At 56.1% G+C, this 57671-nt stretch carries 45 protein-coding genes; 20 read left to right on the forward strand and 25 right to left on the reverse strand.

Going from position 1 to position 57671, the window contains the following annotated elements; all coding sequences use genetic code 11:
- Positions 1-75: 75 nt before the first annotated feature.
- Positions 76-1170, reverse strand: coding sequence for a YeiH family protein (locus tag Abin_RS13305; protein WP_048847743.1), 1095 nt, complete (start codon positions 1168-1170; stop codon positions 76-78).
- 110 nt (positions 1171-1280) lie between these two features.
- Between Abin_RS13305 and Abin_RS13310 the strand changes: the two genes are divergently transcribed.
- A complete protein-coding gene (locus tag Abin_RS13310; RefSeq protein WP_048847821.1) occupies positions 1281-2162 on the forward strand; it encodes a LysR family transcriptional regulator in 882 nt (293 codons plus the stop codon).
- A gap of 256 nt (positions 2163-2418) precedes the next feature.
- Here the strand turns inward: Abin_RS13310 and Abin_RS13315 are convergent, their stop codons facing one another.
- From Abin_RS13315 to Abin_RS13325, 3 genes are read right to left on the reverse strand one after another with little or no spacing between them, the layout of a single operon-like run.
- Positions 2419-2883: a hypothetical protein gene (locus Abin_RS13315; protein ID WP_048847745.1), complete on the reverse strand. Its 465-nt coding sequence runs from the start codon at positions 2881-2883 to the stop codon at positions 2419-2421.
- Between the two features lie 13 nt (positions 2884-2896).
- Positions 2897-4033 (reverse strand): DegT/DnrJ/EryC1/StrS family aminotransferase, encoded by a 1137-nt coding sequence (locus Abin_RS13320; RefSeq protein ID WP_048847746.1) that lies wholly within the window; start codon positions 4031-4033, stop codon positions 2897-2899.
- The gene (locus tag Abin_RS13325; RefSeq protein ID WP_048847748.1) at positions 4033-6042 is read right to left on the reverse strand and encodes a polysaccharide biosynthesis protein; all 2010 of its coding nucleotides are present in this window, start codon (positions 6040-6042) and stop codon (positions 4033-4035) included. The genes Abin_RS13320 and Abin_RS13325 overlap by 1 nt, the downstream gene beginning before the upstream one ends.
- On the opposite strand from Abin_RS13325, the gene Abin_RS13330 reads away from it, so the two are divergent.
- Complete coding sequence (locus Abin_RS13330) at positions 6036-7133, forward strand: glycosyltransferase family 4 protein (RefSeq protein ID WP_048847751.1); 1098 nt, start codon at positions 6036-6038, stop codon at positions 7131-7133. The genes Abin_RS13325 and Abin_RS13330 overlap by 7 nt on opposite strands.
- Positions 7134-7159: 26 nt before the next feature.
- Here Abin_RS13330 and Abin_RS13335 read toward each other — a convergent pair whose 3' ends face one another.
- The 3 genes from Abin_RS13335 to Abin_RS13345 form a co-directional block, all read right to left on the reverse strand.
- Positions 7160-7609: a hypothetical protein gene (locus Abin_RS13335; RefSeq protein WP_048847753.1), complete on the reverse strand. Its 450-nt coding sequence runs from the start codon at positions 7607-7609 to the stop codon at positions 7160-7162.
- Between the two features lie 175 nt (positions 7610-7784).
- Positions 7785-8204, reverse strand: a complete 420-nt coding sequence (locus tag Abin_RS13340) for a MarR family transcriptional regulator (RefSeq protein WP_048847756.1) — start codon at positions 8202-8204, stop codon at positions 7785-7787.
- A gap of 158 nt (positions 8205-8362) precedes the next feature.
- Positions 8363-9793, reverse strand: a complete 1431-nt coding sequence (locus Abin_RS13345; RefSeq protein ID WP_048847757.1) for a leucyl aminopeptidase family protein — start codon at positions 9791-9793, stop codon at positions 8363-8365.
- 107 nt (positions 9794-9900) lie between these two features.
- Here Abin_RS13345 and Abin_RS13350 point away from each other — a divergent pair, with 107 nt between their 5' ends.
- Both Abin_RS13350 and fdxA read left to right on the forward strand, forming a co-directional pair.
- Positions 9901-12522: a helicase-related protein gene (locus Abin_RS13350; protein ID WP_371862236.1), complete on the forward strand. Its 2622-nt coding sequence runs from the start codon at positions 9901-9903 to the stop codon at positions 12520-12522.
- Positions 12523-12691: 169 nt separating this feature from the next.
- A complete protein-coding gene (fdxA, locus tag Abin_RS13355; RefSeq protein WP_048847826.1) occupies positions 12692-13024 on the forward strand; it encodes a ferredoxin FdxA in 333 nt (110 codons plus the stop codon).
- 518 nt (positions 13025-13542) lie between these two features.
- Here the strand turns inward: fdxA and cyoD are convergent.
- The 5 genes from cyoD to Abin_RS13380 all read right to left on the reverse strand — a co-directional run bounded on the left by cyoD (position 13543) and on the right by Abin_RS13380 (position 18792).
- Entirely contained in the window at positions 13543-13875 is a 333-nt protein-coding gene (cyoD, locus tag Abin_RS13360) for a cytochrome o ubiquinol oxidase subunit IV (RefSeq protein ID WP_048847761.1), read from the reverse strand.
- Positions 13875-14480: a cytochrome o ubiquinol oxidase subunit III gene (gene cyoC / locus Abin_RS13365; RefSeq protein WP_048847763.1), complete on the reverse strand. Its 606-nt coding sequence runs from the start codon at positions 14478-14480 to the stop codon at positions 13875-13877. Before cyoC ends, cyoD begins: the two co-directional genes overlap by 1 nt.
- Positions 14480-16471 (reverse strand): cytochrome o ubiquinol oxidase subunit I, encoded by a 1992-nt coding sequence (cyoB, locus tag Abin_RS13370; RefSeq protein WP_048847765.1) that lies wholly within the window; start codon positions 16469-16471, stop codon positions 14480-14482. The genes cyoC and cyoB overlap by 1 nt, the downstream gene beginning before the upstream one ends.
- 5 nt (positions 16472-16476) lie before the next feature.
- Complete coding sequence (gene cyoA / locus Abin_RS13375; RefSeq protein ID WP_048847766.1) at positions 16477-17400, reverse strand: ubiquinol oxidase subunit II; 924 nt, start codon at positions 17398-17400, stop codon at positions 16477-16479.
- A gap of 615 nt (positions 17401-18015) precedes the next feature.
- Positions 18016-18792 carry a Bax inhibitor-1/YccA family protein gene (locus tag Abin_RS13380; protein WP_048847768.1) on the reverse strand — a complete coding sequence of 259 codons (777 nt, stop codon included), beginning with the start codon at positions 18790-18792 and terminating at the stop codon, positions 18016-18018.
- Positions 18793-18974: 182 nt separating this feature from the next.
- On the opposite strand from Abin_RS13380, the gene Abin_RS13385 reads away from it, so the two are divergent.
- The 5 genes from Abin_RS13385 (at position 18975) to Abin_RS13405 (ending at position 24952) form a co-directional block, all read left to right on the forward strand.
- Positions 18975-19514: a 2'-5' RNA ligase family protein gene (locus Abin_RS13385; protein WP_048847770.1), complete on the forward strand. Its 540-nt coding sequence runs from the start codon at positions 18975-18977 to the stop codon at positions 19512-19514.
- Positions 19515-19750: 236 nt separating this feature from the next.
- Positions 19751-21979: a PQQ-dependent dehydrogenase, methanol/ethanol family gene (locus Abin_RS13390; protein ID WP_048847772.1), complete on the forward strand. Its 2229-nt coding sequence runs from the start codon at positions 19751-19753 to the stop codon at positions 21977-21979.
- Between the two features lie 56 nt (positions 21980-22035).
- Positions 22036-23451 (forward strand): c-type cytochrome, encoded by a 1416-nt coding sequence (locus Abin_RS13395; protein WP_048847828.1) that lies wholly within the window; start codon positions 22036-22038, stop codon positions 23449-23451.
- Positions 23452-23588: 137 nt separating this feature from the next.
- Positions 23589-24329, forward strand: a complete 741-nt coding sequence (locus tag Abin_RS13400; RefSeq protein ID WP_048847831.1) for an NAD-dependent deacylase — start codon at positions 23589-23591, stop codon at positions 24327-24329.
- Entirely contained in the window at positions 24326-24952 is a 627-nt protein-coding gene (locus Abin_RS13405; protein WP_084593653.1) for a uracil-DNA glycosylase family protein, read from the forward strand. The genes Abin_RS13400 and Abin_RS13405 overlap by 4 nt, the downstream gene beginning before the upstream one ends.
- Before the next feature lie 143 nt (positions 24953-25095).
- On the opposite strand, the gene Abin_RS13410 is transcribed toward Abin_RS13405, so the two are convergent.
- The 8 genes from Abin_RS13410 to Abin_RS13445 all read right to left on the reverse strand — a co-directional run bounded on the left by Abin_RS13410 (position 25096) and on the right by Abin_RS13445 (position 36407).
- On the reverse strand, positions 25096-26337 hold the full coding sequence (locus tag Abin_RS13410; RefSeq protein ID WP_255319386.1) for a glycerate kinase type-2 family protein: 1242 nt from the start codon (positions 26335-26337) through the stop codon (positions 25096-25098).
- A gap of 340 nt (positions 26338-26677) precedes the next feature.
- The gene (gene nadC, locus Abin_RS13415) at positions 26678-27535 is read right to left on the reverse strand and encodes a carboxylating nicotinate-nucleotide diphosphorylase (protein WP_048847776.1); all 858 of its coding nucleotides are present in this window, start codon (positions 27533-27535) and stop codon (positions 26678-26680) included.
- A gap of 74 nt (positions 27536-27609) precedes the next feature.
- Positions 27610-28602 carry a quinolinate synthase NadA gene (nadA, locus tag Abin_RS13420; RefSeq protein ID WP_048847778.1) on the reverse strand — a complete coding sequence of 331 codons (993 nt, stop codon included), beginning with the start codon at positions 28600-28602 and terminating at the stop codon, positions 27610-27612.
- A gap of 204 nt (positions 28603-28806) precedes the next feature.
- Positions 28807-31062, reverse strand: a complete 2256-nt coding sequence (locus tag Abin_RS13425) for an FUSC family protein (RefSeq protein ID WP_048847780.1) — start codon at positions 31060-31062, stop codon at positions 28807-28809.
- 142 nt (positions 31063-31204) lie between these two features.
- Positions 31205-31738, reverse strand: a complete 534-nt coding sequence (locus tag Abin_RS13430) for an adenine phosphoribosyltransferase (RefSeq protein WP_048847782.1) — start codon at positions 31736-31738, stop codon at positions 31205-31207.
- Between the two features lie 167 nt (positions 31739-31905).
- Positions 31906-34146, reverse strand: coding sequence for an ATP-binding protein (locus Abin_RS13435; protein WP_048847784.1), 2241 nt, complete (start codon positions 34144-34146; stop codon positions 31906-31908).
- Between the two features lie 131 nt (positions 34147-34277).
- Positions 34278-35558, reverse strand: a complete 1281-nt coding sequence (locus Abin_RS13440; RefSeq protein WP_048847786.1) for a multidrug effflux MFS transporter — start codon at positions 35556-35558, stop codon at positions 34278-34280.
- Between the two features lie 132 nt (positions 35559-35690).
- A complete protein-coding gene (locus Abin_RS13445; RefSeq protein WP_048847788.1) occupies positions 35691-36407 on the reverse strand; it encodes a TVP38/TMEM64 family protein in 717 nt (238 codons plus the stop codon).
- 117 nt (positions 36408-36524) lie between these two features.
- On the opposite strand from Abin_RS13445, the gene Abin_RS13450 reads away from it, so the two are divergent.
- The 11 genes from Abin_RS13450 to Abin_RS13500 all read left to right on the forward strand — a co-directional run bounded on the left by Abin_RS13450 (position 36525) and on the right by Abin_RS13500 (position 53343).
- A complete protein-coding gene (locus Abin_RS13450; protein WP_086613123.1) occupies positions 36525-37571 on the forward strand; it encodes a COX15/CtaA family protein in 1047 nt (348 codons plus the stop codon).
- Positions 37572-37908: 337 nt separating this feature from the next.
- On the forward strand, positions 37909-39495 hold the full coding sequence (locus Abin_RS13455; RefSeq protein ID WP_048847792.1) for a 2-isopropylmalate synthase: 1587 nt from the start codon (positions 37909-37911) through the stop codon (positions 39493-39495).
- Between the two features lie 258 nt (positions 39496-39753).
- Positions 39754-40800: a rod shape-determining protein gene (locus Abin_RS13460; RefSeq protein WP_048847794.1), complete on the forward strand. Its 1047-nt coding sequence runs from the start codon at positions 39754-39756 to the stop codon at positions 40798-40800.
- A gap of 187 nt (positions 40801-40987) precedes the next feature.
- Positions 40988-41893 (forward strand): rod shape-determining protein MreC, encoded by a 906-nt coding sequence (mreC, locus tag Abin_RS13465; RefSeq protein ID WP_048847796.1) that lies wholly within the window; start codon positions 40988-40990, stop codon positions 41891-41893.
- A 16-nt stretch (positions 41894-41909) separates the two neighbouring features.
- Positions 41910-42476: a rod shape-determining protein MreD gene (locus Abin_RS13470; RefSeq protein WP_237595329.1), complete on the forward strand. Its 567-nt coding sequence runs from the start codon at positions 41910-41912 to the stop codon at positions 42474-42476.
- A gap of 19 nt (positions 42477-42495) precedes the next feature.
- Entirely contained in the window at positions 42496-44415 is a 1920-nt protein-coding gene (gene mrdA, locus Abin_RS13475) for a penicillin-binding protein 2 (RefSeq protein ID WP_048847798.1), read from the forward strand.
- Between the two features lie 3 nt (positions 44416-44418).
- On the forward strand, positions 44419-45576 hold the full coding sequence (rodA, locus tag Abin_RS13480) for a rod shape-determining protein RodA (RefSeq protein WP_048847799.1): 1158 nt from the start codon (positions 44419-44421) through the stop codon (positions 45574-45576).
- A gap of 216 nt (positions 45577-45792) precedes the next feature.
- On the forward strand, positions 45793-47196 hold the full coding sequence (locus Abin_RS13485; RefSeq protein WP_048847801.1) for a sugar porter family MFS transporter: 1404 nt from the start codon (positions 45793-45795) through the stop codon (positions 47194-47196).
- A 303-nt stretch (positions 47197-47499) separates the two neighbouring features.
- Positions 47500-48633, forward strand: a complete 1134-nt coding sequence (locus Abin_RS13490) for an efflux RND transporter periplasmic adaptor subunit (protein ID WP_048847837.1) — start codon at positions 47500-47502, stop codon at positions 48631-48633.
- A gap of 5 nt (positions 48634-48638) precedes the next feature.
- A complete protein-coding gene (locus Abin_RS13495) occupies positions 48639-51794 on the forward strand; it encodes an efflux RND transporter permease subunit (RefSeq protein ID WP_048847803.1) in 3156 nt (1051 codons plus the stop codon).
- Between the two features lie 4 nt (positions 51795-51798).
- A complete protein-coding gene (locus tag Abin_RS13500; RefSeq protein WP_048847805.1) occupies positions 51799-53343 on the forward strand; it encodes an efflux transporter outer membrane subunit in 1545 nt (514 codons plus the stop codon).
- A gap of 371 nt (positions 53344-53714) precedes the next feature.
- Here Abin_RS13500 and Abin_RS13505 read toward each other — a convergent pair whose 3' ends face one another.
- The 5 genes from Abin_RS13505 to Abin_RS13525 form a co-directional block, all read right to left on the reverse strand.
- Positions 53715-54281, reverse strand: coding sequence for a GNAT family N-acetyltransferase (locus Abin_RS13505; protein ID WP_048847807.1), 567 nt, complete (start codon positions 54279-54281; stop codon positions 53715-53717).
- Between the two features lie 77 nt (positions 54282-54358).
- Positions 54359-55591 (reverse strand): tetratricopeptide repeat protein, encoded by a 1233-nt coding sequence (locus Abin_RS13510; protein WP_048847809.1) that lies wholly within the window; start codon positions 55589-55591, stop codon positions 54359-54361.
- A 4-nt stretch (positions 55592-55595) separates the two neighbouring features.
- Positions 55596-56036 (reverse strand): ExbD/TolR family protein, encoded by a 441-nt coding sequence (locus Abin_RS13515; protein ID WP_048847811.1) that lies wholly within the window; start codon positions 56034-56036, stop codon positions 55596-55598.
- Positions 56037-56165: 129 nt separating this feature from the next.
- The gene (locus Abin_RS13520; RefSeq protein ID WP_048847813.1) at positions 56166-56591 is read right to left on the reverse strand and encodes an ExbD/TolR family protein; all 426 of its coding nucleotides are present in this window, start codon (positions 56589-56591) and stop codon (positions 56166-56168) included.
- A 2-nt stretch (positions 56592-56593) separates the two neighbouring features.
- Entirely contained in the window at positions 56594-57637 is a 1044-nt protein-coding gene (locus Abin_RS13525) for a MotA/TolQ/ExbB proton channel family protein (RefSeq protein WP_084593654.1), read from the reverse strand.
- Positions 57638-57671: the final 34 nt, after the last annotated feature.

Here is a 57671-nt window from a genome sequence, read left to right on the forward strand (position 1 = left end):
TCGGGCTTCGGGCTTCGGGCTTCGGGCTTCGGGCTTCGGGCTTCGGGCCGTAAAAAATCACACTAGCGGCGCTGTCTAGCCCCCTAGCCCGGTGCAGCTCTGCATTATTTTGAGCAAAGCGATACTGGCGCTTATCAACCCGCACAAAGACATAATAACCGTCAGAACCAGCGGACGACTGGCGCGGAAAACTGATTTTACATCCACACTCAGCCCCAAAGCCACCATGGCAAGCGTGGTCAGAAATGTTGCCATCTGGGCGGCGGGCGCAAGCAGTGGTTGTGGCAGCACGTTGACTGACCGCAGCAGCAGCATGGCGATAAAGCCAAGAATGTACCAGGGCAGCAAGCGGAAGATCGGGAGTTTCTGTTTCGCTCTTTTTTCGTGCCTGACACTTTGGTCGTTCCCCTTTCCCTGACAGAACAGAGCAAGCATCAGGCACACTGGGCCAAGCATCAGCACCCGCACCAGTTTTACCAATGTGCCCATATGAATGGCGGACAGACCAAACGGAGCAGACGCCCCCATAACCTGTGGCACGGCATATACCGTCAGCCCCGCCAAAGCGCCTTCTGCCACTGTATTTAAGTTTAGAAGCGGCATCAGCAGCGGCAAACCGAGCACCACCACAAGGCCGCCCGCAGCGGTAAAGGCTATGGTAGAGCCGACATCTTCCTCACGCGCCTGAATAACCGGGGCTGCGGCCATTATTGCGGAATTGCCGCAGATTGAGTTTCCGCAAGCCACCAGCAAGGTTTGGGAAAGAGGAAGCCCCATGCAGCGCCCCACGGCGCAGGTAAATGTCAGACTGAAGAGTACCATCCCCAGTACACCAGCCGTCAGCCATGGGCCGACAGAAAGCACTGTGGTCAGGCTAAAAGAGGCCCCAAGCAAAACAATGGCCGTATTCAGCACTGTTTTGGCACAATAATGGATACCGGGTGCCATGGCAGCGCAGGGCTTACGCAGGCTACGGCACAGAACCCCGCCCAGTAGTGCGAGGTTCAGAGCTTCAAGCCACGCTTTACCAAAAAGCGCGATTTCCGCACTTTCAAGACCATAAGCAACACTTGTCACCCCGACACACAGGGCAATACCTGACAGGCGTGTTTGCATAAAATGCAAAGTGAGCCGCACAAAATTCTGTTGGGAATGTCGCTGGGTGTTCACAAGGGTGTCCTTTCCACATCCCTTTTACGAACCCTCCGTTCAATCACTCCAACGCATAGTTTTTGTTATTTCAATCTGAATTTCTGATTGATTATGCTAAAGCCCTCTCCATGACCCTGGAACAGCTTCGGCTTTTTATCGCTGTGGCGGAACGTGAGCACGTAACCGCCGCCGCCCATGCCCTGAACGTCACGCAATCAGCCGTTTCAGCCGCTTTGGCAGCGCTTGAGAACCAACATGATGTGAAGCTGTTTCATCGGGTGGGGCGCGGTATTCGGTTAACCGATGCGGGCCGTCTGTTTCTGCCGGAAGCGCGCGCGGTGTTGGCACAGGCCACAGCCGCCACGCATGTTCTGGAAGAATTTAGCGGGCTGAAGCGAGGAGCCTTGCGGGTTGTCGCCAGTCAGACCATCGCTGCCTACTGGTTACCCCGATTTTTGGTCGCCTTTCGCACACGCTACCCCCAGATTGTTCTCGATGTGGCCATTAGCAACACCGAGGAAGCCGCCCGCTCTGTGCGTGACGGGGAAGCTGACCTCGGCATTGTCGAGGGGGTGGTAGATGACCCGGCGCTGGCCCAGTGGCCTTTGGGGAAAGACCAACTGACCATTGTGCAGGCAAACGCCCCAGTGCCAGAACAGGTTGATGCCGCATGGCTACGCGCGGCATCCTGGGTGATGCGTGAGCCCGGCTCTGGCACGCGGGCCACGTTAGAGCAGCATCTTCGCCTCTTAGGAATTACGCCTGCTGAACTGACCATCAGCCTTGTGCTGCCGTCTAACGAAAGCGTCCGCACGGCTATTGAAGCTGGTGCGGGTATTGGTGCCCTGTCGTCTCTGGTGGTTTCGCCCGCTTTGAAAGCAGGCACCTTACACGCTGTGCCGCAGGCGCTAGGCACCCGTCTGTTCTACGCCATTCGACACAAAGAACGCTATCGCAGCCCAGCGGCCGAAGCCCTGCTCCGCCTGATTAACGAACAGGATGCTTCCTAAACTATGAAGAACAATTGCCATTCTCTGGTTTGGCTTCTTTTTCTTGAAAATATTGCCTGAACAGCGCCTTGCGGACGTAGAAGGCAAGAGACGCACTGCCTAGTGACTGTCCCCCTTACATCGAAAGGCTGACACAAAGCCGCCCGAAAGGTGCGGCCGTGTTAGATCTTTTTCCGTCAGGAACCATATAAACAAAAAAAGCGACTATCAGGATTAACCCGATAGCCGCTTGCTCAACGCACTTTGAATAATCTGCTTATGGAAACGCAGAACGCTTGAATTTGAAGCGGTCAACCAACCCACGCAAAGGCGCGAACTCTTTTTCCGAGAATGTTTCCATATGTACTTCTGACCCATCCGGGGCCTCAGCAAACACGGTATCGTTCCAGTCTGCCGCGCTGATACCTGTCCATAACGTCAGGGCCAGAGCATCCTTGCCATTCGCGTCTTTCAACATCACACGCGAATCACCAGAAGATGGCGGTGTGCGGCTGAGTGGTCCCCAACCAGCCTTGTGATTATCAAGCCATGTGTTGACGGTCTGAACTTCATCCGCTGTCAGGGCACGCTTGTGGCGCATGGGGCCAACTTCAATCTGGCCGCTCGCCACATGCGGAAAAGAAACCGGCTTGAAATTGGGCAGGGCAAACATCCAGATCAATGATGCTGTACCAATTGTCAGCACCAGAAACCCGACAAGAAACGCGGTTTCTTTCCTCATTCCCCTTTTCTCCTTACCCGCGCACCGCGGCAATGACGCGCGCCACTTCATCATCCGTCAATTCAGGGTGAATCGGCAGCGCCAGAATCCGTGTTGCCAGATCTTCTGACACCGGCAGGCTTACACCGTCATGATGGTCACGGTACGCTGGCTGTTTATGCAGCGGCAGCGGATAGTAAATTGCGGATGGAACACCGCGTTCTTTCAATCTGGCCTGTAACGGTTCGCGCTCGGCCGGGTTTTTAAGCAGAATGGCGTAAATAGCCCATGCGCTGGCGCTGTCTGGCACACGCGCCGGAACCTGAACCACATCAGCCAGACCGGCATCATACGCCTGTGCAATTTCATCCCGCCGAGCCAGTTCCTGTTTGAAGCCATCCAGCTTGGCCAGCAGCACGGCGGCCTGAATGGTGTCCAGACGGCCGTTCATGCCGGTGCGCAGCACTTCATACCGCGTCTTGCCTTCACCGTGCGTGCGCAGGGATCGGTAAAGGTCAGCCCGCTCTGCATCATCTGTCAGAATGGCACCACCGTCTCCGTATCCACCCAGCGGTTTGGAGGGGAAAAAGGACAATGTGGTTGCAGTCGCTTCACGCCCCAGCGGTTTACCGTTCAGATCCGCACCAAAAGCCTGCGCGCAATCGGCCAGCAGAAACAGGCCTTCTTCCTGCGCAATAGCCCGAAGCTGCGCCCACGGCGCAGGCTGACCAAACAGATCAACACCCACAATAGCGCGCGGTGTCAGTTTGCCTGCTTCACGCACGGCGCGGATACGCGCGCGCAAATGGTCAGGATCAATCTGGAACGTGTTGGGGTCAACATCCACAAAAACAGGTGTGGCCCCCAGCACCAATGGTACCTCGGCTGTGGCGGTGTAGGTGAAGGCTGGCAGAAAAACTGCATCACCACGGCCAATATTTTCAGCCATCATGACAATCTGCAACGCGTCTGTGCCTGACGACACGCCGACACATTCCTTGGCCCCACACCATTCTGCCAGCCGCTGCTCCAACTCGGCCACTTCTGGCCCCATCACAAAGCGGCAATGCTCAAATACGGCATCCACCCGCGCCCGCAGGGCTGGGCCCAGACGCTTCTGCTGCGCGACCAGATCAAGAAACGCAATCGGGCTTTCAGTCTTATCGTTCATCATGCCACCTGTTCAGTACTACCGGGCTGCGGAGAGGCCAAAGGTGCACCAGCTACCGCGCCATCAGGCGTGGCAGACCGCACTTCTCCCTTGGGGTTATGATTGAATTCGGGCACCAGCAACGCCAGAATACGCAGAGCTGCCTTCACATCCCCCCTGCGAGCATCGTCTGTCATCTGGTCTACGGCCGCTGCGACCTCGGCCAGATCAACCACACGGGGGGTTGCCATCAGCAGGCCGGGATTATCAGTCGGCACCGGGGCTTCGCGCCCGTGAAACAGTTCTTCGTACAGTTTTTCGCCGGGGCGCAGGCCGGTAAACCGGATGCTGACATCTTCATCCGGCCTTAAGCCGGCAAGACGGATCATCTGTCGGGCGAGATCCACAATTTTGACGGGCTCCCCCATATCCAGCACGAAAATGCCACCATCACGCAGCAAGGCATCCGTGCCGGAGCCATCCTTCCCGCAGGTTCCCCGCACGCTGGCCTGCAAAACCAGCCCCACGGCTTCAGGCACTGTCATGAAGTAGCGTCGCATATCAGGATGCGTCACCGTCAGCGGCCCACCACGTTCAAGCTGGCGACGGAACAGCGGCACCACAGACCCTGTAGAGCCAAGAACATTCCCAAACCGCACAGTAATGCACCGCATGGCATCCAGGCTGGCAGACGTCCGGGCTTTGATATCCAGCGCCTGACAATACATTTCAGCCGCTCGCTTAGCCGCGCCCATCAGGCTGGACGGATTAACCGCCTTATCCGTTGAAATGACAATCATGGCACGGGCACCATGCCGGGATGCAGCATCTGCCACAACGCGTGTGCCGTGAATATTGGTCAGGATGCCTTCCGCCGGGTTGGCTTCTACAATCGGCACATGCTTCAGGGCCGCTGCATGAAAGACCAGATGCGGGCGATACTGGGCCATGACCTCTTCAATACGGGCTTCATCCCGCACGTCGGCCACGACAATCTGACGGGGGACGGCGGGGGCCAGTTCAGCCAGTTCCGTATCAATCTGCCAGAGTTCAAATTCGCCGTGGTCAAGCAGCACCAGCTTTTCCGGGTTTAACTGGGCTATCTGACGCACCAGTTCAGATCCGATGCTTCCCCCGGCCCCGGTAATCAGCACGGTTTGCTGCCCGATCAGCCGCTCCATGCCATCACGGTCAAGCGGAACCTGCGGGCGGTTCAGCAAATCTTCCAGCGGAATGGGGCGCAGTTCAACCCGCTCGGCAGGGGTCAGGGCGGTTAGGGCAGGTGTGCGCAAAACCGCAATGCCGTGATGAGCCGCCGCATCAAGAACCTGAGTTAACGCCTGCCCCCGAAAAGAGGCTTCTGTCACAACCAGAAATTCGGGCAGGGCGTGTGCTTTGGCCAGCCGGTCAAGGATGGCGGCAATATCATCCACATGGCCCAGAATGGGCACATTATGGATACGCCTGCCGGCCTGATGCGTGCCCAGCGCCACCAGCCCCACAACCCGAATCCCCGCAGCCGGGTTTCGTTCAATGGCGCGCAGGTAGAGGTCAGCCACCGTATCAACCCCGATCAGGACAATACGACGCTGGTCTGCCTTGCGCAGGGCTATCCTGTGGGCAAGCCGGTAGGCAATACGCAACCCACCCAGCATCATCAGCAGCACAAGCGCGTAGATGATGGGAAACGTCATGCTGGGCAGGGGATATCCCACCATGACCAGTCCGATGGAAAACAGCACGGCACTGGCAATTGACGCCCCGGCGATACCCAGCAGATCAGATACGCCTGAAAACCGCCAGTATTGCTGCGGCATTCTGAACGGCAGACCGCTTACCACCAGAGTAATGGCCCCGCCAGCCAGAAACCACAGAGGGTGCAACAGGCCATCCCGCGGCGCGGCCAGCCAGCGCGCAAAAGGCGCAGCTACAGCCGCCAGCATCCCGTCCAGCAGGATATTGACCAGTATTCTGTTAAGCGGCCGCAGCTTGGGACTGCGGTGCAAAGAGTCAGAGCGTTGCGATACCATCACCTTGCACCTATAGCGTAGCACCTGCCATCCTAGAAGCAGCACAACCCCGCGATATGATGCCCATGTTCCTTTCTGACCCTGTTTTGGCGGTTTTCTGCCTGCTTTGCGCCGCTTTTTTTGCCGCAGGCCTTGTGCGTGTGATGATCAATCTGGCCGTTTTGGACCATCCCGGTCACCGCAGCGCGCATGAAAACCCGACCCCGAAAGGGGGCGGCGTTGGGGTTATGGCCGCTTTTTTTCTTTTTTTTCCCTTAGTGCAGGACATAACAGGCCATAGCGTCTTGCGGGCGGATGTCATTCTGACGGCATTAGCCACAGCATTGCTGGCCTGTGTGTCCTGGCTGGATGACCTTTATCAGTGGCCCGCGTCCATCAAGTTTGTAGCGCAATGCGTTGCCGCCACAATGGTGGTCGCTGGAGGCACGGCGTTGCCGTGGCCAACACCGCTAATCGGGGCCATTCTCTCGGTTCTGTGGCTTGTCTTTTTGACCAACGCCGTCAACTTCATGGACGGGCTGAACGGGCTGATTTCCGGGTGCCTGATGATCGGCAACCTTCTGGTCGCGGCAATGGGGCTCTATTTCGGGGTGCCAGACCTGATCTGGCCCGCATTGCTTCTCGCGGGCTGCCTCTGCGGGTTTTTGCCCTTCAACTTTCCGAAGGCGCGGATTTTTCTGGGGGATGTGGGCAGCCAAGGGTGCGGGTTACTGGCAGGCACGGCCGCCCTTTATATGACGCAGCATTCCACCCAGCCCTCCGGCTGGTTGCTGGGGCCAGCCCTTCTCTTTCCCTTGATTTTTGATGTACTGTTTACCCTTTGCCGCCGAAAGCTGGCTGGGTATTCGCTTATTCAGGCACACCGGGGGCATTTGTATCAGGTGTTGCACCGCAGCGGTATGAACCCAGTTCTTATTACCCTGTGCGAGTGGAGTTTTGTATGTTGGGGAGGACTGGTCGCCTTTCTTGCTGCCCCCTTTCCTCCCCTTGAAGGCGCTATCCTCGCCTTTGTGCTGTTGATGCTACCGCAGCTTGGCTGGCTAGCTTTTGCGACCGTCAGAACGCGCCGCCACCCGGTGGGCCCATGGTAAGCAGCACGCCCTGAACGGTTAAGGCATCAGTTTTTCAGTTCAAACGTCAGGCCCTGTGCAGAACCGGCAAGACGGGCACCCTTAGAGATTGTTTCAATCTTGATGCGCACACCGTTCTTGTTTTCAAGCACGGCACCCCCCAGACCACTACCAAGTGTGGCTTCACCATGTGCCGCAGCATATGTGCCCGCAAAGTCCTGCACGCGATGCAGGTTATAGACCGTGCCAACGCCTTCAATCTTTGAGAAGCCAACAGCCGCGATGGTGCCGCCCGTAATAGCAAATTTGTAAGACTTGCCACCATAGCTCAGGGTGCCGTCACCCCAGGTGTAGCCAACACCTACATCAGCCGATTTGGCCGAGAGCGTAATCTTACCAGTCGGGGAGCCCATGGCATCCGCCGCATACGCTGCGGGTGCAAGAGAAGCTGTGGAGAAAGTCAGAGCTGCAACAGCAGCGAAAGAAGCCAACCGCATTGGAATCGTCCTTTATTCTTATTTTCTTCCAGCATCAGGTGGCATTGTGCGTGTGCCTGCCCGGCGTCTGAAAGCCTGTAGAATGAACGTGCCATGCGAAAGTAAGTTTCTGAAATGACTGCGGCGGCCACACAAAGTATGGCCGCCGCAGAAAACACCAAATGTCAGTGCCGTATCAGGCAGCAGACACCCGACGCAGGGTACGACGAACAGGCTGTTCTTTCTTGTCGTCCTGACGTGCTTTTTTGGCTTCGTCTTCAGCCGCTTCACCCATGATGGAACGAATTTCCTTCAGGTAAGCAGCACCTTTAGGCGTGCGCTGCACCAGCACGGAACGACGGTCAAGCGGATCAACCTTGCGGCGCGCCAGATCAAGCTCACCCAGACGGTCAAGCGCACGCGTAATGGCGGGCTTGGACACATTCAGACCAGATGCCAGACCACGAACCGTGTGGCCGCTTTCATCCAGATAGCAGGTCAGGAAAACAGCCAGCTGACGCGCAGAGAGGTCGGGCCCATCGCTCCGCACCAGGGAGACAACGGTATCACGTAGAGTTTTCACCAGCTCTTCAGCTTTGGCAGCATTCTGTGCCATCAGAGTTCAATCCTTTGTATCATGCCGACGGTGAGCCAAGTGGCGCGGCATCGGCCTTAGTAAGTTTTTTCCGGTTGGTCAGATAAAGCCTATATAGGCACCGGATCAGATATTTAAATCCCGTAACGACAAAATAGTTCCGTTACATTTTTATTTCTTTACGAAACCGCTCCGTTCTTTGCGCCAAAAATAAGATCAAGCGCTGCAAAAACCGTGCGAATCCCAGGAGAATCGCCACCTTCTGGCCGGCCGGGCCGAGTGTTGTCGTTCCACGCATAGGTGTCGATATGCGCCCACCGCTGACCTGCTTTTACAAAACGTTCAAGAAACAGTCCGGCCGTTACTGCACCTGCCATAGGTTTAGACGAAATATTGTTCAGGTCTGCTACAGGACTCCGCAACCATCCGGCATAGCCTTTCCATAGTGGCAACCGCCATAACGGGTCTGATTCACGCAGACTTACTTCAAGCAGAGTTTCGGCAAGGCTATCATCATTACAGAACAGCGCGGGCAGATCCGGGCCCAAGGCCACACGGGCGGCCCCTGTCAGCGTTGCCATATCCAGCAGCAGATCAGGGTTATGCTCGCCAGCCTCACTCAGCAGGTCACACAGAACCAGCCGCCCTTCAGCGTCCGTATTGCCAATTTCAACACTTAATCCGCCACGGCCTGTCACAACATCCATCGGCCGCATGGCATGGCCTGAAACGCTGTTTTCAACACACCCCAGACGCACTTCCAGCCTGATGGGCAAATCCTGCGTCATGATCAGTCGGGCCAGAGCCAGAACCGAAGCGGCTCCCCCCATGTCCTTTTTCATACGCAGCATACCGGCCGATGGTTTGATGTCATAACCACCGGAGTCAAAGCACACGCCCTTACCCACCAGTGAGACCAGCGGCGCATTTTTGGTGGCTTTGCTGCCCCGCCATACCGCCCGAACCACCCGTGGTCCGCGTTCTGACCCGTTACCGACATGCGCCAACAGGGGGTAGGCTTTATCGAGCGTTTTGCCTTTAATGACCTCCACCCCGACCCCAAACGGTGCCAGCGCGGCTTCTGCCGCACGGGCCAGATCTGACGGTCCCAACAGGTTGGCCGGGGTGTTAATCAGATCACGCGCCAACCAGATAGAGCGCGCTGTCTCAACCGCACGGCTTTTCCGTTCGGTTTCGGTCACGACCAGACGCGCAGCCGGTTTCGGCATCCCAGCATCAGCCTTCAGGGAAAACTGGTACGCCCCCAGACAGAACCCCAAAATAACATCATCACGCGGGCAATCCTTGGGCACGGAGACGCGCCACTCACCCGCAGGCAGGTCTTTTGCCAACGCACCGAACAGATAAGGGTCTCTGACGCCAACATCGGGCAGGCCAAACAATGCAACCGGGTTGCCGCTGCTATCTGGCACCAACGCCAACTGGCCGGGTCTGGCCGCAAACCCGCACGATCGGGCAAAGGCCACACCTGCCGCCCCGATCAGCGGCAATAAGGCATCGTCCTCTACTGTGCGCACCCCATGCACGGTGCGTACGGCCTTCTGGTTACGGCGCACCACAACAAGACAATCGGCTTCTCGAACAGACATGGGCTTTCCTCCTGCCGCAAAACTGCGCCGGGTCTGGGACTGATGCAATAACCCTAACGCAGTAACGGGTTGCTTTTCCCTGCATACCGGCTGACCATGGCGGCATGATGGATACTCCCCGCCGCCGCCCGGTTTCCCGTGCGCGCCTGTCTGCCGCTGTTGAGGATCTTCCTCCGGTTCGGGCCATATTGGGCCCGACCAATACCGGCAAAACCCATCTGGCCCTTGAACGCATGCTGGCACATTCATCAGGCATCATGGGGTTTCCGCTGCGTTTGCTGGCGCGGGAAAATTACGAACGCATGGTCAAGCTGAAAGGCGTGCGGGCTGTGGCACTGATTACGGGGGAGGAAAAGATCATTCCGCCCGGTGCCCGATGGTTTGCCTGCACCGTAGAAGCCATGCCGATGGATCGGCCTGTCGATTTCGTTGCCGTTGATGAAATCCAGCTTTGTGCGGACCCTGAGCGCGGCCATATTTTTACAGACCGCCTGCTGAACGCCCGTGGGCAGGCAGAAACACTGTTTCTGGGGGCTGAAACCATTGCCCCGTTGCTGCGCAGCCTGATACCCGGTGTAGAAATCGAAACACGGCCGCGCCTGTCCAATCTGGTGCATACGGGCTTTACACGCCTCAGCCGCCTGCCACCGCGTACGGCTATTGTCGCGTTTTCAGCCGGCGATGTGTACGCCATTGCTGAACTGATACGCCGCCGCCGTGGGGGCTGTGCCGTGGTCATGGGGCAGCTTTCGCCCCGCACACGCAATGCGCAGGTTGCGCTCTATCAGAACAGGGAAGTTGATTATCTGGTTGCTACCGATGCCATAGGCATGGGGCTGAACATGGATATTCATCATGTTGCTTTCGCCGGGCTTTCAAAATTCGACGGCTCACGCAGGCGTCTGTTGGCGGCGGCTGAAATTGCCCAGATTGCCGGCCGCGCTGGCCGGGGCGCGCAGGACGGCACATTCGGCACCACGGGCGACTGCCCGCCCCTCAGCGAAAGCGTGGTGGAAGCCGTTGAAACCCATCAGTTTGAAGCCCTGCACCATCTATACTGGCGCAACAGTGCGCTGAATTACGCATCCCCCACCGCCCTGCATGCCAGTTTATGCCAGAAGCCCCCTTACCCTGGCCTATGGGGGGCTGACCCGGCGTCTGATCTTTTGGTGCTGACCGCCTTGATGCGTGACCCGACCATCCAGCGCCTCAGTAAGGGAGCAGAGCGCACACGGCTGCTTTGGGAAGTGTGCCAGATCCCTGATTTCCGCAAGCTGGGGGAAGACAGCCACATTCGCCAATGTGCCCAGATTTTCACGACCTTGGTTGAACAGGGGCGACTACCGTCAGCGTGGCTTGAGCCACGGCTGCTGAACCTTGAGCGCACGGAAGGGGACATCGACGCCCTCATGCAGCGGCTCATGGGGATTCGGATCTGGGCGTATGTTGCCAATCGGGCCGACTGGGTCGAAAGCCCGGAGCTCTGGCGCACCCGCACGCGCACCATTGAAGATACGCTGTCTGACATTCTGCATGACCGTCTGGCGGCCCGGTTTGTTGATAAACGCGCCACCAGTCTGGCACGGAGGCTGGAGGAAGCCGACAGTAAGCCTTTGCTTTCAGCCATAACCCGCTCAGGCGAAGTCAGTGTTGAAGGCCACCCTGTTGGCCACATGACCGGGTTTGCTTTCATACCGGATGCTGAAGCCGCCCAGTCTGACCAACCTTTGCTTCTCCGGGCCGCAAGACGCGCTGCGCGGAGCGAAATACCCCGCCGCGTAACCCAGTTTCTGCAAACGCCAGATAGCGACCTGACGTTAGATATCCAGACCGGCACGCTTTCGTGGCTGGATGCGCCTATCGGCAGATTACAGGCCGGGGAAGACGTGCTGCGCCCTGCCGTGTACGTCACCACCGCCGAATTTCTGGATGCCGCCCACCGCGAGCGTATCCGCATGCGGTTGGTCGCCTTTGTTGAGCAGACACTCCGTACCGTGCTGGCCCCGTTGTTCCGTGCGGCCGATGCGGTAGCAGACAAGCCCGTTCTGCGCGGTATTCTGCACGGGTTACTGGAACACGGCGGTGTAATGCCTTTGCCATCCGCTGATTACCTTACCCCGCAGAATAGCAGCTTTCTGCGCAAACAGGGCATAATCGCGGGGCCGACCATGCTGTTCTGCCCCGCATTGCTGAAGCCACAGGCTATGACACTGCGCAACCTGCTGCTTGCGGTGAAGAATAGCGTAAAGCCTGTTCCCCTCCCCCGCGCAGGTGCTGTGTCTTTCAAAGCCGAAGATATAGTAGGCATCACACCCCAAAAGACCCCAAAACCCAATACTAGCCCGGACACAAACGCTATTGTGCTGACACGGCTTGGATGGGTCAAAGCCGGGCCGTTGTGGGTGCGACTCGATATTGCAGAAGACGTCCGCAAGACAGTGGCCAAGTTGGCGCAAGCGCACCCCTATCCTTTGCCTGCCGGAATAGCCTCTCGACTTGGGGCATCCTCCGCCACTTTGGCGGCTGTTCTCACAGGCCTGAATATTCGGGTTCAGCAGCCCCACCCTATTGGCAAAAACCAGTTTGGACCACCTGCGCCCATGATGCTTCACCCCATCAGGCGCGATTTTTCAAACCAGAAGGGAAGCCGGCGCAAAAAACAGCCTCATCCCATGCCGCCACCGTCTGGGCCCTTTGCGGCACTGGCAGTGTTGCAAAAACGTCGTTAATGTCAGTCCCGCTTTAGCGGAAACCGCGATACATCGCGCAAGCGGGTTGCCATAGGGTGAAAAGCCCCTCATATCATGCGCCATCGTTGGTGGTATGGGCCGGGATGGGTCGTGCCACCTTACTTTCGGCCAGACTTGATCAGGCCCCCAGATAATTTCGGAGATGGCAATGACCTACGTGGTCACTGAAAACTGCATCCGCTGCAAATTCATGGACTGTGTGGAAGTCTGCCCTGTTGACTGCTTCTACGCCGGTGAAAATTTCCTGGTGATCAACCCGGATGAATGCATTGACTGCGGCGTGTGCGAGCCTGAATGCCCCGCCGAGGCAATTTTCCCGGACAGCGATGATCGTGCAACAGCATGGGCTGAACTCAACGCGTCCTACTCTACCAAATGGCCGAACATTACCCGCAAGGGCACACCGCCTGCTGATGCGGAAGAATGGAAAGACAAACCCGGCAAGGCTGATCTGCTGTCACCGGAACCGCACAAAGCCTGATTTTTCTCCTTTCCTGAAAAACGGCGTGCTGCGCTGCCCACCCGGCAGCCCACGCCGTTTTTTTATGCCTTTTTTGACAGATGCTTTTGTGACCTTGCAGCAAGCCGTTTTAGGTAACGATCAGCAATGGATAGGCGGTGGGAATACTACTTCCCATACCGGAGCGTTGAACTAACTTAGAAAGGCTCCACCACGCGCTAACGAGAGTCCCGGCCTATCTTCAAACATGAGAAAATAGGGCTGCTACACTTGTGCCGCTCTGCCTCACCTTACGGTGCTAGACTTTAGACGACCGCCTCAGGAGGTGTTTTTCCGTCGTTTGCGTTGAAGCCTCAACAGCAAAACAGCCCCCAAAAGCACTTTGCTACCTTAATTGAGCAGGTCACCTCCACGAAGCTATCTGCAATCACCGCTCCGGACGTGACTACCAACGCAACAAAAAAGGGCTCCAGGATTTCTCCCGGAGCCCTTTTCCGTCTCATGATGGTCAGCCGGATACCGGCTGACCCGCCCGCTTATTAGCGAGACATCATGTGGATGGCCGTGTTGTTCATGACGAACAGGGTGCCAACAATAAAGATGGCAACAAATCCAACCGTGAACACAAAGCACATATTGTTCCAGCGCTGTTCAGACCCACCACCCATGTGGAGGAAGTAGTGCAGGTGCACCAGCACCTGAACCAGAGCCAGAACAGACACAGCAATAATCGTACCAGACGGGGACAGGCTGTGCATCGCAACGACTGCAAAGGCCAGAACCGTCAGGATAACGGCAAGAACAAACCCGATAATGTAAGACGATACGCTACCGTGGCTCTCACCAGAGGAGGTTGTGTGAAGGTCGCTCATCAGATCATGCTCGCCAGATAGACATAGGAGAAGACGCAGATCCAGACGATATCCAGAAAGTGCCAGAACAGGCTCAGGCAGGTGAGCTTATTCATCATACGTTCCGGGATAGCGGTCGTGCCCATCAGCTGAACCATCAGGGTCACAATCCAGATCAGACCGCACGAAACGTGCAGACCGTGCGTCGCCACCAGCGTGAAGAAGGCAGACAGGAACGCGCTGCGATCCGGCCCGGCACCTTCGTGAATCATGTGAGCGAATTCGTTAACTTCCAGCCCGACAAAGCCAAGGCCCAGCAGGAAGGTAACACCCAGCCACATGATGACTTTGCTGATTTCATTCTTATGGGCAGCAATCATGCCGAACCCATAAGTAATGGAAGATATCAGCAGAAGGGCTGTTTCCAGCCCAAGTCCGCTCAGTTCAAACAGTTCATGACCGCTTGGGCCGCCATTGAACTGGTTACGAAGGACTGCAAACGTGGCGAAAAGAGAGCCAAAGATAATGCAGTCCGTCATCAGGTAGACCCAGAACCCGAACACCACCGGAGATTCGTGATGATGTTCGTCGTGGCCCGAGGTCGTGACAGTTGTATCGTGCGCCATTACTCAGCTGCCTGTGCCATGAGTTTACGGGTATGCTCGTTCTCGATCCGGGCAACTTCTTCAGCCGGGATATAGAAGTCGATATCCTTGTTGGCGCTACGGGCAATAACAGTCCCGATAACACCGATCAGGCCGATTGCTGCAAGCCACCAGATATACCAGATAGCGGCAAAACCGAGGATCAGGCTGAATGCACCCACCAGGAAACCTGCTGCCGTGTTTTTCGGCATGTGGATTGCTTCGTACTGACCACCAGCGCAACGGGTATCAACGCCATTTTCCTTGTCATGCATATAAGCATCAAGCTCATGCACGTGGGGAACGATAGCAAAGTTGTAAACCGGCGGCGGTGAAGAGGTTGACCATTCCAGCGTACGGCCGTTCCACGGATCACCCGTGAAGTCACGGTTTTCAGCCAGGTTACGGTCACGGATGGAAACGAACAGCTGCATAAGCTGGCAGACAATCCCGAACAGGATCAGCACTGCACCAACTTCAGCAATCAGCAGCCAAGGGTGCCAGGCCGGATTGTCGTAGTGGTTCAGACGACGGGTCATGCCCTGGAAGCCGACAACATACAGCGGAACGAAGGCAAAGTAGAAGCCAACGAACCAGAACCAGAAAGCGCGCTTGCCCCAGCTTTCGTTCAGCTTGAAGCCCATAACTTTCGGGAACCAGAAGTTCATGCCGCAGACGTAACCGAAATACACACCACCGATAATCACGTTATGGAAGTGAGCAATCAGGAACAGGGAGTTATGCAGAACGAAGTCAGCACCCGGAATAGCCATCATCACACCGGTCATACCACCGATGGTGAAGGTCACCATGAAGCCAACAGCCCAATACATGCAAGCATGGTACTGGATGCGGCCCTTATACATGGTGAACATCCAGTTAAACAGCTTCACACCGGTCGGGATGGAGATGACCATGGTTGCGATGCCGAAGAAGGCATTCACATCCGGGCCAGCGCCCATGGTGAAGAAGTGATGCACCCACACAAGGAAGGACAGAACCATGATGGCGCAGGTTGCGTAAACCATGGTGCCATAGCCGAACAGCGGCTTCTGGGAGAATGCCGGAACAACTTCGGAGAAAACACCGAAGGCCGGAATAACAAGAATATAAACTTCAGGATGACCCCAAGCCCAGATCAGGTTGAGGTACATCATCTGATTACCACCACCATCATTGGTGAAGAAGTGCATGCCGAAGTAACGGTCCAGACCCAGCAGAGCAACGGCAACCGTCAGCACGGGGAAGGAGACCATGATCAGGATGGAAGAACAGAACGCCGTCCAGGTGAAGACAGGCATTTTCATCCAGGTCATGCCAGGAGCGCGCATCTTCACGATTGTCACGAAGAAGTTCACACCTGTCAGCAGGGTGCCAACACCCGAAAGCTGAATGGCCCAGATATAGTAGTCCACACCAACGCCAGGGCTGAACTGAGCTTCAGACAGCGGCGGGTAAGCCAGCCAGCCGCACTGCGAGAATTCACCGATGAACAGAGAAACGTTCACCAGAATAAACGCGATAGCGGTCATCCAGAAGCTGAGGTTGTTCAGGAACGGGAAGGCAACGTCACGTGCACCGATTTGCAGGGGCACAACGAAGTTGAACAGCCCGGTCATGAATGCCATGGCCAGGAAGAAGATCATGATCGTTCCGTGAGCGGAGAAGATCTGATCGTAGTGATGCGGTGGCAGGTAGCCGGGGTTGCCAGCATAGGCCAAAGCCAGCTGGGTACGCATCATGATAGCGTCCGCAAAACCGCGGAACAGAGCAACCAGTGCCAGTATGATGTACATAACGGCAAGGCGCTTATGGTCAACAGAAGTGAACCACTCTTTCCAGAGGTAGCCCCACTTACCATAGTAGGTAATCAGCCCCAGAACCGCGAGACCGACAATGGCAACGCCCAAGAACGTGCCGACAAGAATCGGAACATCCAACGGGATGGCCGATAGCGATAGTCTCCCTAGCATAGATCCTATTCCTTCATGTTCATGTCGGACATCGCGGACTGCACCTGAACCATCTGGCCCGTGGTTTTGTCCATGATCATGCCGTTGTTGTATTTGGCTACGATCGTGTTGAACATTCCGGGTTCAACATGCGCGAAGTATTCGACAGGATTTGCTTCGCTCGGCGCAGCCAGTTTCGGATAGGTCTGGCTATCCAGCTGTTCAGAGGAAGACTTTACTTTATCAACCCATGCATTGAACTCGTCGCCGCTTACAGCCAGCGTGCGGAATTTCATGTCTGAAAAGCCACGGCCACTGTAGTTGGCAGATTCACCCAGGTAATCGCCAGGTTCGCTGGCCAGCAGGTGAAGCTGGGTCTGCATACCAGCCATTGCATAAATCATGGAACCAAGACGCGGGATGAAGAAAGAGTTCATCACGGAGTCAGAGGTAATCACGAAATCAACTGGCGTGTTAACCGGAATGGCAAGCTGGTTAACGGTCGCAATACCCTGTTCCGGGTAAATAAACAGCCACTTCCAGTCCAGAGCCACAACTTCAACGTGAAGCGGTTTGGTGTTCGCTTCCGCTTCAAGCGGCTTGTATGGGTCAAGAGAGTGACAGGTCTGGTAGGTGATCACGGCAAGAAAGATAATGATCAGGGTAGGAACACCCCAGATGACCAGTTCGATCTTGTTGGAATGACACCATTTCGGAAGATATTCTGCACTGGTGTTGGACTGGCGATACTGCCAGGCAAAAACCAGAGACAGAATGATGGTTGGCACCACCACAATCAGCATTGCGACTGTAGAAGTGAGGATCAGTGACTTAACCCCCTCACCCACCGGGCCTTTCGGGTCCAGAACATCCAATTCACACCCGGCAAGCAGCAACGCTGACGATAGGCCGCCCAATCGCGCCACTCTCGCCAGTAACTTGTTTTTCATCGCACGCCTCTTGGTTCTGACATCAACTTAGCCTCACAAAGACTCTCCGCTCCTGCTGCCATAGAAGCCCGATAACAGCAAGAAACTGCGCTCCAGCCCCCTATGAGCCAAAACACCACAAAACCGGCATGCAGGCCGTCTCACCTTACTGGCTGAAACAACCTTCATGCCGGAGCAGCGTAAAACTCACGGGCACCGGAAACGCCCTAGACGCTACTTTATTCCTAAAGTGCAGATTCTCAATGTCTGAAAAGTTCCATCTGCTCTTCATCACACCGAGGCTATTCCTCAGGAATTGTTTTGTGCCTGTCTTATTTCGCTGATTTTGAAGAGCCACAAGGCTTCACAAATTATTTCTGTTTATTTCAGTTTTTCTCGTAAATTTCGATTTATTTATATTAATCAATATATTACGCGATATTTCAATTTATCACGCGGGTGTTACTCACCTCATCGTGCGTAGCATAAGTCTTATTTTTAACTTATTCTGGACCAAAATAGTCTTTTTCCCTGACCGCATAGCTGCCTCAGCAAAAAAGCCCGACCTTTTCAGGCCGGGCTTTCTCGTCAGAACCAAGACTCCTTCTTTTCAAGAAGTCTCGTTGAATTTGGCGCTTAGTCGTTAGAGCTGCGCACGCCCATGAACTGAAGCAGAAACTGGAACAGGTTGATGAAGTTCAGATACAGGCTAAGGGCGTCATATACGCTGCGCTTGGCGGCACCATCTGGGCCTTCATACGCGGCATATTGCGGATACGTCACGCGGATACGCTGGGCATCGAACGCACTGAACGCTGTGAAAATGAACACCCCAACAATGCTGTAGATGAAATAGACAGCAGGGCTTTTCAGAAAGATATTAACCAGACCAGCAATGACCAACCCGAAAAGGCCCATCATCAGGAACGAGCCAAATTTGGCCAAATTCGCTTTGGTTGTGTAGCCCCACAGCGATGTTGCACCGAACATGCACGCTGTCACCAGAAACACGCGGACAACAGACACACCAGTATAAACCAGAAAAATACTGGAAAGACTTGCCCCCATGGTCGCGCAGAATGCCCAGAACAGAGCCTGCGCCCCCTGACGGGACAAACGGTTCACCCCGAAAGACATAACCAGCACAAAAGCCAGCGGCGCAATCATGGCCGCGCCACCCAGCAATGTGGGATGCAGAGCCATACCGCCGGGCGTAGGCGTCAACTGGAAGAACAGACCACGCAGGCTGGTGGAGGCCACGGCATAAGCCACGATACCCGTCAGCAGCAGCCCAGAGGCCATCCAGTTATAAACTCGCAGCATGTAAGCCCGCAGGCCCGCATCCAGTGCGCCAGCCTGGGCATTCCAGCCAGAAGCAGCGGCTGGTGAACGAAAGTCCTGACCGAACGACATAACTTATCCTCTCCTTGTCCGGACAAGCCGGCTTTGCTTTATACTTGTGGCTGCCCTGCCCCTGCGTCAAGGGTGCGGCTTTCAATTGTCACGGTACAGTTGGCCCCTAACCGGGCTTTCTGGCCGCAATAAGTTGCCACCGTCTTCTGCCTTCATCAGAGCCCAAACCGTAAGGTCTGTACATGTATCTTAGTGTTGGCATTACCCTGCCTGAAGAGGCGAGACAGAGCCTTCTTGATCTCCAGAATCATTTTCTGGACGAAAGCTGGATCCCTGAGACGTTTCTGCGTCTGCCACTCTGTACGTTAGGGGACATTTCAGACCCCACCATTCTGGAAGAGTTAGACCACGGGTTAGCGGCAGTGCGGATGAATGATGCAGCCACCCTGCAGCCTGACGGTTTTGACATCTTTACCCGTAGAGACCGAATCACGCTTGAACTCAGAATTCGTTCGCCCGCTATCGATCACCTTTCCGTGAAAATACTCTCAGTGGTTAAGCGGGCTGGGGTTAAGACGGCGCGCCAGTTTTCGCCCCTCACCATCCCCATTGCCACTGTTACAACAACTCCACCGGAAGACGTCAGCGCCTGGATGCAACTGCATCACGGTGCCCCGTTTGAGGAGGTGACAATTTCCGAAATTACCCTTTTCAGCTCTTGGAAAAATGCTGAAACGACCCTGTTTGTTCCAGAGGCCGATTATTCGTTTACCGCTTTCTGAACAGCTCTTTTTCTCTTGTTATAACATATTCTGTGCCGGCAGATAGCACCTTGGTCGTGAGGTGATATGCGGTCTCTACACCGCTGTAACCGCTACATAATATCTATTGATCTGGTATCAGCTATTCATCTGGCGTGATTGACAGGGCGGAGCCTGATTGGCTGAGTGTCCCAAACCGGACTGCCGGCTTTATTGTCTTTTTTCCTCACCTTAATACCAGTCGAGGACACTAACGCATGACCCGCCCCGCCTCCGCCAAGAGACGTTCGCTGCTAGGAATTCTCGCGGCCGGAACGATCTGCGCCGCATCTATGCCGTTTGCAGCACTCCCTGCCCATGCTGATAGCCTGGGCAACACGGGAGAAGCGATCATCCACGCGGATGATCACCCTGAAAACTGGCTCAGCTACGGCCGGACCTATACCGAGCAGCGCTACAGCCCGCTGGAAGACATCAACAAGTCCAACGTGGGCAATCTGAAACTAGCCTGGTATTTTGACCTTGATACCAACCGCGGTCAGGAAGGTACGCCTCTGGTTGTGGATGGGGTGATGTACGCCACCACCAACTGGTCAAAAATGAAGGCGCTTGACGCGGCAACCGGCAAGCTTCTGTGGCAGTATGACCCCCGCGTCCCAGGCAACATTGCCGACAAAGGCTGCTGTGACACGGTTAACCGTGGTGCTGGCTACTGGAACGGCAAGGTGTTCTTCGGCACATTTGATGGCCGTCTGATTGCCCTGGATGCCAAGACCGGCAAGCTGGTGTGGGAAGTGAACACCATCCCCAAAGACGCCTCTCTCGGTCAGCAGCGTTCCTACACGGTTGACGGCGCAGTCCGCGTTGCCAAAGGTCTGGTTCTGATCGGCAATGGTGGGTCTGAATTCGGTGCCCGCGGCTTTGTTTCTGCCTTTGATGCAGAAACCGGCAAGATGAAATGGCGCTTCTACACGGTTCCCAACAACAAGAACCAGCCTGACCACGCTGCATCAGACAACGTGCTGATGAGCAAAGCCTACAAGACCTGGAGCCCCACAGGCGCCTGGACTAAGCAGGGCGGCGGCGGCACGGTCTGGGATTCCATCGTGTATGATCCGGTGGCTGATCTGGTCTATCTGGCCGTTGGTAACGGGTCTCCATGGAACTACAAATACCGTTCTGACGGGATTGGCGACAACCTGTTCCTGGGCAGCATCGTCGCTGTTAAGCCAGAAACCGGGGAATATGTCTGGCACTTCCAGGAAACCCCAATGGACCAGTGGGATTACACCTCGGTTCAGCAGATCATGACGCTTGATATGCCGATCAACGGTGAAAACCGTCACGTCATCGTTCATGCGCCTAAGAACGGCTTCTTCTACATTCTAGATGCCAAAACGGGTGAATTCCTGTCCGGCAAAAACTACGTGTACCAGAACTGGGCACAGGGTCTGGACCCCAAGACCGGCCGCCCCATCTACAACCCGGACGCGCTTTATACGCTGAACGGCAAGGAATGGTACGGTATTCCGGGTGATCTGGGTGGTCATAACTTTGCCGCCATGGCCTACAGCCCCAAAACCGGACTGGTTTACATCCCGGCGCAGCAGGTTCCGTTCCTGTATAAAAACCAGGTTGGTGGCTTCAAGGCACACCCTGACTCCTGGAACCTTGGTCTGGACATGAACAAGGCTGGTCTGCCGGATACTCCGGAAGCCCGCACCGCGTTCATGAAAGACCTGAAGGGCTGGATTGTCGCCTGGGACCCCAAAAAGCAGGAAGCTGCCTGGACTGTTGACCATAAAGGTCCATGGAACGGTGGTATTCTGGCAACTGGTGGTGACCTGCTGTTCCAGGGTCTGGCGAATGGTGAATTCCACGCCTACGACGCGACGAACGGTGCAGACCTGTTCCACTTCGATGCACAGAGCGGCATCATTGCTCCGCCCATCACCTATAAGGCGCAGGGCAAGCAGTATGTGGCGGTCGAAGTGGGTTGGGGCGGTATTTATCCGTTCTTCCTGGGTGGTCTGGCCCGTACGTCTGGCTGGACAGTCAACCACTCCCGCGTTGTTGCCTTCTCGCTTGACGGTAAGGCTGAACTGCCTCCGCAGAACGACAAGGGCTTCCTGCCTGTCAAACCGCCTGCGCAGTATGACACCAAGGTAACTGACAACGGCTACTTCCAGTTCCAGACCTATTGCGCTGCCTGCCATGGCGACAACGCAGAAGGTGCCGGTGTGCTGCCTGACCTGCGCTGGTCTGGTTCCATCCGCCATCAGGACGCGTTCTACAACGTGGTCGGCCGTGGGGCTCTGACGGCTTATGGTATGGATCGCTTCGATACCAGCATGAAGCCTGACGAAATCGAAAGCATTCGTCAGTTCATCATCAAGCGTGCGAACGACACCTATCAGCGCGAAGTGGATGCTCGCAAGAATGACAAGGGCATTCCAGAAAACCCGACTCTCGGCATTGCGCCGTAATGGTCCGGCTCAGTCATGACGTCATTCGGCACACAAGCGACACAGTGGTAAAAACGATGATCAAAGGACTAAAAGCCGCTCTGGGAGCGGTCACAGTCGGGCTTCTGGCAGGCACTTCTCTGGCCCACGCACAAAGCACTGACGATGAACTGGTGAAAAAAGGCGCGTATATTGCGCGCCTGGGTGACTGCGTAGCGTGTCATACAGCGCTGCACGGTCAGGTGTATGCCGGTGGTCTGTCTATTCAGACCCCCATTGGCACCATCTATTCCACCAACATCACGCCAGACCCCACGCACGGGATTGGCACCTACACGTTCAAAGAGTTTGATGAAGCTGTGCGTCACGGCGTCCGTAAGGACGGCAGCACGCTTTATCCGGCCATGCCTTATCCTGCATTTTCACGCATGACGCAGGATGACATGAAGGCGCTGTATGCGTACTTCATGCATGGTGTGAAGCCGGTAGCCCAGCCAAACCATGCAGCCGATATCTCATGGCCGCTGTCCATGCGTTGGCCGCTGTCCATCTGGCGTTCCGTCTTTGCCCCGACACCAAAAGACTTCACCCCTGCCCCCGGCACGGATGCGGACATTGCCCGTGGTGAATATCTGGTAACAGGTCCGGGCCATTGCGGTGCGTGCCATACGCCCCGTGGTTTTGGCATGCAGGAAAAAGCGCTTGATGCCGCTGGTGGCCCAGACTTCCTGGGTGGTGGTGCGCCGATCGATAACTGGATTGCCCCAAGCCTGCGGAACGACCCCGTTCTGGGTATTGGCCGCTGGTCTGAAGAAGATGTGTATCAGTTCCTGAAATCTGGCCGTATTGACCATTCTGCCGTGTTCGGTGGCATGGCTGACGTGGTTGGCTGGAGCACGCAGTACTTCACGGATTCCGACCTGCACGCCATGGCGAAATATCTGAAATCACTGCCGCCGGTTCCGCCTGCTCGTGGTGATTACAAATATGACCCATCAACTGCACAGGCTCTGGATGCCAACAATACGTCGGGCACACCGGGTGCAAGCGTCTATGTTGAACAGTGCGCAATCTGCCATAGAAATGATGGTGGTGGTGTAGCTCGTATGTTCCCGCCGCTGGCTGGCAACCCGGTTGTCGTGTCTGAAAACCCGACATCTGTGGCCCACATCATTGTGGCTGGTGCGGTTCTGCCGCCCACCAACTGGGCTCCTTCTGCGGTCGCAATGCCTGGCTACAAGAATGTTCTGTCTGACCAGCAGATTGCGGATGTAGTCAACTTCATCCGTGTTTCCTGGGGTAACAAGGCTCCGGCCAACGTTACGGCAGCAGATATTCAGAAGCTGCGTGTTAACCATGCCCCCATTTCCACCTCTTCCTGGGGCTTTGGTGGCAATGACACGGCAACATGGGGTGTCTTCCATCCGCAGCCTTACGGCGCTGGCTGGACGTTCTCTCCGCAGACCCACACGGGTGAAGACGCTGCCCAGTAAGGTAGCTTCTTCTTCCACCTCGCTCCGTAACCGGAGCGAGGGTTCTGCAAAAAACACCGCGGTGGCAGCATCGCGGTGTTTTTTTATGCGCCAGTCAGGTTCTTGTTAAAACACGCCCGGCACCACATATGCTGGGTATGAGTGACTTGCCCCCCGCCTTTTTTGCTGAACGGATTGTCATTCTGACAGGTGCAGGCATCAGTCAGGAATCAGGCCTTGCGACATTTCGGGACGAAGGCGGATTATGGGCGGCACACGCGATTGAAGATGTTTGTACACCAGAAGGCTTTTTGCGAAACCCGGCTTTGGTTGATGATTTTTACAATCAGCGTCGTAGGGAAGTACAGTCAGCACAACCGAATGCCGCCCACAATGCTCTGGCGGATTTAGAAGCCGCATTCCAGACGCATCATGGCGAAAAATACATCGACCACTTTCTGCTGATTACCCAGAACATAGACCCCTTACATGAAAGGGCGGGAAGTAGATCTCTGGTGCATATGCATGGAGAACTTGAACGTGTTTTGTGCAAGACATGCCAAAAAACATTCGCTTGGGTAGATGACTGCCTGCCAGACACACCATGCCCCCACTGCCAGCACAACACCTTACGGCCGGATGTCGTCTGGTTTGGGGAGATGCCTTACCACATGACCAGAATTGAAAAAGCACTGGCAGAGTGCACTCTGTTTGTTGCCATAGGCACATCAGCCACGGTCTGGCCTGCTGCCGGGTTTGTGCAGACAGCGTCTCATCACGCCCATACGGTTGAATTGAATCTTGCGCCCTCGGGGGCATCTGGGCTGTTTGATGAAGTGCTCTATGGCCCAGCGACAAAAATTGTACCGCGCTATGTAAAAGGACTGGCGCAAGCATGAAAACGCTTTTTGCCACGCCGCACGTTACACAAGCAGATATCACTGATGAGGCTGTTTCCTGCTTTCTGAAAGAAATCAGAAACTGCAAAGCCTGTGCCGGAAAACTCCCTTTTGCGCCTCGCCCCGTTATTAATTTCTCACCCAAAGCGCGTATTCTGATTGCAGGGCAAGCGCCCGGTACGCGCGTGCATGAAACAGGTATTCCGTTTAACGACGCATCCGGTGAGCGTTTGCGGGCATGGTTAAATATGGACCGCTCTCTTTTTTACGATAAAGAGCAAATTGCCATTGTCCCTATGGGGTTATGTTATCCTGGTGTTCTACCAAAGGGGGGAGATAGACCACCGCCACCTGAATGTGCGTCTTTATGGCGGGATCGTATCCTCTCCTTTCTTCCCAATATTCAGCTTACGCTTCTGGTTGGCTCCTATTCGCAGAACCACACGCTTGGGAAAGGAAAAGTGTATGATCGAACTTTGAATTTTGAACATTATCTACCGGATTACTTTCCCCTTCCGCACCCATCATGGCGTACAGGCGCATGGGAACGAAGTACACCGGAGTTTCAGGAACGCGTTATCCCAGCACTCCGAAAACAGGTTGAAACAATTCTTAAACAGTAATGTCTTTCTTACTTGGAAAACCATTTACTGAAAAATATTCTTATGATTTTTTATTAATTATTCAGAAATTTTGGCTTTAGATATTCAGCATTCACACCGAAGTGCCGGAAAGAAGTAAACGTGCTTCCTTCCGGCGGCCATGTTTACAGCACAAGAAGAATACGAATGTCATTCACGTTGGTCAGCGTCGGCCCCGTAATAACAAGATCACCAATTTCCTTGAAATAGCTATAGCTATCATGTCTTTTTAGAAAGTCTTCTGCACTGACACCGGCTTTTTCACCACGCGCCAGAGTGTCTGGTGTGACAATAGCACCCGCCGCATCTTCCGTGCCGTCTATGCCATCGCTATCACCAGCCATCGCCCAGATACCGCTTTCTCCACCAAGCGCCTGCGCACAGGCCAAAAGAAATTCCGTATTGCGTCCACCCCTGCCAGGGGTTTCGCCTTTTTTGATGGTAACCGTTGTTTCACCGCCGCTCAACAAAACAGCCGGGGCTGAAACAGGCACGTCATGTTGTTTTACAGAACGAGCAATTCCTGAAAAAACAATACCAGCTGAACAACTTTCACCTTCAATTGCATCCCCTAAAATGACAGGCGTAACGCCTGCTTTGCGGGCAACATCCGCAGCGGCCTGAAGCGCCATGAACGGGGTTGCAATCATGGTCAGGCTATTACCCTCTGCCACAGCAGGCGTATCCTGCCGCGCATGGTCGGCTTCACGCTTTAAAAGCGCCAAGGCCGAGTCAGGGAGCGTCAGGTCATATTTACGAACAATACGCAGGGCATCTAACGCAGTTGTCTGGTCGGGCACTGTTGCGCCGCTGGCTATAACGGATGGATCATCACCTGGCACATCGCTGATAACGAATGTTGCCACCCGTGCGGGGTATGCAGCCTGCGCCAGACGTCCCCCCTTGATTGCTGAAAGATGACGGCGAACAGTATTCATTTCCGTAATCGTTGCGCCTGAATGAAGCAAATCTTTTCCAATCTGCTTTTTTTCTTCAAGCGTAATGCCCTCAGCTGGCAGAGAAAGAAGGGATGATCCCCCTCCTGAAATCAGAGCAATCACCAGATCATCCGGCCCCAACCCGTCAACGGCTTTCAGAATGGCGCGCGCAGCCTGCTCGCTCCGTTCATCAGGTACAGGGTGAGACGCTTCCAGAATGGTAATATGCTGGGTAGGGACAGCATGCTCGTCACGCGTTACGACAACGCCTTCCAGCGTGACATCGGGCCACGCAGCCTCCAGCGCTGCTGCCATGGCGGCAGAGGCCTTTCCTGCCCCGACCACAACACATCTGCCTGTTGGCTTTTCCGGTAGTGCCTGTGCCAACACCTGGGATGGGCTGGCACTCGCAACGGCGGCATCAAACATTTCCCGCAGAAAAGCTCTGGCTCGTTCTGCCGACCATTCCGCGCTGTTTTGGTCACCATTGGATGCAGTAACGGGCACAGACACACCATCAGACATCAAAACTCTCCCTTTCCGGTATTTTTCTTTTTCTCGAGAGACTGAACATTCGCGTTGTTATGACAGTCGATGACCCTTTTTAACGCGAGAACCGAATGGCGACGTTAAAAACCATTATAAAAAGGCAATTTCTATCTTTCACCTTTCTGTGATGGTCTCTTCTACAACTTGCTGTCTCTATGGATGGAGGACGGCTACGCTAACAGCCACTCCTCCTTCTGCAACTGAACAGTCTGGTTCGCCTCTAAAGAAGTGTTTCGAAGTCCAGTCCGAAATCAAGGGCTTTGACTGAATGGGTCAGCCATCCCACAGACAGCAGATCGACCCCTGTTTGCGCTATGGCGGAGGCAGTCTGCGGGGTAATGCCGCCCGAGGCTTCTGTCAGCAGGCGCCCCTCAATCATGGTCACACAGGTGCGCAAATCAGCAAGGGACATATTATCCAGCAAGACGGCATCAACCTTTTCACCGGCTAGAAGCTCCCGCAGTTGGTCGGGCGTATCCACTTCCACTTCAATTTTCACCATATGCCCGGCAGCGGCACGGGCGCGGGCCACGGCGGTCTGCACACTGCCCGCCAACGCAATATGATTATCTTTAATCAGAATGGCATCATCCAGCCCCAACCGATGACTAACCCCGCCGCCTGCCCGCACCGCGTATTTCTGAATAGCGCGCAAGCCCGGCAGCGTTTTGCGTGTGCAGCACAGCCGCGCTTTTGTACCCGCCATCCCCTGCACAATAGCCGCCGTAGCCGTGGCAATACCGCTAAGATGCGACAAAAAATTCAGCCCGACGCGCTCGCCGGTCAAAATAGAGCGTGCGCTCCCTTCCACGGTCGCCACGACATCATCGGGCGCAAGCTGTTCACCCTCCGCCTTGAGGCGCTGAAAAGTCAGAGACGGGTCGATCAGATGGAAAGATAACCGGGCGAGATCAAGCCCCGCCAGAACCCCAGCCTCGCGGCTGCGCATGACCACGCGCACTCTGTCTTCTGCGCCAATAACAGCGTTGGTGGTCAGGTCTCCCCCGCGCCCCAGATCTTCCAGAAGGCCCGCACGCACCAGTGGTTCCAACATAATATCCGGCAGGGACGGCACCATCAGGCTTTCTCCAGTTCAGGCTCGCAGACGCTTAGACAACAGACAGTGGGGTTCAGTGACCAATCAGGACGATATTAAACCGCCAACATCCGCTCAATCGACAACCGGGCGCGGTCAGCTATTGCAGGGTCAACCTCAACCCTCACTTCCATCTGTTCCAATGCCTTGCGGATGGAGGACAGCGTTATCCGCTTCATATGCGGGCACAGGTTACAGGGACGAACAAGGTCAACTTCGGGGTGCAGGGCCGCCAGATTATCGCTCATGGAACATTCGGTCACCAGCAACACGCGGGATGCTTTGCCTGACGCCACGAAGTCTGACATGCCTGCGGTTGACCCGGCAAAATCTGCTTCCGCCACGACTTCTGGCGGGCATTCAGGGTGCGCCAGCACAACCAGATCGGGGTAGGCTTTACGCCATTCGCGGATTTCCTGCGGGGTGAAGCGTTCATGCACTTCACAATGTCCCTTCCATGTAATGACTTTGACCCCGGTTTCATTGGCCACATTCTGGGCCAGAAATTCATCAGGGATCATAATCACTTCATCCACACCCAGACTTTCAATGACTTTTCGGGCGTTGCCGGATGTGCAGCAAATGTCGCTTTCGGCTTTTACGGCGGCAGAGGTATTCACGTAGGTCACCACCGGCACACCGGGATACCGCTGGCGCATCAGCCGCACGTCTTCTGCCGTGATGGATTCAGCCAGAGAACACCCGGCCTGGGCAGATGGAAGCAGAACCGTTTTAGACGGATTCAACAGTTTGGACGTTTCGGCCATGAACTCGACGCCTGCCATGACCATGATATCGGCTTCGACTTCCTGCGCCTTTCGGGCCAATGCAAGGGAGTCGCCCGTAATGTCAGCAACACAATGGAAGATTTCTGGCGTCTGATAATTATGCGCCAGAATAACCGCGTTATGTTTCTGCTTCAGCTCCAGAATGGCCGCAATATCCTCGGCAAAGGCGGGCCATTCCATTGCGGGAATGACGTGGCGCACGCGGTCATACATGGCATCTGCACGGTCTTGCCACACGGATGAGTCGGGAAACCGGATCATATGTTCTTATCCAACCGCAGGAATGGGGGGCGCATCAGTCTTTACGGGAACAAATCATTCAGGGCCATCTTCTCTTCCCCTTCGCTTAGTGGGGGCGAGAAATACGAAAGCCCGGACCCTAACCGCACCGGCCGCTGATCTGTAGGGTCAATAGCAGGGCTGGCCCACACATATGTGTGAAGCACCCCCGCTCAATGCCAGAGCCTATGAGCCTGCTGCGGTCTTTTTTTCTGGAAAAGCCTGATCGAGATAAGGCGAGGACGCATCAAAAAAAGCCTGATTTTGCGCCAGCTCCGTTTCGATCACTCGCAGGCTGGCCAAAGCCCGCAGCATCTCCACCCGCACCGAAAGATTGGTCTCGCTCTGCTCACGCTGCACCAGATACAGCACGGCCAGATGCGTTGCCCGTGATGTACGGCCATACTGACCACCATACCGGCCCGTAAAACGCTGCATGCGGTTCATCATCGCTTGAGTGGCCCGCTGTGCGCCGGGTGGCAGTACGCCGCGCGCCAGAATATGACGCAGGCGCAGCACGTTCAGCCCGATTGTCATGCTGGACAGCACGCCACTAAGATAACTTTCCAGAACATACGATTTTCTGCCGCCCGTCATGGAAGACAGACGCACAAAATTATCCACGCCACGCCCCACAACCTCGGCTGGCAAAGGGGGTGTACGCCACGCGGCCAAATGACGTAGCCAGCGCAGAATATCCAGCCGCATGTCCCACCGCAGGCCATCAGGGTCAAACGGCAGAAAGACGCGATACATCCACATGGCAAATATCATGGCCAGCAACAGCGGCAGTGCCGTATTGAAATACAGGATTTCATCCATACGGCCCTGATTGAGAGGCCCAACCAGAATGGGCAAAAACAGATTATACGCCACGGCCGCCAGAACCAGCGGCACATAGGCAAACGCCAAACCACCCAGAAGCATGGGAATGGACAGGCACATGGCCAGCATCTCATACGTTGTAGGCTGCGCCATGACCCACAGGTCCAGCAATCCGCACATGCCAATAACGCACACCGTGCCGTGCAAAAAAGCCTGCGTTGCCACTGCCGGTTGTTCCAGCGTGGAGAACAGAGCGCAGACAATGGCGACAAACATCATGAACGTCAGGCCATCGGGCCATGCTGTAGCCACCCAGATCAACCCGGAACAGAAAATGGTGACAGACGCCCGCAAGCTGTTGGTAAATGCCACCCGCCAGTCACGATAAGTCCGCATCCCATAGCGAAAATGATCATGCGGCTGCGGGTTGCGGCTCATTTCAAACTGCTCAAGCGAAAGACGCAGTTCATCAAGCATTTCGCTAAGTTTATGAAGAAGCTGCCCTTCGCGGGAAAGCGCACGTTCCAGTGGCAGATCAACCGGCGGATGCGTGGCTGCCACCATTTCGTCTTCCAGACTGGTGGCAGCCAGTTCGCGGCAGGTGGAATCAAGCAGGGTCAGGTCATTCAACACAGGCTGAATGGGTTGGCCATTCCCCAACCTGTCTGGCAGGTTTTTCAGAAAGCTACCGACCTGCACAGAAACATCCTGATAATGGGTGCCTTGGCTATTGGGCACAGCCAGCAGGGCGGACAGTTCCATACCGCGTGACATCAGCACCGTCATGGCGGCCAAAGCCGCACGGGCGTGGTCGCCTTCATGCTGGTGTTTGCCCATCTCAATTTCAGCAAACTCCACCTGATCGCTTAATGTCAGGATAGTGCCAAACACATCGGGCGAGTGGGTGACAGCCTGCCGGTCTCCGCGCAGCATATTGACCAGTGCGCGGGTGGCACCGCCTAACGCCTGTACAAAATTGGTCGCCAGCCGGTTTCTGGCCCGGTTTTCAAGCCGATACTGAAACAGGGACGAAATTGTGGTTTCAATAACAATGCCCAACGTAATATACGTTGCACGCGCCATGGCAATTTCAAAAATATGGTCCGGTGCCAGAACACCATCCAGCGCAATAATGGCGTAGGTAAAACCGGACGCCCGCATGCCGTGAATACGGTAGTTGGTCATGGCGGCAGGGCCGGGCAGCAACGTGCCAACAAAGCAGAATGCCCCGATACCACCTGCCAGACACAACAGATACAACAGTGGTGCCTGCGGCATACAGGCCACAAGCACAATGGCGCAGAGAGTACCCACCACCATGCCGAACATATGCCAGCGCGCTTTGGCGATGGATTTACCGCGCGTGCCCTGTGCAACCATCCAGACGGTCAGGGCTGCCCATTGCGGACTGCCCAGTTCCCACCACAACGCAATTCCCAGCGCGATAAGAGAGGAGATGGTTGTGCGCAGAGCATACCCGAAGGACAGCAGGTCAGGCGCTATCAACCAGCGAAAATGGTCCAGCTTGCGCGGCGGCCCGTTGCCCAGCAGGGTTTGCCGGGTCATAGCCGCCAGAGCCTGATAAAACTGGCTCAAAGACAAAGCTGCACTTCTCATGCAGCCAGCCGCCAGCCATTACGGGTCAGTAATCCTGCCATAGGGGTTACATACCCTATGGCAGCAGAAAACAGTATTCACACCTCGTATGCTCTGCCTGCCTAGATCAGACAGTCAAATAGCGGTGTGCCTTCTGTGGAAGTCAGTCTTCGTAGGAGACGAGGCTTTTGACAGGCACATCCAGCTTATCACGGCCACCCAGACCGGTCAGTTCGACCAGCAAAGACGCGCCAACCACGTTTGCACCAGCCTTACGCAGCAGCGTGACAGAAGCTGACAGAGTACCGCCTGTTGCCAGCAGATCATCCATAACCACAACGCGTTGGCCAGGTTTGATAGCGTCATCCTGAATCTGAAGCGTATCGCTCCCGTATTCCAGATCGTACGTGTGCGAGATTGTGCCACCCGGCAGTTTGCCCGGTTTACGCAGCATCAGCAGCCCGCAACCAAGACGGTCAGCCAGCGGCGCGGCAGTCAGAAACCCGCGGGATTCGACAGCTGCCAGCATGTCAGGCTCCCACGGCGCAATCTGGCGGGCAAGGCGACCCATGGCAATCTGCCACGCATCGGGTTCACGCATCAGGGTGGAGATATCGTAAAACAGGATACCGGGTTTGGGGAAATCCGGAATATTCCGAATATAACGCTTCAGGTCGATCTCCTCGCGCTTCGTCATGTTCCGTGATCTTCCTTTCTGCTGTGCGGCACGCCGGTTCTGCACCCGCAGCCCCCTGAACGACCTGTTTTACTCTGCCTTTTCCGGCCCTGTACCAAAGCCCGTGCGGCAACCGGCACCCGCTCTAGCCTGCGGTGCCTGCGTTGGGCAAGAGAGAACAGACGCTATCAGACGTCTGCCCGCGCCCCCAGAGCCGAGGTAACAGCTTGCATCAACCCATCCCGCCGGAACGGTTTGGCCAGAAGACGCGCCCCCTCCACCGCGCCGGGGGGGCTGGGACTGTCTGGGGTCAGGTCGCCCGACATATAGACCACGGCCATATCCTGATATCGTCCAGCCAGCACGCGGGAGAGAGTGATGCCATCAAGCGGGCCGGGTAATTGCAGATCTGTCACCAGCAGATCAAGCTTGCCTTCCGCCGCAGCGGCGACATCAAACGCCTGTTCTCCGTCCCCGGCTTCCAGAACGCGATGACCCGCCATGCTTAAGATAGTGACAACAATATCGCGAATCGCGGCATCGTCTTCGACCACCAGCACCTGAAGTTGGCGCGATTCGGGGCAGGCAACAGCTTGCGCGGGGCGGGGTAAAGCAACTTCTGGCATGTCCATGCAGTCAACAGCACGCGGCAGCCACAAAGAAACCTCCGTCCCACGGGCACCGCCTGTTGCCACCACAACCCGGCCTTTCACCTGCTGTGAAAACGCCAGCACCATGGCCATCCCCAACCCGGTGCCTGCCCCTTCTTCCTTGGTGGTGAAAAAGGGTTCGAACAGATGATGCAGAACCTCATCGGTCATGCCGGAGCCACTATCGATAACATCCAGCCGCACCCAGTCACCCGCCGGGAGCGGTGTCGGGTCAGAGATAACGCGTCGATTCCGGCCGCCTTCTACCGGCAGACTCATAAGATCCGCATTGACCGAGAACGTGACGTTGCGTGCAACAATGCGCAGTCGGCCGCCGGTCGGCATGGCATCACGCGCATTGATCGCCAGATTCAGCACAGCACTTTCAAGTTGTGCCGGGTCAGCCCGCACGGTCCAGATATCCGAACCATCGCCACATTCCACAACAATCCGCGGCCCGATAATACGCCCCAGCAGGCCACCCAGAAAAGAGAACAGATCTGACAGGGACAACGAATCCGGCGTCGTGCTCTGGCGGCGCATAAACGACAGTAACTGGCCGGTCAGCGCTTCCGATCGGCGGCCAGCATGGGTTGCGGCAGACAGATATTCCTGCCGCTGCTCTACATGCTCTGGCTGGTCGTGATCAGCCGCAAGTTCCAGATTACCCAGAATAACAGTCAGCAGATTTTTGAAATCATGCGCAATACCGGCTGTCAGTTGCCCAAGGGCACGCAGTTTCTGGGCTTCACCCAGCGCGCGCTCGCTCCGCAGCCGCAGGCTGATATCAGCGGCTGTCAGCACAAAGCCTCTGCGCCCTGCCGCGCCATCGGGGGCAAAAAATAGTGTGCGGCACAATTCAAGGTCAGCGCCGTTCATGCCTTTGCATTCCACCACCACTGGCGGCGCTTGCTCCCCAAGCGACAGGCTGGCCTCAATATGATCAAAAGGTTCAAGCAGCGGCACGCCCCCCACAACAAGCGTGGAACTGAGAGCATCATAGGGCAGGCCAAATTTGAAAAAATCTTTCTCAAGCCCCAGCACTGTGGCCAGTTGTTCGTTCCAGTGCCACAGGCGGCCATCTGCACCGAACACCGCTACACCAAGGCTAAGGCTATCAAGCGTGGCGCGAAGCCGCAGCGCCAGATCACGCGAGGAGGCCTCGGCTCGAGCCGCGGCCAGCGACGAGCGATCAAGCACCCAGCCTGCCGAAATCAGACTGAGCACACCCGTCAGAATACCCAGCAGCCCCAGACGACGTTGCCAGCTTGTATTGCGCAGCATGTTCGCCACACGATCAGCCTGATCGAGCGTGCTGACACGGCTGAGAACGGACAGGTTATCATCCAGACGGGTTAAAACCTGCTCACCTGCTGCCGGAATAGCCGTAACATCGGGCTTCCAGGATGCAATCTGCTGAAGGGCTTCCTCTACCGCTTTCAGCGGTTCGGCACGCCCCACGCCTTCGCGTTCATGCACAATGCGAAACGCTGTGTAGCCACTGCGGTCTTCCGCCAACTGGGTTACAGCACGGGCATAGCAGGTGGCATCAGCGGGCTGTTTGCGGGCCAGCCAGCCGTAATAGCAGATTCGGGCCTCACTGGTGGCATGGTGCAGATTGCGCAGATAGCTGCCCGCAGCCGTGCTTTGCCGGTCAAGGTCACCATGGCGGGCCATTTCATTGCCCAGTTCAATGCCCATTGTACCAAAGGTTACAATCAGCAACCCCGCACCTATCAGTGCCAGAATATGGGCCCGTCTTGCTGGATGCCGTGCCATGGAGGACTAGACTCCCTCTCCCGCCGCAAAAATCAGGACTGTGCAGCCCTGAAGGCATCAGTCAAGATCGCACGCCGTATAACGCCTAGGAATCTCGGGCAATACGGCATGCAGAGAACTGGGCGCGCGGACTACGCAGCGGGGCCTGATACCACCGCAGTCTTGGGGCGCATGGCGCAGACCAGCAACATCATGATTGTGCCAAACAGCATACACCCGGCCATGGGCAGTGCCGACGTGGTGGGGAACATGCCCAGCGCCACACCAGCCAGCGCCCCCAGAATATACTGCATTGTTCCAGCCAGCGCGGCCGCTGCCCCGGCCAGACTTGGGTGATCAGCCAAGGCACCCATCATGGCATTGGGGAAGATAATACCCGTTGGGGCCAACGTCATAAGCATGGCGGCAATAATCAGCCAGATCTGGTCATGCTTCCACGCTGACCCGGCATACCAGTTGCCCCACACCACAATCCCAACCAGCAGCAATGCCCCGGTTACGGCCACCAGCACCGCACCCTGCAACAGCTTGCCAGAATCGATCCGTCCCACAAGCATGCCATTGACCTGAGACGCCCCGATCATGAACACGGAAAACACCCCGAACAGCATGGAAAAATGCAGCGGGGAAAACCCGAATATCTTGATGAACACAAAGGACGCAGCCGTCAGATAGCTGAACTGCATGAAGGTGGAAAAACCCGTGACCATTGCGTGGGACGAAAACCCCCTATCCCGCAGGAGCGTGAGGTAGCGGGTCACCAACGTCATGGGGGAAAGTGCGACGCGCTTTTGAAACGGCAAGGTTTCAGGCAGTACAAACAGCACAAAACAAACGCAGATGGCCCCATAGGCCGCCGATGCCCAGAAAATCACCCGCCATGATGTCATGGCCACAACCAGCCCACCCAGCATGGGGGCCAGAATGGGCACAACGCCCATGACCATAACCAACTGGGACAGCATTTTAGCCCCTGCATTTCTGTCGGGCACCATGTCGCGCACACAGGCCGTTGGAATAACCAGACTGGCCGATGCGCCCAGAGACGCAATAAATCGTGCTATGGAGAACGTCAGGATATCGGGCGCGAAAGCACAGACTGCTGATGCAAGCGCGTAAATCAGATTCCCCACCAGCATCGGCATGCGCCGCCCGTACCGGTCAGACAAGGGCCCAACTGTCATCTGCCCGACGGCCAGCCCGATAAACCAGATGGACAATGTCATCTGCACATTGCCCGCATCGGTATGGAACGCCTGCTCCATGGCCGGGAAGGCTGGCAGATAGATATCGGTTGATATCGGCCCAACGGCTGTCAGAAACCCAAGCAGCAGCGGCACCCAGCGGGGCACGCCTTGCGGAAAAACCGCGCTTGTGGGGACAGATTCGCGCGAGACGGAGGCAGAAGCCATCTGCGGTGCTCCAGAAACAAAATATAGTGTGGAAAGAAAAGAGAAAAAGGAACCGGGACAAAAGAACAGACAGAAAAACGAAAAACAGAAATGCGCTTTTTTGTGTGGCGCTTACCGTAAGACGTGTTGTTTTTACACCGGTCTTTCTGATTTTTCCTGACTCTCCGGCATAAGCGCCGTGATGCGAGCCTTGCGCCAGAGCCACATACCAAAAAGGGCTGACACAATAAACAGCCCTCCGCCAAGCACAGCCTGCCATGTGGCGTCAACCCGGATCCCTGACCCAAGCAGCACCGCCACCAGATTCTGCGGCAGCCCGCCTAGCACGGTTGCTGCGATAAACGGCAGCACCTTCATGCCAGAGACTCCCCCCAGCAAATTCAGCAGCAGTGCAGAACCAACCGGCAACAGGCGCAGGGTAAGGATACTGATAAAGGGTTGTTGACTCAGCATGGCGTCCAGCCGGGCAAACCGTGTCCCCAATCTGGCACGAGCCCAAGCCTGCCCCCCCCAGCGCGCCCAGAAAAACCCGGCCACGCACCCAAGGGTGGAAGCCAGCGTGATCATAAGCGTCCCTTCACCAACACCGTATGCCAGCCCGGCGGCAAACCCGGCAACCTGCCGTGGCAGGCCAAACGCGCACCACAGACTGGCCCCGGCCAGAAACATCATACGGCCCTTTACGCCATCACGCAGCAAAACCGTGCTATCCAGCATATGATGCAGGGCGGGTATGTTGCGCATCAGCAACGCGCCAGCCACCAACAGGCCCAGCATCAACAGCGGGCGCAGAAACCGCGTAACGGGGCTGGTGTCAGAAAGACGGGTGGCACGATCAGGCTGTTCCATCCTCGCGCCGCTAGCATCATCTTGCCCCAAGCCGCAAGCAGGGTCTAAATCCTTGGCATCTGATGTAACACCGCGCAAAAGGCTGTCATGTCTTCCTCCCCCTCGCGTCATGCTGACATGACGCCACGCCACCGCCGCCTGATTTCCAACTGGCTGTTTGTTCTGTGCTTCATGCTGCTGGGCATGATTGCCATTGGGGGCGTGACGCGCCTGACCGGCTCTGGCCTGTCCATTATGGACTGGCAGCCCGTCAGCGGCATTATTCCGCCGCTGTCCCATGCCGAATGGGAGCGATTGTTCGCGCTGTATCAGACTATTCCGCAGTATCATCTTCAACATGAAGGTTTTGGGCTGGAAGGGTTCCAGAAAATTTTCTGGGCAGAGTGGATTCATCGCTTCTGGGGCCGCCTAATGGGGCTGGTGCTTATTGTGCCGCTGGCATGGTTCACCCTGCGCGGCATGATAACGCGTGGCTTGGCCCTGCGGTTGTTCCTGTTCTTTATTCTGGGCGCTTTGCAGGGGGCGATTGGCTGGTTCATGGTGGCGTCCGGCTTCCGGCCTGACAGCACGGCTGTCGAACCCGTGCGTCTGGTGCTGCATCTTAGTGCCGCCCTTATCCTGTATGTCGCCGTGTTATGGACCGCCTTTTCCATCCGCTGGCCTGACCCGCAGCCTGTCGCCAGCAGCGCAAACACCCGCCGCACCAAACTGCTGGTCTGGGCAGGTTTGGGACTGATCTGCGTGACCATCATCGCGGGGGGCTTTACAGCAGGCACGCATGCCGGGTTTGTCTTCAACACCTTCCCACTGATGGACGGACACCTGATCCCCGCCGATTATTCAAACCTGACGCCCTTCTGGCTGAACTGGGTTGAAAACAAGGCCGCCATCCAGTTTGACCATCGCCTGCTGGCTACCCTGACTGCCCTGACCATTGGTGCAATTCTTCTGGTGGGCCTACGGACCACCACGCTTGGCAGTCGGGCCCATAATGCCCTGATGATGCTGGGGTGGGCTGTGCTTATTCAGTATGCGTTGGGGGTTACAACCCTGTTACTGGTTGTGCCCGTCTGGGCCGGGGCCGTACACCAGACCTTTGCTGCCGTGTTGCTGGGGGTCATGCTATATGTGCTGCACACCTTGCGGGGTGCCAGCACGCGCTGATCTTTCTCCTGCATCCCGATACGGGGAAAGCTGATCGGTTTTCCCTTGGTGTCATGCAGGGATTGAGGTTGCTTTTGCTGGCTGAAACTGTATGGTGCCAGCCATGAATTCCGTCTGGTTCACGTCCGAGTCTTTGCACCGTGCCGAAATGGCGTGCGCGGGCGACGTGGCCCTGCGTCTGGACCTTCTCCTTCGACTAATCTGCCCCTGAGCGATCCGGGCGGCTTCATGCTGTCGCGCTTAGGGGACTGACGAACGATTGACCGCATCATTCATGCGGAGCGAGCGGCGCTTAACTGCGCCAGAAACCAGACAGATTTTTCAAGGACAGTTTTTCATGTCAGCCACTCATTCCATTACGCATCCTTCCTTTGGCCAGATGAGCGCCGACCGGGTCATCATTTTTGATACCACCCTGCGCGATGGCGAGCAGTCACCCGGTTTTTCCATGAATCTGGCGGAAAAGCTGCGCATGGCCGAAGCACTGGCTGCGCTGGGTGTGGATGTGATTGAAGCCGGCTTCCCCGTTGCTTCAAAAGGTGATTTTGAATCCGTGCATCAGATTGCCCAGAATACAAAAGGGGCGGTTATCTGCGCACTGGCTCGGACAGGTGGGCCAAAAGACATTGCTGCGGCTGGTGAGGCTCTGGCCCCGGCTGAACGCAAGCGTATCCACAACTTTATTTCCACGTCTCCGCTGCACATGAAATACAAGCTGCGCATGGAGCCGGAAACTGTTCTGGACCTGATTACAACCGGCAACACCGCTGCCCGTAACCTGACGGACGACGTTGAATGGTCTGCGGAAGATGGCTCCCGCACAGACCCGGACTTCCTGTGCCGCTGCGTGGAAGCCGCCATTAAGGCCGGTGCCACCACCATCAACATTCCTGACACGGTCGGTTATGCCACCCCGGAAGACATGGAACGCATTTTCTCCATGCTGATTGAGCGCGTGCCGGGTGCGGACAAGGTTATCTTCTCGGCCCATAACCATAATGATTTGGGTCTGGGTGTTGCCAATACGCTGGCATCTGTGCGCGGCGGGGCCCGTCAGATTGAATGCACCATCAACGGCATTGGTGAACGTGCGGGGAATGCCGCGCTGGAAGAAATTGTCATGGCCATTCGCACACGCCATGACCAATACCCCTTCACAACCGGCATCCACACCCCCAGCCTGCTGAAGCTGTCACGGATGCTGGCCACCATCACCAGCTTTGACGTACAGCCCAACAAGGCGATTGTAGGCCGCAACGCCTTTGCCCACGAAAGTGGTATTCATCAGGATGGCGTGCTGAAAAACGCTGCCACTTATGAAATCATGACCCCGGAAAGCGTTGGCTGGAGCCGTTCCTCCCTGGTCATGGGCAAGCATTCTGGCCGCGCTGCCTTCCGCGACAAGCTGAAAGCACTGGGCTATGCCGATCTGGAAGACGCCAAGCTGAACGATGCGTTTTCGCGCTTCAAGGATCTGGCTGACCGCAAGAAGGTTGTTTACGACGAAGACATTGTCGCACTGGTTGATGATGAAGTGCGCGACAACGACCACATCCGCTTTGGTGCGCTGAGCCTGTCTTCCCAGTCTGGCAAGCCATCAGAAGTTGAACTGACCCTGCAGGTGGATGGCAAAAGCATTTCTGCCAATGCCACTGGCAACGGCCCTGTTGATGCCGCCTTCAATGCCCTGCGCAGCGCCTTCCCCCATGATGCCCGTCTGGCCCTGTTCTCGGTCGGTGCCGTTACAGAAGGCACGGATGCACAGGCCCGCACCACTGTACGGCTGGAAGAAGACGGTAAGATGGTTGATGGTCAGGGTGCTGATGCCGACACCGTTGTTTCTGCCGTGCGGGCTTACGTCCATGCCCTGAACAAACTGCTGGTCAAGCGCACCCGTGCTGAGCCCGAAGCCCTGACAGCCTGACCAGACAAGTCTGGCATCTGACTGCCCCGGCCCAGCCTGTTATAGCAGGGCCGGGGACGCTGCCCTTTTCCCATGTTTTATTCTGCCTGACAGAATAGCAGACTCTTTCCACGCAGTTTATTGCGCAAAGGTCTTGTGTGGCAGGTTGTGCATGGGTAATCCCTGCCCCACATAGTAACGCGATCTCTCCGGGTAATTTTTGTAACGGCTCATGCCCTGACCGATCGCTTGGTGCCGCCTTCAAGCCAGGAGTCCTGGATGTTTTCTCGTCTGCTCGGTCTCATGTCCGCTGACATGGCAATTGACCTGGGTACTGCCAACACCCTCGTTTATGTCAAAGGACGCGGCATTGTCCTCAATGAGCCGTCAGTCGTGGCCATTGCCGAAGTGCGGGGCAAGAAGCAGCTTCTGGCTGTTGGGGAAGAAGCCAAACTGATGGTGGGCCGGACACCGGGCAACATCACCGCTATCCGCCCCATGCGTGACGGCGTGATTGCAGATTTTGATGTTGCGGAAGAAATGATCAAGCATTTCATTCGCAAGGTTCACAACCGGCGCGCGTTTACCAGCCCCCAGATTATTGTGTGCGTGCCCTCCGGCTCTACCGCTGTTGAGCGCCGCGCCATTCAGGAAAGTGCGGAAAGCGCTGGTGCCCGCCGTGTTTTCCTGATTGAGGAACCCATGGCAGCGGCCATTGGGGCTGGCCTGCCGGTTACAGAACCGTCTGGCAGCATGATTGTGGATATCGGTGGCGGCACCACCGAAGTTGCCGTTATTTCTCTGGGTGGCATTGTCTATGCGCGCTCTGTCCGCGTTGGTGGGGACAAGATGGATGAAGCCATCATTTCCTACATTCGACGCACCCATAATCTGCTGATCGGCGAAAGCTCTGCCGAACGGATCAAGATCAAGCTTGGCTCGGCCATGATGCCGGATGACCCGGAAGATCCCGGCCCGTGGCTGGACGTCAAAGGACGCGACCTGATTAACGGTGTGCCCCGTGAAGTTCAGGTTTCGCAGGCCCAGATTGCGGAAAGCCTGATTGAACCTGTCAGCCAGATTGTTGACGCCGTTACCACAGCCCTTGAAAACACGCCGCCTGAACTGGCCGCTGATATTGTGGACAAAGGCATTGTGCTGACAGGCGGCGGTGCGCTTCTGTACCGTCTGAGCGATGTTCTGCGTCTGTCAACGGGCCTGCCGGTTACCGTTGGGGAAGACCCTCTTTCCTGCGTGGCGCTGGGTACTGGTCGCGCGCTGGAGGAAATGAAGCGTCTGCGCAATGTACTGACAACAATGTATTAATGGCCTGTTGTCATGAAATGCGCCTTTAGTCTGATAAAGGCGCATCACCCTTCCGCAATCAGGGAAGGAGAATCACCCGTCGGCAGCGCTGACAGAAAGAAGGTTCATCACGGTTCATGTGGGGTCAGCACGGATACACCCTGAACGCGCACGGTTGGGTGAAATACTCCGCCAAGGCTGCGGGCGCATGATTCCTGTTTCCATTCAGGTGCGGCAGGCATTGGGCAAATTGGTGCTGCCCCTGCTGTTGCTGCTGTCTATTGGCATCATTATTGCCGGACAGGCCGACAAACCTCTGGCCGACAAAGCCCGCATGTACGTAGCTGACGCGCTCGGGCCGTTATGGAACCTGATGAGCAGCACGCAGGAACGCGTGCTCGCAATGACCGACAATCTGCGGGAAGCTGGACGGCTGGCCAAAGAAAATGCCCGCCTGAAAGCCGAAAACGAAAATCTGCGCCGCTGGTATGACGTCGCTGTCTCCCTGACGCGGGAAAACGACAGTCTGAAAACGGCCCTGCACTGGATTCCCGAGTCGGCTCCGGCTTTTGTTACGGGACGCGTCGTAGCCGATAGCGGCGGCATTTATGCCCGCGCCGTGCTGCTGGTAGCCGGAACAGATAGCGGCGTACAGGTTGGTAACGTGGCTCTGGCCGCCAACGGGCTGGCTGGACGCGTGACAGAAACCGGCGCGCATTCAGCCCGTATTCTGCTGATTACAGATATTGCAAGCCGTCTGCCGGTTATGCTGGAAGCCAGCCACACGCCTGCTATAATGGTCGGTGACAACTCACCTATGCCGAGGCTGATGTATTACGCGCAGGATACCCGACCCATTGAAGGCGAACGCGTTGTGACCAGCGATCAGGCTGGTGCCTTCCCGGCTGGGCTGCCTATTGGCACCGTGCATTATCTAAGCGCAGGCCGCCCGGTTGTGGCCCCATTCGCCCAGCTTGATCATCTCAGTCTGTTGCGTGTGTTTAACTTCGGCCAGTCGCAGATTGAACCGCCAGAAGCCCCCGGCCATGTGCCGCTGGCCCCCCAGCGTAAACCCCTTAGCTTACCGCTTAAAAACCTGCTCGGTCAGGGCTGAGGGGAACCAGCGCGCTATGATGCCTGATCCCTCCATGTCGGCATGGGAACCTGAAATCCAGCCCCGGCAGACGCTCTGGCAACGGCTGGATGCTGCGGCGCGGCACATGCTGCCGTCGATTTTCATCGCCTTTATCATCATTCTGTTTTCCGCCCCGATTCCCCTGCCCGGTGCAGCCGAACTGCTGCCCGCCATTGTCATTGCCACGGTCTTTTTCTGGTCGTTCTGGCGGCCTTCGGGCATGCCAAGCGTTGCAGTTTTCATCCTTGGCCTGTTCATGGATCTTGTCGGCTTTACCCCTTTGGGCGTAAGCGCCTTCATCCTGCTGCTGGTGCATGGAGTCGGCCTGTATGCGCGCTTTGGCCTCATGCGGCTGCATTTTCTGCTGGTGTGGGGTGTGTTCAGCCTGCTGGCGACGGCGGCCTGCCTGCTGCAATGGGGGCTGGCCTGCCTGTTCCGCTTTCATATGCTGGATGTTGCCCCCGCTTTGTTCGAGGCTTTTCTGTGCATAGGCGTTTATCCTCCGCTTTCAGCCCTGTTCTCCTGGGTGTTTCATATGCTGGACGACAAGGAAGAGCCCTGATGCAACGCGGAGGCATGCCATGCGCCTGAGGCGTCGCAGGCGGGAAAACCAGCGCCTGATGCCCATCAAGAATCAGAAAGACCCGGCGCGTGGTGTTTTTACCCGGCGAGCGCTGCTGTTCATGGCTGTCCAGACCGGCACACTGGGTGTGCTGGCCCACAAACTCTATCAGCTTCAGGTCAAGGACGGAGACCGCTATGCCCGCATGGCGGCCAGCAACCGTGTCAGCAAACGCTATCTGGCCCCACCCCGTGGGCGCATTGTTGATCGCTATGGCATTGCACTGGCCAACAATAAGGAAAACTGGCGCGCCCTGCTGCTCCCTGAAGAAACGACAGATGTAGCGGGTACCATTGAGCGGTTTTCCACCATCATCCCGCTTGATGATCGGGATCGGACGCGTATAGCGCGTGAAATGCGGCACCAGCGTCGGTTTGTGCCGGTCATGCTGCGTGACTTCCTGTCATGGGATGAAATGGCCCGCATTGAACTCAATGCGCCGTCTCTGCCGGGGGTGTTGATTGATGTCGGCACCCGCCGCGTTTACCCTGAAGGCGAATTACTGGCCCATATTATCGGGTATGTTGCGCCACCCAACGAACGCGATGTCGCCCATTCCGCGTTGCTGGCCCTTCCCGGCATGCGGGTAGGCCGCTCAGGCGTGGAGCAAAGTCAGGACGAAAAACTGCGCGGCACCGCAGGGTCGGTCGAGATGGAAGTTAATTCCGTCGGCCGCGTCATGTCTGAACTCAACCGTGTAGAAGGGGCGCCCGGCACGGAAATTGGCCTGACCATAGACCGGGGGCTGCAACAGAAAGTACTGGCCCGGATTGGCGAGCAGACGGCATCCGCCGTGGTGATGGACTGCCGCAACGGTGAGGTGCTGGCCATGGTCAGCACGCCTTCCTTTGACCCGTCCCTGTTCGACAGCGGGGTAAGCCACGCCCAGTGGATTGAATGGACCAATAACGAACGCACCCCCCTTATCAACAAGGCGGTGGCGGGCGTTTACCCTCCGGGGTCAACCTTCAAACCTGCCGTTGCCATGGCCGGGCTGGAGTCTGGGCTGTTTTCACCCACTGACCGAGTGTTCTGCCCCGGCCATCTGGACGTTGGCGGCACACGGTTCCACTGCTGGTCACGCTGGGGGCATGGTTCTGTTGACCTGCATCAGGCGCTCAAGTTTTCCTGCGACGTCTATTTCTATGAAATGGCGCGCCGTGTTGGCATGGACCGCATTGCCGAAACTGCCCACAAATTCGGGCTGGGCACGGAACTTGATATCGAACTGCCCCACACCCGCACCGGGTTGATTCCTACCCCCACATGGCGGCAGGCGCATCATCATCACTGGAACGGGGGGGACACCATTGTCAGCGGCATTGGGCAAGGGTTTGTGCAGGTCACGCCGTTGCAACTGGCAACCTATACCTCCCGCCTTGCAACAGGGCGGGCCGTGCAGCCCCATCTGGTGCGGGCTCTGAACAGCGAAGTTGGCCCCGAAGCCACACCTGATCACTGGCCCACGCTCGACATGCCTGACAAATATCTGGCGGCACTTCGCGGTGGCATGTTTGCTGTGGTGAACGAACAGCATGGCACAGCCCCCAAAGCACGGCTAAGCCTGCCCGGTATAACCATGGCTGGTAAAACAGGGTCCGCGCAGGTGCGTCGCGTCTCACGCGCCCTGCGTGAAAGCGGGCACTTCAATTCAGCAAATCTGCCGTGGGAATACAGGCCCCACGCGCTGTTCATCTGCTTTGCCCCGTATGATGACCCACGCTATGCCGTGTCTGTTGTTATTGAACACGGCAACACCGGCGCTGATGCCGCGGCCCCGCTGGCACGCGACATCATGACTGACACACTGATGCGGGACCCAGTCAACCATGTGACGCCTCCCCCTGAAAGCGTGGCTGACGCAACGGATACCGAATAAGCCATGAAGTTCCACAAACGGTTATTACGGGCAGAGCCAAGTTTCCGGCTGCTCGCCAAGCTGTGGCGCATAAGCTGGCTGTATGTGCTACTTATCTGCCTGCTGGCTGGCGTTGGCTATGTCACGTTGTATTCGGCTGGGGGTGGCACACCATACCCCTTTGCGGCCCCACAGGCCGCCCGTTTTGCTGTCGGTCTTGTGCTGATGATAACCGTCGCCATGCTGCCACCCAAAATGCTGGTGCGTATCTCCTGGCCACTCTATCTGCTTTCCCTCACGTTGCTGGTTGCCGTGTTGCATATGGGGCACGTGGGCAAAGGGGCGGAACGCTGGCTCATGATCGGGGGCTTGCAGGTTCAGCCGTCCGAATACGCTAAAGTCGCGCTGGTTCTGGCGTTGGCATCATGGTTTTACCGCATCAATTACGCCCGGATGGGCAATCCGCTGTGGTTGATCCCACCCGCCTTTATGGTGCTGCTCCCCGTCGTGCTGGTGTTGAAAGAACCCAATCTGGGCACGGCCACCATTATTGGCGGTATTGGTGCAGCCATGTTCTTTGCCGCAGGCATGCGGTTATGGCTGATTGTTCTGCTGTTGCTGCCCGTGCCTTACATGGCGAAGTTCGCCTATGCGCATCTGCATGATTACCAGCGCGCGCGTATTACCACCTTCCTGAACCCCGAGAGCGACCCGCTAGGGGCTGGCTACAACATCATCCAGTCCAAAATCGCGCTTGGTTCGGGGGGAATGTGGGGGCAAGGGTATCTGCATGGGTCGCAGGGGCAGCTTAACTTCCTGCCAGAAAAGCAGACCGACTTCATTTTCACCATGATAGCGGAAGAATGGGGTTATGTCGGGGCCATTGCCGTTATTGGCCTGCTACTGGTACTTATTCTTGGTGGCATGATGATGGCCATTCGCAGCCGGAACCGGTTTGGCAGGTTGGTCGCACTGGGCATCAGCATGAATTTTTTTCTGTATTGTCTGGTCAACCTGTCCATGGTCATGGGTGCTATTCCCGTTGGTGGTGTTCCGCTACCGCTGGTTTCCTACGGGGGGTCGGCCATGCTGAATGTCATGCTGGGCTTCGGGTTGCTGCTTTCCACATGGGTTCATCGAGACTCCCGCTTTGGAGAGAGCGAGGAAGAAGAAGGCGTATAGACACCGCCCCTTTCTTTAACAGGGTTACTGCCCCCGTCAGGCTTTGCTGTTGGCTGGGTATAAACAGCAGGAAACAAGGTGTTTTACCTGCCCACATAGGGTATAGCCAAAACAGAAGTAGGGAATGGTTCTTGTCCGCCCGTTGTTTTCAGGACGGATCTACGCCCGGAATAGTCTAATAAAAATAAAGATTACCGACGGAATCCTATACGTACCATGCCCGAAACTGCCGCTGCATCGCAGACTAATGAGACTTCCGCCCATTTTCGCACCATTATCATAGGCATACTTGCCGCAACCGGCGGTCTTATGTCCGGTCTTGATATCGGGGTCATTTCCGGCGCGCTTGATTTTGTTGCCGACACCTTCAAGGCCTCGACCTTCGCACAGGAATGGATTGTCAGCGCCATGATGGCAGGGGCGGCTATTGGGGCCGTTCTGGCCGGATGGCTGGCCCGAATTTCTGGCCGTAAATGGGCCTTGGTGGGCGGTGGAGTCATTTTCGTGCTTGGGTCACTGGCCTGTGCCTTCGCGTGGTCTGTCAGCACCATGATTGCCGGGCGCGCGTTAATGGGGCTGGCAATCGGTATCGCCGCGTTTACATCCCCCCTTTATCTGTCAGAAATCGCCAGCGAAAATACACGCGGGGCCATGATTTCCACTTATCAGCTGATGATAACGGTGGGTATTTTTCTGGCATTCATCAGTGACACCCTGTTCAGCTATCACGGGCAATGGCGGTGGATGTTTGGCGTTATTGCCATTCCCGGCGTGCTGTTTGTCATCGGTGTTCTGTTTCTGCCCTACAGCCCTCGCTGGCTGATGATGCAGGGCCGCCGGGAAGAGGCGCTAGCAGTTCTGAAAGACCTGCGCCCCACCCCGCATGAAGCCCATGCAGAAATCCGTGCCATTGATGAACAGCTTCAACAACGGCAGGGTGGCTTTAGCCTGCTTCTGAAAAACGCCAATTTCCGGCGTTCCATCCTGCTGGGTATTCTGCTTCAGGTCATGCAGCAGTTCGCTGGCATTAACGTGGTCATGTATTACGCGCCAAAAATCTTCGCGCTGGCCGGATTTGTCGGCACGGCGCAGATGTGGTGCACGGCCATGATCGGCTTTGTAAATGTGCTGGCAACGCTGGCCGCCATCGGGCTGGTTGACCGCTGGGGCCGCAAACCCATTCTGTATTGTGGTTTTTCCATCATGACGGTGGCCATGGGAGCTTTGGCCGTGCTGAACCATGTTGGGATGGACAGTCAGGCCGCCAAGGTTTTGTGCGTCTTCCTGATCATGATTTTCATTGTGGCACACGCCATGTCTGCCGGACCGCTGATGTGGGTGCTTTGTTCTGAAATACAGCCCATCAAAGGGCGTGATCTGGGCATTACCTTCTCTACCCTGACCAACTGGGTGTCCAACATGATTGTGGGCGCGTCTTTCCTGAGCATTCTGGGGTGGCTGGGCGGTGCCAAGACGTTTGGCCTTATGGGACTGCTGAATGCCCTGTTCTTTGTTCTGACTTACGTGTTTGTCCCTGAAACCAAAGGGGTATCGCTGGAAGTGATTGAACAAAATCTTATGGCCGGGAAAAAGCTGCGCGATATCGGGCAGAAAGTCTGATTTCTTCCCTATGGAGCATCGGGCTTTTGCCCGTGCTCTCTTGACTCATTTTGCCCTCACTTTTAGCTTGCCAAAAAAAGGCACCGAACAGTACTGTTCTGTGCCTTCTCTTTCTTCACATCGCCCTTTTTCAGGCTGCTAATCTCACCATTCCGCGCCTGCCGACGTTTAGTCTGGCAGCCCCCGCGCCTCTGGTCGTCTTATCAGCCTCTTTTTTCTTGTTGATTTCTTTACAAGGCAGGATCCGCCAGAGTGACAAAGCATCACATTCCCTTACGCCCGCTTCTGGCATCGGCTGTCGCTATGCTGGCCTTGGCAGGGTGCGACAGCAAAGCCCCTCCGCCCAATATGCCGCCCCAGAGCGTGGGCGTGATCACGTTGCAGACACAGGCCGTAAAAATTCACACCAGCCTGCCCGGCCGTACCAGCGCGTATGAAATTGCACAGGTTCGCCCGCAGGTAACCGGCGTTATTCAGAAGCGTCTGTTTACTGAAGGTACGGATGTTACCGCAGGGCAGCAGCTTTATCAGATCGACCCATCCCGGTATCAGGCGGCCTATGATACGGCCCGTGGCCAGTTGGCTGAAGCCGAAGCCGGTGAAGTGACAGCCCGCGCCAAGCTGGACCGTTATCGCTCACTGGTGCAGGCACACGCCGTCAGTCGGCAGGAATATGATGACGCCCTAGCCGCTGAAAAACAGGCACAGGGGCAAATTCTCAGCGCCAAAGGTCAGGTGGAAAGTGCCCAGGTCAATCTGGGCTACACCAAAATGTATGCCCCTATTTCCGGCCGCATTGGGCGTACCCTTGTAACAGTTGGTGCTTTGGTTACGGCTAACCAGACTGACAATACCGCCATCGTCACCCGGCTTGACCCCATTTATGTGGACGTCAATCTGCCCGCCATCACCCTGCTGCGCCTGAAGCGTGAACTGGCACAGGGCCGCATTGAACGGCAGGCTAATGGGGAAGTCCCCGTCACCCTGACCATGGAAGATGGTACGACTTACGAACATATGGGCCGCATGGCGCTGTCTGAAGTCAACGTCGATACGTCCACAGCGTCCGTCGTGGTGCGTGCCATCATGCCTAACCCGGACAAGCTGTTGCTGCCCGGCATGTATGTACATGCTGAACTGGATGAAGGGTCTGACCCCAGCAGCCTGTTGGTGCCCCAGCAGGCCGTCAGCCACAATACCCACGGCGATGCACAGGTCTGGGTTATCAAACCAGATGACACGGCAGAATTGCGCCAGATTCAGATTGGTCAGGCTGTTGGGCAGGACTGGCTGGTCACTGGTGGCCTGAAAGCGGGTGAACGCGTGGTGATTGTCGGTGTGCAGAAAGTAAAACCGGGGGCCAAGGTCAAACCGGAAGAAGTCACCGCACCGGCCGCCGCAGCCCAAAATAACGCCAGCCAGAACAAGGGCCAGTAAGACACATGTCCCTGTCGCGCTTCTTTATTGATAGACCCATTTTTGCGTGGGTCATCAGTCTTATCATCATGCTGGTTGGCGGCCTGTCCATTTTCAAGCTGCCTATCGCCCAGTATCCCTCAATTGCCCCACCGCAGATTGCTATCTCGGTTACGTATCCGGGTGCATCCGCCAACACGGTGAATGACACCGTTGTGCGTCCCATCCTGCAGCAGATGTTCGGGCTGGATCATCTGGAATATATTTCCTCCCAGTCTTACGCATCCGGGCAGATGGAAATTGATCTGACCTTCGCACAGGGAACCAACCCTGACATTGCGCAGGTGCAGGTGCAGAACAAGCTTCAGCTTGCCCAGCCCAAACTGCCTACAGAAGTGACAATGCAGGGGCTGAGCATCACCAAAGCCGTGAAGAACTTCATGCTGGTGCTGGCCTTCATTTCGACCGATGGCAGCATGAGCGGCTTTGATATTGCTGACTATGTCGCCTCCAATATTTCTGATCCGCTCAGCCGTGTTACCGGCGTGGGTGACCACACCCTGTTCGGGTCTGAATACGCCATGCGGATCTGGATGGACCCGGCCAAGCTGTTCAACTATGGCCTGACATCCAAAGACGTTCAGAACGCCATTCAGACGCAGAACATTCAGGTGTCTTCGGGTGAACTGGGCGGCCTGCCAGCCGCAAAGGGTATCCGTCTGGATGCCACCATCATTGGCCCAACGCGCCTGACGTCCCCGGAAGAATTCCGTAAAATTCTGCTGAAGGTGCAGCCTGATGGCTCACAGGTTCGCATTGGTGACATTGCCAAGGTTGAACTGGGCCCGCAGAGCTACAACACCAATTCATTCTATAACAACATGCCTGCTGCCGGTATGGCGCTGAAACTGGCCCCCGGTGCCAACCAGCTTTCAACCGAAGCAGCCGTGCGTGAACAGATCAAGCAACTGGAAAAGTTTTATCCGCCGGGTCTGAAAACCGTTTACCCGCTGGATACCGAACCCTTCATCACACTTTCCATTGAAGAAGTGGTTGTCACATTGGCAGAAGCCATCGGGCTTGTGTTCCTTGTGATGCTGATCTTCCTGCAAAACTTCCGTGCAACACTTATTCCCACCATTGCAGTGCCTGTTGTGTTGCTGGGCACGTTCGGGATGCTGGAACTGCTTGGCTTCTCCATCAACACCCTGACCATGCTGGCCATGGTTCTGGCAGTCGGTCTGCTGGTGGACGACGCGATTGTGGTGGTTGAAAACGTGGAACGCGTCATGACGGAGAAAAATCTTTCTCCGGTTGAAGCAGCCCGCGTTTCAATGGATGAAATTTCCGGCGCGCTGGTCGGTATCGTTCTGGTGCTGACGGCCGTGTTCCTGCCCATGGCCGCGTTCTCGGGCTCGGTCGGGGTTATTTACCGGCAGTTTTCCATCACCATTGTTTCCGCCATGTGGCTGTCTGTGCTGGTGGCTATGGTGCTGACCCCAGCCCTGTGCGCCACAATGCTGAAACCCGGCTCGCATGAAAAAACAACCGGCGTCGCCGGGTGGTTCAACCGGAACTTTACCAAGCTGACCAACGGTTATCTTCGCGGCGTCAGCTTTCTGGTTAACCGGATGGTAGTGTCCATTCTCGGGTTTGTGGTTGTAACGGCCCTGGCTGTGTTCCTGTTCAACAGACTTCCTGCTGGCTTCCTGCCAGATGAAGATCAGGGGCTTATCTTCGGGCAGGTCACCATGCCGCCGAATACGCCTATGGAACAGACCGCTGCCATGAACCGCGAGATCACGGATTACATTCTCAAGACAGAAGGTAATCTGGTGGAATCCGTGTTCGCCATGAATGGCTTCAACTTCGCGGGGCAAGGCCAGAACTCAGGCGCATTCTTTATTCGTCTGAAAGACTGGAAACTGCGGCCCGCCGCATCCCAGACATCAGCGGCCATTGCCAACCGCATCATGATGCATTTCTGGTTCAACCCAAAAGCGCAGATTTTTGCCATTAACCCACCAGCCGTGCTGGAATTGGGGAACGCAACCGGCTTCGACCTTGAACTGGAAGACCGTGGGCATCTGGGCCACGAAAAACTGCTGGCAGCCCGTAACATGGTTCTGGGTCTGGCTTCCAAAGACAAACGCCTGATGGCGGTGCGTCCGAACGGTATGGAAGATGCGTCCCAGTATCACCTTGATATCGACCGGGAAAAAGCCAATGCTCTGGGCATTACGGTTGATGACATCAACAGCACCATTCAGGGGGCTTTGGGGTCGATTTATGTCAACCAGTTCACCCGCAATGACCGTGTGAAGCAGGTTTACATTCAGGGCACACCAGAAGCCCGCATGATGCCGGATGACCTGAATAAATGGTACATTCGCAATGCCATGAACACCCTGACCCCGATGAACACATTTGTCAGCGGGCGCTGGATTCTGGGGCCACAGAAGGTTGAAAACTACAACGGCCTGAATGCCTTTGAAATTCTGGGTCAGCCTGCTGCCGGCTATAGTTCTGGGGATTCGATAGCGGCCATTAAGGACGTTCTGGCCAAACTGCCGACAGGCATTGGCTATGAATGGACCGGCCTGTCCTTTGAACAGGTTGCCTCAGGATCTTCAACCGGACCGCTTTATGCTCTGGCGTTGGTCGTCATTCTGCTGTGCCTTGCCGCACTGTATGAAAGCTGGGCCATTCCACTGGCGGTTATTCTGGTTATTCCGCTCGGCGTGCTGGGGGCTATTGCCGCAACCCTTCTGCGCCATATGGATAACGACGTTTACTTCCAGGTCGGGCTGCTTACGACCGTTGGTCTGGCGGTTAAAAACGCCATTCTGATTGTCGAATTTGCCAAGGCTGGTTTTGAACGGGGGGAAAGTCTGGAAGAAGCGGTGCTGACTGCTGCCCGCGAACGTCTGCGGCCTATCCTCATGACATCCATCGCGTTTGTGGTGGGGGTTTTCCCTCTGGCAATTACATCCGGTGCAGGCTCGGCTTCCCGTATCGCCATCGGCACAGCCGTTGTGGGCGGCATGACCACAGCAACCTTGTTGGCCGTCTATTTTGTGCCGGTCTTCTTTGTGGGGGTCTTGCGTCTGTTCCGTGTGAAGCGGATCAGCGAACGCAAGGAAACACCGTCTTCAGCCTCCCATGCTATCGGAAGCGAATAAGCGCATGTCTGCACCGTCTTCTTCCTCACGTCCGCTCCGCTTCCGCGTGGTCTCCGTTGCTTTGGCAACGGGGCTGCTGTCGGGGTGCACGATGATCCCGAAATACAAGCGGCCAACGCCCCCTGTGGCAACCACATGGCCCGCTTACCAGAATACCGCCAACCCTAAACTTCAGCAGGCCGCCTATGATATTGGGTGGAGCGATTTCTTTACCGACCCGCGGCTGAAAGCGCTGATTGCCATCGCTATCCGTGAAAACCGCGATATTCGCGTTGCGGCGGCAAACATTGCTGAAGCCCAAGGCCAGTATGATGTACAGCATGCAGGCCTGTTCCCGACCATCAGCGCAACAGGCGGCCCGATGTATCAGGCCCCATCTGACGCGGCAGGGCTAAGCTTCGCACCGGGGCTTGGAACGTCCAGTTCCGAAAGCTCCGGCATGAGCATCGCGCGTGACCCGTTCCGCTATTATCAGGGTGGTATCGGCTTTTCATCTTATGAAATTGACCTGTTTGGCCGTATTCGCAGTCTGACGCGCGAGTCTGCTGAAAAAGCTTTCTCGCAGGAAGCAAACCTGCGCGGTATGCTTATCAGTATCGTTTCACAGGTTGCGACAGCCTATGTGACATGGCTGGGCGACCGTGAATTGCTGGCAGTTGCAGAAAATACTCTTGCCGCGCAGGAAGATACCCTGCGGCTCACCCGCCAGAAATATGACCACGGTGAAGCCAATCTGCTGACCGTGCGTCAGACAGAAACGCAGGTGCGCCAGAGCGCTGGCCTACGGGCAGATGCACGCCGCAAAATTGCACAGGATGAAAACCTGATCACCCTGCTGATCGGCGCGCCCATACCCGGCACGCTGCCTGACCCCCGCCCCTTGGGCCAGCAGAGCATTCTGGCAGATATCCCTGCTGGGCTGCCGTCTGATCTGCTGACACGCCGCCCAGACATTGTAGCCGCCGAGCACGATCTGTTGGCGGCTCAGGCCGATATCGGTGCGGCGCGGGCTGCGTTTTTCCCGCGTCTGACCCTGACGGCAAGTGATGGGATTTCCAGTCTTGCATTCAACAAGCTGTTCACATCTGCCGCGACCACGTGGGGCCTGAACCCGCAGCTACAGATCCCGCTCTGGACATGGGGTATGAATAGCGGGAACCTGAAAGCCTCAAAAGCAAGACGGAACGGCAAAATCGCCTCTTACGAAAAGACGGTGCAGTCCGCCTTCCGTGAAGTTGCCGATGCACTGGCTGCCCGGTCGGCTTATCTGGATGAAAAAAAGCAGGCTGATGAGCTGGTTTTGGCTTCTGCCGACGCCTATCGTCTGGCCAAAATGCGCTATGACGCTGGCACTGACTCCTATCTGACCACGCTGGATTCCCAGCGGGCCTATCTTCAGTCACAGCAGAACCAGATTACGGTCAACGTGGCCAATTATCAGAACCTGATTACCATTTACCGTGCATTGGGCGGTGGCTGGAAAGAACATTCTCTTCCCCCACAGTCCCCTGTCTCAATCGCGCATCAGCCGGTTTCGCAAACAGGCTGATCTTCGCCGGATGTGTTTTTGCAAGGGGATGTTCCAATAGGAATATCCCCTTTTTTATTGGGTGTGTACGGACAGACCGGTTGAAAATCGACAAGAACTGTCTGCATCGACAGACGCTTTCAAACCAATCTGATTAGTTTAACTGCCTAAAACCTTAGCTTTTCCCGGCTTTCGTCCATTTGGCTGATGTATTTACCTACCACCACAGCACTTCTCCAAAACCATGATCTTCCCCTGCCAGTGGTTTGACAGCAGTTTTTAGGAAAGAAGCGATCTGCGAGTGATCCGCCAGTATTGGACACTCTGCTTTGCTTCTTCGCGCCTTTCCGGCTTATCAAGCGCCCACGTACACTCCGTCGCTGTAACCAGACTTACAAGACAAGCTGCATTGCACAGCGTGAGCCAACAGGAAGGCCAGAGGCTTCTTCCTCATGCACGAGGCTCTGAAGGCGGCACTCAGGCTCCGATCTCTCAACCAATCGAAATCCTAATTTTTCATAAAACGGACGGTTCCACGGTACATTTAGAAAAGTCGTTAAGGTAATGCGCTGGTAGGTATGCTCACTCGCAAAATGACACGCTGCCGCAATCAAGGCACGCCCCACTCCCCGCCCTTGCGCAACAGGCTTCACCGAGACTTCAAGAATATGCAAATCTCGACCTTGGGATTCTGCACTTAAAAAACCGACAGGTTGATCCTCACGATCGGCTGCAACCCAACAGGTGCCTGCTTTGATACACGCCAGATGTTTTGTTTCTGAAACCGCAGGCTCATCATCCGCCAAAAATGCCAGTTGCGGTAACTGGCGAAAAATCTCGGCCGCAGCACGCTCCACTTCTGGTAGCAGACTGGCATCTGGCGGCCTCCCCATACGCACATGATACGAACGATCAGAGGACGGATTGGTAAAGTCGGGAAGATCTGAAAAACTGCTCATATTGTCTGTTTTACAAGCAATTCCGCATAAAAAAAGGCCGTCCAAGACAGCCTTTTTTCTTACCCAAATACGAAAACTTATTTTTTCGCAACAGGCGGAGGAGAGAGTTTCAACACCCAAAGCTGGGCAATATCATGGGCACCACTATCGCCTTCAACAGACTTCAGCGTTGCAATGGCATCGGCCTTCTTACCAGCCTGCATCTGTGCCAGGCCGAGGTGCAGACGGGCAATGTTTACATCAGCCACACCTTTGGAAATAGCCTGCTGCATCAGGTCCAGACCTTTATCAGCCTGACCGAATGTGACGTAGTTATAGCCAACGGTCAGCAGTTCGTCGCCAGTTTTTGCCTTCTGTGCTTTGGCTTCATCAGCAGCGATAGACGCCTTCTTATCGGCAACGGTCTTTTCAACCAGAGCCTTCAGACGGGCCTGACGAGGAGCTTCCGCGCCCTGCCCCAGAACATTGGCTTCATAGCCTTTGTTCATCAGGTCGAGTGCAAGCTGTGGCATACCATTCTGTGTGGCAATTTCCGTCATTTCCATGAAATCACGGGCCTGGGACACATTCCCGGCAGCCAGACGAATACGATAGACATCAAGCTGCAACGTCGGCGGGATTTTGGAATTGACAATCAGTTCGTGCAGCAGAAGATCCCAGTATTCCTTCTTGGGGTAATACGTTGCCAGCATGACGTATGCATGCGTGCTGGCTGTGGCATCTTTCATGGCTGTGGCGCTGGCAGCCAACATCTGCAGCTGAGATTCAGCCGGGGCCTTCTTGGCCTTTACTTCCGCATCAATCTGCTCTTTCAGCACCCGAACCGTGTTCGGATAATCTTTTTGCAGATAGTAAGACTGCGCCAGAAGCGTACCCATGGTGGCATTAGGGCCGACTTCTTTCTGATAGCGTTCAATCGCCTTGACTGCACGCGGGTAGTCTTTGGCTGTATAGGCCATTGTCGCTTCAGACATCAGCATCTGGTGCTTGGTGTCTTTAGGCGTACGGGGCGATGCAATCAGCTTGTCATAAGCGGCGGTTGCGGCATCCACATTCCCAGCCTGCGTGGCCACGGCGGCACGCATCTGGGTAATGGTATAGGATTCATAGTCACTCTTGCTTTTTACAGCATCCGCCGCATCTACCGCAGCCATGGCTTTTGGGTAGTTATGGGCTGCAAGCGCGCTTTGCGCCTGCATTAGCGCCTTGCCAACATCCGCGCTCAGCTCATCCGCTGCATGGGCTAGAGGCTGTGCAAACGCGAACGCAACGCTGGCAAACAGCGAAATGCGTAAAAGATGGGATGACATTAAATCACTGTCCTTCTGCAAACTGCTCTTGCCCGACAATACCAAGCTTGGTCACACCAAGCCGCTGGGCATCAGCCATAACATGCACCACCGTTTTGTAATCTGCCAGACGGTTTGGCTGCAGATGTACTTCTGGCTGGGTTTCAGCCGGGCCGGTTGCTGCTTCACGCAGGCGGGCCTGAAGGTCATCTTCGCCAGAAATGGGCTGGCCATTCCAGGTAATGGTGTTGTCGAAATCAACAGCAAGCGTCACCACTGGCGTTTCCTGCGTTGAAGGCGGCGGGTTACCTTGCGGCAGATCGATGGAAACGGCCTGGGTCTGCAACGGAATAGTGATGATAAGCATAATCAGAAGAACCAGCATCACGTCGATCAACGGCGTGGTGTTGATATCAACAATGCCTTCGTCTTCCGTTGTGCTTTCCGATCCGACATTCATGCCCATGGGCTGTCACTCTCTTACAAATTCTGGTTCCGCGACACAGTCCGAACCCAGCCGGACGCAGGACGCAGAATAAGGGGGCAGATGTTCCGTCACAGCCTAATCGAGCTGCGACAGAACGTCCTGTTCTGATCAGCCGTCTTTCGGCTTCTCGGTAATAAAGTCGATATGTGCAATACCGGCTTCCTGACAGGCTTCCACCAGTTTACCCACGGATTCATAGCGGGATTTCATATCCCCGCGGATCTGAATCTGCGGCTGAGGCTGCATGACGGCTACCTTTTCAAGACGGTCCATAAGATCGGACCGTCCTTTAAGTGGCGTTTCGTCCCAGTATGCCTGTCCGCTCTCCGTCACTGCAAGCACGACATTCCCGTTTTTGGTCTGTGTCGGCTGGTTCATATCCTTCGGCAAATTGACTTTTACCGTATGCGTAGCAACCGGAATTGTGATCAGAAAGATGATCAGCAACACCAGCATGACATCAACGAGGGGCGTCGTGTTGATCGCAGATACGACTTCGTCTTCGCCCCCGCTGTCTCCGACAGACATACCCATGATTAGCCTACCCGGTTTGAGACGGTGGAAGTGGTGGGTGAGTTGTCAGCGCGGACAACAATGTTTTCTGCACCCGCACCATGACGCACACCACCGATCAGGATGGACTGAAGGTCAGCAGCAAAGTCACGCACGCTGTCCATGGCACCCTTGTTACGGCGAACCAGCAGGTTGTAGCCCAGAACGGCCGGAACAGCGGTGGCCAGACCAATAGCCGTCATGATCAGCGATTCACCAACAGGGCCTGCAACCTTGTCGATAGAAGCCTGACCGGCAATGCCGATAGCTGTCAGAGCGTGGTAAATACCCCAAACCGTACCGAACAGACCCACGAACGGAGATGTGGAACCAACAGTCCCCAGGAAGGCGAGACCTTTCTGCAGGCTGTTCTGGATGTTGTTCACGGAACGCTGGATTGAAAGAGACGTCCAGCTGTTCAGGTCGATGGATTCCTGCATCGTGCCTTCGTGGTGTTCAGCTGCAACAATGCCGGTGTCAGCAATGTAGCGGAACGGAGACGTCGTGCTCAGGGCCGCAGCACCTTCCTGAATGGAAGATTTGGTCCAGAAGTTTTTGGTGGCTTCCTTGGCAGCAGCAAACAGGCGAGCCTGTTCAATGAACTTGGTGATCATGATGTACCAAGTGCCCAGGGACATGATCAGCATGATGATCAGCACGCCACGAGCGATGATGTCACCGTTAGACCACAGCGCACCCAGACCGTATGGGTTTTCAACTTCCTTGCTGGCAGCAGGTGCCGGAGGAGGAGCTGCAGGCGTGTCTGTAGCAGGAGCCGGGGCGGCAGCTGGTGCAGACGCATCTGGGGTTGGGGCAGCCGGTGCAGCGCTGTCAGTCGGAGCAGCTGGAGAAGCTGCTTCGGGTGCAGGGGCAGCCGGAGTGTTGGTGGAATCGGTGGTGGCAGGAGCCGTAGCGGCAGGAGCAGAAGCATCCTGAGCCAGAGCAAGAACCGGTGTCGCCGTGCCCAGCATGACCGCGAGGGCCGGAACCACGAGACCCGAGACTGGAAGACGAGACAGTCTGATCATGTACCTAAAAATCCTTATCTTAATGCGGCCTGGT

It is taken from the genome of Acetobacter indonesiensis (assembly GCF_000963945.1).
GTDB lineage: Bacteria > Pseudomonadota > Alphaproteobacteria > Acetobacterales > Acetobacteraceae > Acetobacter > Acetobacter indonesiensis.

Coding starts and splice junctions, on each gene's coding strand:
- Abin_RS13310 (WP_048847821.1), top strand. CDS start 1,281: ATGACCCTGGAACAGCTTCGGCTTTTTATCGCTGTGGCGGAACGTGAG.
- Abin_RS13315 (WP_048847745.1), bottom strand. CDS start 2,883: ATGAGGAAAGAAACCGCGTTTCTTGTCGGGTTTCTGGTGCTGACAATT.
- Abin_RS13320 (WP_048847746.1), bottom strand. CDS start 4,033: ATGAACGATAAGACTGAAAGCCCGATTGCGTTTCTTGATCTGGTCGCG.
- Abin_RS13325 (WP_048847748.1), bottom strand. CDS start 6,042: ATGGTATCGCAACGCTCTGACTCTTTGCACCGCAGTCCCAAGCTGCGG.
- Abin_RS13335 (WP_048847753.1), bottom strand. CDS start 7,609: ATGCGGTTGGCTTCTTTCGCTGCTGTTGCAGCTCTGACTTTCTCCACA.
- Abin_RS13340 (WP_048847756.1), bottom strand. CDS start 8,204: ATGGCACAGAATGCTGCCAAAGCTGAAGAGCTGGTGAAAACTCTACGT.
- Abin_RS13345 (WP_048847757.1), bottom strand. CDS start 9,793: ATGTCTGTTCGAGAAGCCGATTGTCTTGTTGTGGTGCGCCGTAACCAG.
- Abin_RS13350 (WP_371862236.1), top strand. CDS start 9,901: ATGGATACTCCCCGCCGCCGCCCGGTTTCCCGTGCGCGCCTGTCTGCC.
- fdxA (WP_048847826.1), top strand. CDS start 12,692: ATGACCTACGTGGTCACTGAAAACTGCATCCGCTGCAAATTCATGGAC.
- cyoD (WP_048847761.1), bottom strand. CDS start 13,875: ATGAGCGACCTTCACACAACCTCCTCTGGTGAGAGCCACGGTAGCGTA.
- cyoC (WP_048847763.1), bottom strand. CDS start 14,480: ATGGCGCACGATACAACTGTCACGACCTCGGGCCACGACGAACATCAT.
- cyoB (WP_048847765.1), bottom strand. CDS start 16,471: ATGCTAGGGAGACTATCGCTATCGGCCATCCCGTTGGATGTTCCGATT.
- cyoA (WP_048847766.1), bottom strand. CDS start 17,400: ATGAAAAACAAGTTACTGGCGAGAGTGGCGCGATTGGGCGGCCTATCG.
- Abin_RS13380 (WP_048847768.1), bottom strand. CDS start 18,792: ATGTCGTTCGGTCAGGACTTTCGTTCACCAGCCGCTGCTTCTGGCTGG.
- Abin_RS13385 (WP_048847770.1), top strand. CDS start 18,975: ATGTATCTTAGTGTTGGCATTACCCTGCCTGAAGAGGCGAGACAGAGC.
- Abin_RS13390 (WP_048847772.1), top strand. CDS start 19,751: ATGACCCGCCCCGCCTCCGCCAAGAGACGTTCGCTGCTAGGAATTCTC.
- Abin_RS13395 (WP_048847828.1), top strand. CDS start 22,036: ATGATCAAAGGACTAAAAGCCGCTCTGGGAGCGGTCACAGTCGGGCTT.
- Abin_RS13400 (WP_048847831.1), top strand. CDS start 23,589: ATGAGTGACTTGCCCCCCGCCTTTTTTGCTGAACGGATTGTCATTCTG.
- Abin_RS13405 (WP_084593653.1), top strand. CDS start 24,326: ATGAAAACGCTTTTTGCCACGCCGCACGTTACACAAGCAGATATCACT.
- Abin_RS13410 (WP_255319386.1), bottom strand. CDS start 26,337: ATGTTTGATGCCGCCGTTGCGAGTGCCAGCCCATCCCAGGTGTTGGCA.
- nadC (WP_048847776.1), bottom strand. CDS start 27,535: ATGGTGCCGTCCCTGCCGGATATTATGTTGGAACCACTGGTGCGTGCG.
- nadA (WP_048847778.1), bottom strand. CDS start 28,602: ATGATCCGGTTTCCCGACTCATCCGTGTGGCAAGACCGTGCAGATGCC.
- Abin_RS13425 (WP_048847780.1), bottom strand. CDS start 31,062: ATGAGAAGTGCAGCTTTGTCTTTGAGCCAGTTTTATCAGGCTCTGGCG.
- Abin_RS13430 (WP_048847782.1), bottom strand. CDS start 31,738: ATGACGAAGCGCGAGGAGATCGACCTGAAGCGTTATATTCGGAATATT.
- Abin_RS13435 (WP_048847784.1), bottom strand. CDS start 34,146: ATGGCACGGCATCCAGCAAGACGGGCCCATATTCTGGCACTGATAGGT.
- Abin_RS13440 (WP_048847786.1), bottom strand. CDS start 35,558: ATGGCTTCTGCCTCCGTCTCGCGCGAATCTGTCCCCACAAGCGCGGTT.
- Abin_RS13445 (WP_048847788.1), bottom strand. CDS start 36,407: ATGGAACAGCCTGATCGTGCCACCCGTCTTTCTGACACCAGCCCCGTT.
- Abin_RS13450 (WP_086613123.1), top strand. CDS start 36,525: ATGACGCCACGCCACCGCCGCCTGATTTCCAACTGGCTGTTTGTTCTG.
- Abin_RS13455 (WP_048847792.1), top strand. CDS start 37,909: ATGTCAGCCACTCATTCCATTACGCATCCTTCCTTTGGCCAGATGAGC.
- Abin_RS13460 (WP_048847794.1), top strand. CDS start 39,754: ATGTTTTCTCGTCTGCTCGGTCTCATGTCCGCTGACATGGCAATTGAC.
- mreC (WP_048847796.1), top strand. CDS start 40,988: ATGATTCCTGTTTCCATTCAGGTGCGGCAGGCATTGGGCAAATTGGTG.
- Abin_RS13470 (WP_237595329.1), top strand. CDS start 41,910: ATGATGCCTGATCCCTCCATGTCGGCATGGGAACCTGAAATCCAGCCC.
- mrdA (WP_048847798.1), top strand. CDS start 42,496: ATGCGCCTGAGGCGTCGCAGGCGGGAAAACCAGCGCCTGATGCCCATC.
- rodA (WP_048847799.1), top strand. CDS start 44,419: ATGAAGTTCCACAAACGGTTATTACGGGCAGAGCCAAGTTTCCGGCTG.
- Abin_RS13485 (WP_048847801.1), top strand. CDS start 45,793: ATGCCCGAAACTGCCGCTGCATCGCAGACTAATGAGACTTCCGCCCAT.
- Abin_RS13490 (WP_048847837.1), top strand. CDS start 47,500: ATGCTGGCCTTGGCAGGGTGCGACAGCAAAGCCCCTCCGCCCAATATG.
- Abin_RS13495 (WP_048847803.1), top strand. CDS start 48,639: ATGTCCCTGTCGCGCTTCTTTATTGATAGACCCATTTTTGCGTGGGTC.
- Abin_RS13500 (WP_048847805.1), top strand. CDS start 51,799: ATGTCTGCACCGTCTTCTTCCTCACGTCCGCTCCGCTTCCGCGTGGTC.
- Abin_RS13505 (WP_048847807.1), bottom strand. CDS start 54,281: ATGAGCAGTTTTTCAGATCTTCCCGACTTTACCAATCCGTCCTCTGAT.
- Abin_RS13510 (WP_048847809.1), bottom strand. CDS start 55,591: ATGTCATCCCATCTTTTACGCATTTCGCTGTTTGCCAGCGTTGCGTTC.
- Abin_RS13515 (WP_048847811.1), bottom strand. CDS start 56,036: ATGGGCATGAATGTCGGATCGGAAAGCACAACGGAAGACGAAGGCATT.
- Abin_RS13520 (WP_048847813.1), bottom strand. CDS start 56,591: ATGGGTATGTCTGTCGGAGACAGCGGGGGCGAAGACGAAGTCGTATCT.
- Abin_RS13525 (WP_084593654.1), bottom strand. CDS start 57,637: ATGATCAGACTGTCTCGTCTTCCAGTCTCGGGTCTCGTGGTTCCGGCC.